Here is a 44638-nt window from a genome sequence, read left to right as displayed (position 1 = left end):
TCAACCTGCCCAAAGCCAGCGCACAGGGCCAGGCCCTGGAGAGCAAGGCGTCGGTCCGCCGCTACCTGGAAGAAGTGCCGCTGACTGCAGACGAGCGCGCCATTGTCGAGGGTGATCAGGAAAAGATAGAAGGCTTTATCCGCAAGCTGGAAGGCGTGACGGCGCTGGATGGGCATACCACGCGGGAATGATGGATCCGGCAATCCGGCCGATTGGAACTGCTCGGCCTTTCACACCACTCAACCCTTCAATTTTAAAATCATATTCTGAGGAATACCATGGACCCCATTAGAGGCAGTAGTGCCTATAACATGCAGAGCAGTTCAGTAAACCCTGCGCAAGCCGTAGAGGTAGCGGCAGGAGCGCAGCCGTCTGGGCACACCGACTCGCTGACATCGGCCATGTTGAGCGATCACGCAGTGGCTGCGTTGAATGCTAAAGAAACGCAGGGTAATGAACAGGAAAAGATGCTGGCCGGGTTTGCAAAACAGGCCCTCAGTAGCAGTGGCCAGTTGAAGATTTCGCCCAATCAGCCATTGAACGGCATTGCTCAATTTGAGATGCGACGCAATCAGGACGTATTGGCGATCAAGGCGAAATTGAATGAACGATCGGAATACGACGTTTTAAGCGTAGGGTTTAGACGAGGTTCTGACGAACCTATGTCTATGACATTGTCTGAACCAAGCCACGAAATGGCCAATATTGTGATGCGCAGCGGAAGTGGTCTCAGAGAATTTAATAATAAAAGCATTACGGAGATTGGCTTATTCTGGCATGGAGAACATAATTACGACGAAGCGCCTAATGGGTATAAGATCCCTCCATCCCGTCGAGATTTGACAGAGTTTGTACTTCCATTAAGAGCAGCATTAGGAACCATCGCAACAGATCGGCCCGGTAAATTTTTAGCTCGCCAGCAGGGAGTAGTTGCAACGAAAGCAGGTTTGCTCAATCCAGCTTTAGAGCCTTTTATAAATATTGAAAAGCATGATGATATTTTTTCAAAACATAAGTCAGAAAAAATATTTGTAACTGCTTCGCTAGCTTTTCGTATTGCCAAAGATCACCTTAGAAACAAGGGCATGATGTCGGATATATGGCGTTATACATTCCCTGTAGCGCGTCTAAGGGAAAACATTTCAGCCCAGGTATTCTACGCTGATTTTGACACGGCCGACTACGCACGCCGAGCTGATCTTAATTTTGAAGTTGATGTGCAACGAGAAAAATTAGGTAGAATTAAGCGAGGTCTTTTTGAGCTAGGGGTAGAGGGAGGGGTGCATAGTGACGGTATGGACTGCTTCGGTGCTACTGGACCAAAAGGACTAAATATATTAGAGTCAATACTTCAAAAAGCAACGCTTAACGTCTATCGAGCTGTTCTACCTAGCACTCTCGACCCCCTAAAAATTGATGCGCATGTAAATAAAATAATTGCCGACACAAGCGTACAGGAACTGGATAAGAAACTGTCCATGTTTTTAGTTAGTCAACGATCGTCGCCCGTTCCAAGCTTGCTGAAAGCTAATGCATCCCCGTCATTGGAAGATGACAAACCAATTGAAACACCTTTTGTGAAAAGCAAGATGGCGCAAAAGATTTTTCGCAACCAATCCGCGCAAGAAATTCAAGAAGCCGAAGCGACAAAAGCTATTAACGAGTTAGCTGATGGGGCGGCCGTGAATGCAAGCGCAGTCATTTCACATGTGGTGGAATTACATAGGAAATCGCTGGCGGATCTTGACGGGGCTATGAAAGAGATAACTGAAAAAAGTGATAGTGAAGATTTTCCCAATTGGGCAAAATCGCGCCATGCGCAAGCTCGTAAGGATATGCTCATGAGCGAAGTTAACGATTTTTTCTTGTTTTTGCAGGCTAAACAACCTGAATTTTACAAAAAGCACCCCGTACATGAATCTGATAAAATCACCGACAACGAAGAGTCGAATCTGGAGAATCTTTTCAATGATGAATTAAGGGAAAAGCTAGCTTCGGTAGCTAGTTCTTTTGATAAAAATAAAATTTTAAAGGCGCTTGCTAACAAATATGATTTTTATCAAGAAGATGTGAAAAAAGTAGATAAATTAGACGATACAGACGCATTATGTAAGGTTTTGAGAAAAACAATATGTGATTCCTCTCTCGCGGACCAGCGACTTGCCGTAAAGTCATATGTTTCTGATTTGGCGAAAGATAATGGAAAAAATAGCGCGCGACTTAACATAGGTGAACGCGCAACAGTGGCAGAGCTTAGAAAGCTTCCACAGCAAGCTATCGCTATTATTGGACAGGATCGCATGCAGGCTTTATGGGAATCGAACGTACTTACCGCCATGACTACAGGGCCTCAAGTATGGGAAAGATCTCGCCAGGATTCACACAACTAGAAAGCCGGCATGGATTAAAAAGCAGATTATTTGGTGCACAAGAGGAATCGATTCAGCCGACTACCGACATGTCTTGGATGTGAGCTTTGCACCTGAATCGATCGCCGCTGCTTAGCAGAAAAATTAGGTTGATTTTCCATTCCACATAAACGGTCAAATTTCCGAACGTGTAATGACCTTAATAGAATCAATGACTTACGCTTCAGAAGTTTACAGCATAGACGAAATTTTCTGTGACCTCACTGGCCAGCCTGGCGACCTCACGGTGCTGGGCCGGTCGATCCGCGAGCGTGTGTTGAGGTCTACGGGCATTCCAGTCGGTGTAGGCATCGCACACACGAAGACCCTGGCCAAGCTGGCCAACCACACGGCAAAACGTCTGCAGCAGCACACAGGCGGTGTGGTGGACATCTGCGACCCTTTCAAGCGTGATTGGGTACTGCGCAATACAGCGGTATCCGAAGTGTGGGGAGTGGGTCGCCGTCTAACCGCTCACCTGCAGGCAATGGGTATCCAGTCAGCCATGGACCTGGCCAAGGCTGATCCTGTCATGCTTCGAGCAAAATTCAGCGTTGTCCTGGAGCGCACAGCACGCGAGCTCGCCGGTGTGTCTTGCCTGGCCCTGGACGATCCCGACCCACCTAAGCAGGAAATCTGCTGCAGCCGTATGTTCGGCAAGCGGCTCACTGACCTGGCCCCGATCAAGGAAGCGGTGGCCACCTACACGGCGCGGGCCGCTGAGAAGCTGCGCGCTCAAGGTTCGATGTGCAAGAAGATGCGCATCAGTGTGCGCACCGGTATGTTCAGCCCCGACGAAGCCAAGTATGCGAACGGCATCTTGGTGGAGCTGCCCTACCCTACTCACGATACGCTACTGCTCACCAACGCGGCTACACAGGCCGTGGAGCGCATTTATCGTGAAGGCTATCGCTACAGTAAGGCCGAGGTGCTTTTGTTGGACCTGCGGCAACCTGGTGAATACACCGACGATTTGTTTGCCGTGACTCAGCCAAAGAGGTGCGAGCAGCTGATGGGCATCATGGACAGTATCAATGCCCGCTGGGGTCGGGGTACATTACGCTCAGCTACCGTGCCTATGGAGCCAGACTGGGGCATGCGTCGTGAGTTGATGAGCCAGAGCTACACGACACGAGTTGATCAATTATGGACGGTAGGCTCGCACTAGAAGGTAAAGATTACAAGTTAGTTTATAGCTGAATAGCTAAATTCTAAATTCTAAGCAGTGCATTATTTTTTATCTAGTACAATGGAGTGGCAAGGTGAAAAATCCTAAGGTTTTTATTTCATATAGCTGGTCATCTGATGATCATGAAGTGTGGGTAGAAGATCTAGCTGAACAACTTATGCAGTCTGGTATAGAAACCATCCTAGACAAATGGGATCTAAGTCCTGGACACAATGCTTATCATTTCATGGAACAGATGGTAAATGATAAAAGCATTGATAAAGTTCTTGTTATATGCGACGAAATTTATGTAAAGAAGGCAAACGCATTAGGGGATAGTGGAGTATCAACGGAAACGCAGATAATTTCACCAGCAGTTTACTCGAACGCAAAACAAGATAAATTTGTAGCTTTAGTTAAACAAAGAGATGAAAACGGAAAAGCTTATTTGCCTCATTACTTCAAAGGAAGTACATACATAGATTTTAGCAATCCGGCTCAAACTAGTGAAAGCTTAGAGCGGCTGACTAGATTCATCTTTGGACAACCAGTGCATAGGCGTCCAGAGCTAGGAAAACCGCCGGCCTATATTAGCGATAAAACCATCCCGACATTGGGAACAACAGTGGCTTTCAACCGTACGATGGGAGCACTTAGAGATGGTAAAAGCTATGTAGGAGGGGCTGTTAATGACTATTTGAATATTTTTATTGAGAATTTATAAAAATTTAACATTAGTTTTGTCGAGGCTAATGATGAAAAAAAATCTGATTTAACGTCAGACAGTTTAATTCATTTGCTACCATATCGAAACGAAATAGTAAACTTATTCAGTGCTGTAGCACAGTATTCGCCTTCTTCCGCAATTTTAAAAAGTATACATAGGTTTTTTGAATCGTTGGCTCAGCATATGTTATCCATGCCTCAAGGGCAGTACACTGACTGGGATCGAGATAATTTCAAATTTTTGGCAAGAGAGCTGTTCTTGTATTTAACAGCTGCATTTATAAAACAAGATAGATTTGATGAGTTGGGTAGTTTCTTATCACAGGACTACTATATACATTCAAATATTAATTTTCGTCAAAACTGTCTTTCAGACCATAGTATTTTCTCATGGCATTTAGCTTCCTTAGAATTTAGAAACAGGATCAAAGGTTTTTCAAAGACAAGTTTGCCAGCTACTCTTCTAAAAGAGCGATCTGGCATAGCGGGAACAGTATTTTCCGACATAATGCAAGCGGACTTTTTATTGTATCTGAGATCCCATATAAATATTATAAATGGCTTGGATAGCCCTTCTGGTACATGGTGGCCAGATACGATGGTTTATGTTGGGCACTATGCAGAACCTTTTGAGATATTTTTGAAGTCCTCGTCAGCATCTTATTATGAGCGCATAAGGCCTTTACTGTCTGATCTTACAAGAAAGCAATTTATCGAAATAGTGGAAAATTTAGTTTCTGAAAACCAACTTCCAAAATTCGGTTGGGATAGACTTAGAGTTAATGAACTAATAGGGGTTAATAGTATAGGGAAGAGGCCTTAACTTTAGAGTTATAGAATAATTAATGTGAGATTTCTGACTGTAGAGAAACTATGAAGATCACAATTGAAGGCTATAAGTCTATATGGGGTGGATAGAGAAAACGGAAGAAGTCGTACGCTAAGCGCCGGGCATCTCAGATTAAGGCCATAGGGAGGGTCGAAAAGGCGTCAGAAAGTGCCGAAATCGGTCCCAACCTGACATGATACGAGTGATCAGCCAGACGCCCGGTTGAGGTGTACTCCAATTGGACACGGCTCAGGCAGCGCAAGGATTGCCTCATTATTGCACCGCTTAACGTACGATTTTTTCCGTCTTCTGCGGTCTCCCCTTCAAGGAAAACGCTGATGAACACCGCGATCAAAATTAAACTGCTGTGGCTTGCAATTCTTCTTTTGCTTCAGGGCACAGCTGCTGAGGCTATGGAGTCGGGGCAATATGTTGTGAACGGTATCGGTGGTGACTCCTGTGCGTCATTCGTGCTGTCGCTCTCGGACTACCAGCCTACCAATGCCATCGTTAGTGGCGGCAAGACCTACTATACGATGGCCAATGCTTATACGCAGTGGCTCGCTGGTTACATTACTGCAGGTAGTCAAGGGGCTAACCGGGTTGATGTAAATGGCATGGTTTTGTGGATTAAAAAATACTGCGAAGACAATCCTTCAGAAAGTATTGTATTTGGTGCCGGGGCATTCATTCGCGCTCATCACCTACTGCCTTCGAGTGATACCAAAAGATGATCGCATAAAGCTGATTAGGAAAACACCATGTGTGCTTGAAGTAAGTCCCGTTTGATTGAAGCCGATGGCTACATCGGCTTGGCTTACTTGCGAAGGAGCAGTTTATTATTAATCAATTATATAGGATAAAATCCATGACCAGCCTGCAGGACTAGATCCTCCAAAAGCATTTTTGTAGAAAAATGACCATTAACTAAATTGGTATATAATAATGTCTGCAGATTTTAATAAAATAATTGGTTGTTTTAAATATGGTAATTTGGATGTTAATGGGGATTTGATTATACATGGAGATAAAACATTACTAAAACTGAGAAGTCGATCACAGCCAGTTTTTAATCCTAATCCTCATTCCGTCTATGGTGAAACCCTTGATAGGAAAAAAATAAGCCTTTTCGAATGCGTCGGAAACCGGCCCAACCCGGTGGGGTTGTATCCCGAGTTATTTTATGAGATTGATATATTTCCGCATTACGTGATGGTAGGTGGTCAGCATTTAGATTGGGATGAATCTATATTTGAAAGTGTTTCATTTAAAACCGATGATCTTGGCCTTTTCTTTTCTAAACGTGGGACATTTGGAAGTAAAATTGCAAGTTCTGGAGATATAAAAAAAATATTAGGAGAAGCATGCCAAAAAGCTGAAGTAGATGGCGAAAGAAATGGTGTTATATTCTTCTATTCAGGAGAAGGCCAGATCAAACCAATCAATCTAAGCTTTGGAAAAATCAGTACCAGTATCAGGTTTGAGTCTCAAATTACCGATAGTGGAGGGGTGATATGCCCAGCCGAAACCATAGCTACGATAAAATTCGATACGACTAAGAAATTCTCTCAAGTAATTGATGCAATATTGTCGGTGCTTGAATTTTTAAGTTTCGTTTCTGGACGTTACCAAGGCGTGCAGAAAATTTCAGCTGAAACTAGATTTAAAGGAACGAATGAGATAGATCAAGTATTTTTGTACTGGAGCTTGGCACCTGAAGGCAATAGAAGTTTAATTGAAAGCAAACGAGACTGGCCAATAAGTTTGGACAGAGATGAAGAAGAACTCAGTGAAGTTTTCAAAAACTGGATTGAAAAGCATGTCGGTTGTGTAGATGCAAGAAGAAGAATAATTCAGTGTCAAAAGAAAAATGAGTTTTACGATGGCGATAGAATAGTTGGGGCAGCGAATGCTTTCGATATATTGCCGACTATCGTTTATCCAGTTTTGAATCCTCTTTCAGATGAAGCCTTGCAAAATAAAAAACTATGCAAGGATATTATCATGAAGATGCCACATAGTGAGGAACGTAGTCAGATTTTGTCCACCTTAAACTTTTGGGGTAGCAAGCTTCTCAGTAAAATACTGCACAAGGCCAGTGTTATTGAAAATAGTTCAGAGAATTATTTCAATGGAATTGCTGATGTTCTGAAAATTTCACTAAAGGCGCGAAATTACTATGTCCATGGCACTGATGCTGGTTATCTAGATTACGAAGAAGAGTTGGCCTTTTTAACTGATACGCTTGAGTTTGTGTTTGTTGCATCTGATCTTATAGAGTGCGGATGGAATATTAGATCCTGGTTAAATACGGAGCCAAGCCTTGGTCATCCAATGGCTAGTTACGTTTATTCGTACAAAGCGAAATTAAAAAGATTTAATAAAATTAAATCTAAAGTTTCTGATAACTCTAAAACTTAATGAAATTTCAATATTTCACCTTGTAGGTAGGTGAATCCTCCGGCCTGTTCTGCCGTCGATCATAGATCCTGGTCGTGCTGATGTTGGCATGCCCCAGCCAGGCCTGGACCTTGGCAATGTCCGCCTCATGCTCCAGGGCATTAGTGGCCGCCGTTGCACGAAGGCCATGTACGCCCAGGCCAGCGACCTCGATGCCGGCCTTTTTCGCATAGGCTTCCACTACTTTATAGATGCCATCTGCAGTGATGCCACCTCGATCTATGGGGCCGCGTAACGGCAGAAACAGCGGCCCTTTCGGCGTGACCAGGTGATGCCCCGAGCGCTCCAGGTAATCGTGGATGCGGTCAGCTGCCACCGGGTGCAGGGGCAGGTAACGCACCTTGCCGCCCTTGCCGTGAATCAATAGATGCTTGATACCACGCCGCTCCAGCATGTCGCTGACGCCTAGCTGCGCGGCTTCTTCCCGCCGAAGGCCGTGGTAGAGCAGCACGGCCAGAATGGCACGGTCCCGCAGCCCTTTCAGGGTGGCCACGTCCGGTGCGTCCAGGAGCGCCTTGGCCTGGTGATCGCCCAGGGCCGGGGTCTTGCCTTCGTTGCTCTCGATCTTGGGCCGTTTGACCCCGTGTACCGGGTTGCCACCGGCGACCGCGTTGCATTCCAGCAAATGGTCGAACAGGCTGGCCAACGCAGCAAGTTTGCGTCGGATAGTAGCTCCGGCCAGGCCTCGGTGCTCCAGCTGGGCACGCTAGGCCAGCACGTGGGAGCGCGTTACCACCCGAAACTCGTCTGCAGTAGCCAACCCTATAAAGGAGCAGAAGTCTTCCAGGTCGTTTTGGTAGGCACGACGCGTGCGCGGGTTATCGATGTTGGCAAACCATTCGACGGCAGCCGGTACCGCGGCCAGGTGTTGAAACTCGGCCGCGGTCAATCGACGCTCGCTGTCCTCTTTGTGCACCGTTAGCGTGCGCATGACCCCTCTCCTCCCCCAAAACGCTTTTTTGACGCAGCCGAGCGAAAACTCTTGATAACCTATTTTATGGTATTTAAGGCCAGATTGGCCAAAACACAGTCTTCAACCGGTTCAGCTGCCCTCAATATCAGAAATTTCAGTAAAAATTCTCTGAACCGTCATGATTTCACAATAAAACCTTGTTAATCATAGACCTATTATTTCTATTCAAAAAAAATGAATGCGTGTCAACTTTTTGAATCTGCATTTACGAATTAATAGGCACGGCTAGAGCCAAATAAAATAGGTTTTCTAGGAACTACGTTGAGGAAGCGCCCACTTAGCCTAAAAAAGGAGGGGCTTTATGCGTATAGGGATAGATAACTCACTCCGACCCGCAATCAGAGAGGTCGGCTCGCCTCCATTAACGGATTCTATTTTATCGCACCTTTCACAGCGTCGACAGAGCGCAAGCATCATGGGGACCGGAAGTATTGAGAGTGACGCTGCGATTCGTCCACTGCGGATACGGCAAATGGCCGGGCAACCCTTACTTCATCAACCGGTTGGTTATCTGGATCGCCCTAGCAATACAAATTTAACAGCTATTATGGCCCGTTTTGACCAGGCTTATAGAGCTGAAGGAGCGGTTCAAAACGCCGAGGAAGAAACGCAGTTTCGCTCAGAGCAGGAAATATTAGCTTTGACTGCCACAACTGCTCTCCCTAATGCAGGACTGATACCTTTCGAATCACCACGGCCAGCCCCGTCCCCTCCTATGCGAGATCATCACGACAGGCTGGCCAACAGGCTCATGAATAAATTTGCGCCTCCAGTGACTAAAAAATTGCATAAAGATCGACCGCCACCCAAGCCAACTGGAAAAGAGAGTACGGCCACTAGGCTGATGAACAACCTTGCGCCGCCAGTGATCAACAGGCTGCAAAAAGATCGACCTTTACCCAAGCCAATTGGGGAAGAGAGTACAGCCTCTAGGTTGATGGATAAGCTTGCGTCCCCTGTGACTCACAAGCTTCAAAAAGATCGACCGGCCTCCCAGCCAACCGGGCAAAAGGGCATGGTCACTAGACTAGTGAACAAGCTTGCCCCTCCGGTAAGCAATAAGCTGAAAAAAAAACCGCCTCTAAGTTCATCGTTGAATGCGCATATTGTCTCTGACCCCCTGCTTATGCCCGGCCATACTATGAATTCTGGTTGGTCAGTATCTACAGACGACGGCATAGGTCGCGTTAGAAGAGTGTTCGATCGCTTTACACCTGATTTTAAGGCCCATTTGAAACACTTCTGGAAAGGAGATCCTGTGCATGAATCCTGATTTGAAAATTAAAGAATTACTTGATCAACTTTCGAAAGCTTGCGGTAGCTCGTTTAGTTTAAATGATGGTGTATGTGCTATTTATATGGGAGACCAGGAAAAGGCTGCTACACTGGAATTTCCCACAGGCTCTTCTTACGTGTTTATCCATCGGGCGATTTGTGATCCAAAAAACGTGGACAGAGCTACTTATGAATTGCTGCTGCGTATGAACTTCGAGGCTAACGCGATGCGCGGGTGCTGGGTTGCTATGGATAATTATAACATCCTCCGGCTTTGTACTCAGCTGGACCCTTTGTCACTTAGCGGCCGGCAATTTATAGCAATCTTGACTGGCTTCATTAGTCTAGGCCAAGACCTTGAAGAAGTATTGAAGCAGCGGGCACAGCCTGACAGGAGGCCGGTTATGCGCTAATTGGCGTCATGTGTTACGAGAAACTTTTCTACTACTGCGATTTGTCTTAGTGCGCAAGGCGGCGCATAGGCTGTAGATATTGGAAAACCGCTCGCCCGTAACAGTAACACCGCTAACTATAATAACTTTTATTTTTACTAATTTTGCAGCTTCAGCCGAGGAAGCTATCCTAATGTCTTTCCAATACCAACGTACAATTTTTAGCATCAATGGCTAAACCACATTTTTCCTGTTCCAGTCTAGCAAACTTTTTTTCAGTTGCCGGTGCCCCATCAAGAGTTACCTGCCAAAACACTCGATCAAACCAGTCCAAGCTAGATAGCTTGCCTTCTATGTCATGACTGCGTAGCACTTGTTGATTGGTATGTTTGTCGAAGATCGCCAGGCTTATTTTCTTTTCGAGCGCAACAATCAGTTCAAGCCGCACCGCTATGCTTTCACCCCACGGAAGGCGATTTATTGAATGAAGGAAAGTAATTGCTAGATTAGGGATCATTTTTACTAGCTCAATAATATGGATCCAATAATTCTAGCACAAAATTCAGGGCCTTTCGGTTTTCTTGCCCTATGTATGATAATGTCCTTTATCATACATACTGATAGGTTCGCTCCAAATAGTAAATTTTGATAAAATGTCATGAATAAGTGATGTTTTATAGGAACTTCTAGGGGGATACAATGATGGCTGATGAACCAAAAAAATTTACTATCAGTGACGAAGAACGTCAGCGTCGCAAAAAGGCTTGCGATTATGCGAGGGGTTCAGTTGGTCTGGAGGGTTTTGTTCATGTGTAGGAATTTCAAAGATTTCTACACATCAAGAGAGGCGTCAGGCAAGAACATTACGGTGCGATTGGCCTTGGAGAGTCAGAGGCCGGATAGCAAATTCAAACAGCTTTTGCTGTAAACTGCTGATCGGGAAGTGGTTTTTAGCACTAAACCCGCACTGCGGACGTACCTTCCCCGCATCACGGTTTCACGTACCTCATCCGCGCAATAGTATGGGCATGGGTCACTAGCCCCTTTACCGTCAGCCCGCTGATCGCTGCCATGTACACCATCTTCGTTCCGCACAGCACGCAGCTGAACGGATCAACGTTTAAAAACGCTTTGGCCATCTGCGCAAAATACAGCTTTGGCGTTAAACCTGGTTTCGTCATCTCCAGTGCTTCATACACCTTCGGCAGGTATTGCCCGCACACCCGATTGGCTAGAAACCCAAAATACCGGATCATCCGAAAATGCTTCTCCGGGAGGTGCTGCACCATCCGGCGCAGCATGTCGGCCTGGCTCACCGACTCCTGCTGATAGGTCTGCGTGCGGTGATCCAGATAGGTAAAACTTAAGGTGGCACCCGACGTGTAATGCGCCAAACGGCTGCCCGAGATCGGCGGTTTCTTCAGGTAGCGGCCCAGGTAATTCACGGTCTTGCGACCGTTTTCCGTCTTCTTAATAGATGTGCTAGTGCTGACCACCCGCATTAAGCACCAGGTTTCGCCAGTCACTTTCACAGGTGATATGCGCCAGCTCCGGTGGCATTGTGATCTGACCCCAATGCTCCAACAGATGGTTGCGCACATTCCACATCCAGCGCCGACGCATCGTCTTTTCGTGAAACGCGATATTTTTCCAGACGCCCTGCTCATCCAGGCCGCCAGCAGTAGCCGACAGGTGCACGTGAGGATGCCAGTTGAGCCGTCGTCCGTAGGTGTGGAGTGCGCCAAACAGCCCGATGCGCAAACCCCGCCGCTGCCCCGCATACAGCAGGTTGTCAGCGGCCAAACGACACAACGCATCAAGCAAGCCACGGTTGTAAAAGAACAACGGCCACAGCGTATCGGGCAGCGTGAACACCAGGTGGTACCACGCGCAGTCAGGCAAGCGGTTATGCTGGACGGCGATCCACTGATCAGTGGCTTTTTTGCCGCACGACGGGCAGGCCCGACAATGACAGGTGTTGCACAGGTATTTGACGTGGGGACAGCGGTCACTGGCGCAGGTGTAGTGCTTCACACCCAGGATCGAGGTGCCGCAGGCCAGCATCTTGCTGACCGACTCCACTTCGATATCCCGCAAACCACCGGCCTCCAGCAAACCTGCCCAGCAGCCATTGGCCGTGAACAGGTTTTTCAAAGGCCTTGGTTTGAAGCTGGTAGGCATGCCGGGTCATGTCACCGAACGCATTGAGAGGAGCAAACCCTATCATATCGGCCTCAACGACCGGCCGCGGTCAGTTCGCCGAGCTTGCTTTGAAGCGCGCCGGAAGCCCCCCGCTGTTTAGTCGCCAAGGCCAGTATCTCATCGTGGGAAACGCCACCCTGGGTCAGTTGCGGATAGACCTGCAATAGCGTGTCCAGCGTTTTCTTAGCACCGCCGTTGCCACCAATCCTCACCAGGTTGTCGTTGCCAAAGCCTGCCTGACGCAGGGCCGGGCCCTTGTCCAGCAGCGCCTGCAAGGCCTGCTGACCCCCGTTGTTGGCGGCAATCCTCACCAGGTTATCGGCACTGAAGCCTGCCTGACGCAGGGCCGGGCCCTTGTCCAGCAGCGCCTGCAAGGCCTGCGCGCCGCCTATGTTGGCCGCGACCTTGACCAGGTTGTCGTTGCTGAAGCCGGCCTGACGCAGGGCCGGGCCCTTGTCCAGCAGCGCCTGCAAGGCCTGCTGACCCCCGTGATGGGCCGCGATCTTGATGACCTGCTCACGGCCCCCCAATGCATGTTGAAGCTCGTCGAGATGCTGTATCACATAGTTCAGGGTGGCGTTGCCGGCGGCTTTCTGGATTTTTTTATGGTCAGCGGTACTCAGTGCTTGAGACGAAGTGTTTGCCGATCGAGCGGACGTGGCTGAGCGCGCGGAAGCAGCTGGATAGGGGCTGTGTCTGACGGTATGAGTGTCGGTGTGAGTGGCGCGGGTTCGACTGGGCCCGGGAACGCCTGCCGAGACGTTGGCCGAGCCGGCCTGGGAAAAGACCATGGACTGGGTACTGACCGAGGCGCCTGAACTCTGCTGTTTATCTTGCGGGTTATGTCGTTGTATCCATTCATTCATTAAGTCGCTGTTTGAGAAAACAGACAAATTGGTCCGTGAAGGTGGTAGAGAGGCCATAGACGAAGCCGCCTGTTCCGAAGCAGGTGCCTGTGTTGCCCTATGAGGGGGTTCGAAATGAGCCTGACAATAGATCTGCCCCATCTGAAGGTCACGTTTAAGCTCACTAATGACTACGTGTTTCAAACCTTGGGATGGATCAAGCTCACAGCTGAGCATCATCCGCTCGGGGTAATTCTTAGGTAAGTGCGCGGATGCAAAGTAATCTTTTGCTCCGATAATGTAGGTGTACACCCCATCCTTATCAGGCGAGCGTGCCAGCGGCTCTTTAGGCGTTTCGGAGCGCAGTGCGCTATGGAGAAGCTCAGCTTCGCTGTCAGAAAGGGCTGTCATGGTACGCCCGACGTGGAAGGTGAAGTTACCGATCTGTACGGAAGCGGGTAAGGCAGCGATTGAGGGGTGAGCTGACGTACCTACGTGTAGGGTATCTGGCCTTAAGGGTTCACCAGCGGAGGGCAACACGGTGTTCGGTGATACCAGACGGCCTGTTTGGGTGGGATTCATTGCTGATTAACCTATGCCTACAGATGATAGGCCGAGAGAGACAGCCCGAATGCCAGTGGGTGGCCAAAAGCGTCTGGAGAGTTCCGGTGCCAAGCGCGCGGGCACAACGATGTTTAATCCAGGCAACTCAGATCTGAAGCAGGCACGGACCGATTTGCAGCCGCAGGCTGCCAAGTTCAACGGACTATGGCGTTGCGTCGAGCGGCCAGGACAGTGTTCTCACTTCAGCAGGCCATCCAGACTATTGCTGTCCACGCGCAGCCCGTAGCTGGGCCTGGATGCGGGCATTCCTTGCCCCTAATCCATCTTCATTTAGAGCATTGGCGATTTCATCACAAGTTCTCAATGAACGACCGTCGTTATCATCATTGTCCTTATACAGGCGCGCCTGGATCTGCTCATCCGTGGCGCTTGTCAGATGCCGTGGCACCCCGGCAGCTTGCATTTGGGCAACGATGCGGTGGGTTTTTGCCCCCCATCTGTCTTCGCGCATGGCGCTGATGACTTCCTGCTGAGTTCTCAACGAGCCGTCTTCTGGATCGTGTAAATACTCCCTGATCTTCTCGTCTGTGGCGCCGGGAAGTTGCCGTAGCCCCGCGAGAGCCTGCAGCCGGCCTTGGATGCGGTTGTCACCTGCGCTGAATCCGGCGGTTCGTAGAAGGCGGCCAATTTCCTTATTAGTTCTGAACGTCTCGCCGTCATCGTTGTACAGAAGCGCGTCGATCTGAGCATCCGTGACTTTTTGCCGTTTTGGCCGCTGGCTTTCGGACGTCGCCCCCGACCTAGAGGGTAGAGAAGGTACTTGGTTGGGTGTGCTGCGTGGCGCAAGAATGCGCAGGTTCCGGCTAGACCTGGAAACCTCTGCCGAGGCGCCGGCTGAGCCGTTATGGGAAAAGACCCTGGACTGGGTACTGACCGAGGCGCCTGAACCCTGACGTAGCTCCTCATCCTGAGGATTATGTCCTTGTATCAATTCTTTCATTAAGTCGCTGTTTGAGAAAACAGATAAATGGGTACGTGAAGGTGGTTGACCGGCCATAGACGAAGGCGCCTGTTCCGAAGCGGGTGTCTGTGTTGCCATATGAGGGGGTTCGAAATGGGCCTGACAATAGGCGTGCCCACTCTTAAGATCACTGATGACTACGCTTTGCAAACCTAGAGATGGATCAAGCGCGCAGCTGACCATCATCCGCTCGGGGCCCTGTCGGGGTAGATGTGCGGATGCAAAGTAATCTGTTGCTCCGATAACGTAGGAGTACACGCCGTCCTTATCAGGCGAGCTTGCCAGCGGCTCTTTAGGCATTTCGGAGCGCAGTGCGCTATGGAGAAGCTCAGCTTCGCTGTCAGAAAGAACTGTCATGGTACGGCCGACGTGGAAGGTGAAGTTACCGATCTGTACGGAAGCGGGTAAGGCAGCGATTGAGGGGTGAGCTGACGTACCTACGTGTAGGGTATCTGGCCTTAAGGGTTCACCAGCGGAGGGCAAGACGGTGTTCGGTGATACCAGACGGCCTGTTTGGGTGGGATTCATTGCTGATTAACCTATGCCTACAGATGATAGGCCGAGAGAGACAGCCCGAATGCCAGTGGGTGGCCAAAAGCGTCTGGAGAGTTCCGGTGCCAAGCGCGCGGGCACAACGATGTTTAATCCAGGCAACTCAGATCTGAAGCAGGCACGGACCGATTTGCAGCCGCAGGCTGCCAAGTTCGCCGCTACCTGGAAGAAGTACCGCTGACGGCGGACGAGCGCGCCATCGTCGAGGGTGATCAGGAAAAGATCGAGGGGTTTATCCAAAAGCTGGAAGGCGTGACGGCGCTAGACGGGCATACCACGCGGGAATGATGGATCCGGTAATCCGGCCCAACTGGAACTGCTCGGCCTTTCACGCCATTCACTCCCTTTAGTGTGAATACCCTATTCTGAGGAATATCATGGACCCCATTAGAGGCAGTAGTGCCTATAACATGCAGAGCAGTTCAGCAAGCCCTGCACAAGCCGCACAGGCAGCGGCAGGAGCGCACCCGTCTGGGCATGCTGACTCGCTGATGGCTCATATGTTAAGCGATCACACAGTCGCTGCGTTGAATGCTAAAGAAACACAGGGTAATGAACGGGAAAAGATGCTGGCCGGGTTTGCAAAACAGGCCCTCAGTAGCAGTAGCCAGTTGAAGCTTTCGCCCAATCAACCAGCGGACGGTGATGCTCAGTTTGGGATACGACGCAATCAAGATGTGTTGGTGATCAAAGCGAGATTGAATGAGAATGATCGGTCTAAATATGACGTTTTAAGCGTAGGGTTTAGAAGAGGCTCTGAAGGGTCCATTTCCATGGGGCTGTCTGTGCCGGCCCCCATTCAAAGTTCTTTTTTAGAGCGTATGCCTAAAGAATTAATTCATATGACTCTAGACAATGTCCCAAACGGCGGATCCAAAAGTCGGGTGACCTCATTGGCACTTAGCTCCAAGAGTTTGTATGCATTGGGGTTGGAAAAAACTCTGGCGAAAGCGAAATGTTCGGCTCTTCTTGATCGCTTGACTGCTATTAAGAGTATTCCGGCAGATCAAGGCCCCGATGGATGGGGTGGCGCCAGGCTTGTTGAATTTAAAGCAGTTTTAGGGAGCCTTTATGAATTCCGAGGTAAGGAAAAAATGGATTTGATTAGCGGGCTGGCAGAAGAAATTGACAACCTTAATTTTAAAAGCGGCGATGGCTTCAAGCTAATGCTGGATCTGGTAGAAAGCCTCAGCCGTTCTAAAATTCTGAAGTCAGTCGATCCAGAACACCAAGCCGCACAGATTCGTGATCTAAACAAAACTGTCGCGAATTTGGTAAGTGCGCTTGCAAGAGTTGGAACAGGTAGTAATGTGAGTGCCCAAGATAGACCTGAGGTGTTTGAGAAGCTATGCTCAGCCCTTGAAGGGCTAGAGGGAGAAAATGGAGCAAATCACGCTGCAGCTGCTTTGCCTAACTTGGCCGGTTGGTATGCCTGGCATTCTGAAACGCTTGGTCCGGAACGATTCGGAAAGCTTATAGAACTCGCAGATCGTAATAAGCTTTATACGAATAATGAATTTAAATCCGAAATGGTCATAAGTCTCACATCAAAGCGAGCACAACACGATAAGGCTGAGGATATAGCCAATCATTTCAATGTACTTTGCGGAATCAGTAAGACAATTGAAAAGGACGAAACCAAGTCAGATGTCATGACTTACTTGACCGAACGGTTGAATTGGATCGATGACGAAGCTCTTCGAAAGATCAGCAAGAATCACATTGCTGATGCGGTAGGTACCATCAATAACCCCGTGCTGAAAGCACTGGTCGCTGCTGTGACGCCGGTCCCGCAGGACGACTAAAACAACCTCGCCGGAGCGGTAGCTGATGCAGCCAATGCTTGCTATGGACACCGGCCTTCGGCGTCATATTCAGTCGCTTTTCCATTCCACATAAACGGGCAAATGTCCGAACGTGTCATGACCCTGATCGAGAGCATGGTGGCCGGCTCCGAGGTGTACAGCATCGACGAAATTTTCTGTGACCTCACTGGCCAGCCTGGCGACCTCACGGTGTTTGGCCGCTCCATCCGCGAGCGGGTAATGATGGCTACGGGTATTCCTGTGGGTGTAGGCATCGCACACACCAAGACCCTGGCCAAGCTGGCCAACCACACAGCCAAACGCCTGCTGCAGCATACAGGCGGTGTGGTGGACATTTGCGACCCATTCAAGCGTGATTGGGTACTGCGCAACACGGCCGTGTGCGAGGTGTGGGGCGTTGGCCGCCGCCTGGCGGCTCACCTGCAAGCGATGGGTATCCAATCGGCCATGGACCTGGCCAAGGCTGATCCTGTCATGCTTCGGGCGAAATTCAGCGTCGTTCTGGAGCGCACCGCTCGCGAGCTGGCCGGTGTCTCCTGCCTGGCCCTGGACGACCCCGACCCACCCAAGCAGGAAATCTGCTGCAGCCGCATGTTCGGCACACGGCTCACCGAGCTGCCCCCCCTCAAGGAAGCGGTGGCCACCTACACCGCGCGGGCCGCTGAGAAGCTGCGTGCTCAAGGGTCCCTGTGCAAGAAGATGCGCATCAGCATCAAAACCGGCATGTTCAACCCGGATGAGGCCAAGTATGCGAATGGCGTGCTGGTGGAGCTGCCCTACCCTACGAACGACACGCTGTTGATGACCAACGCGGCTACCTATGCCGTGGAACGCATTTTTCGGGACGGCTACAGGTATAGCAAGGCCGAGGTGCTGTTGCTGGACTTGCGGCAGCCTGGTGAGTATACGCACGACCTGTTTGCACTTACCCAGCCGAAAAAGTTCGAGCAGTTGATGAATACGCTGGACAGCATCAATGCGCGCTGGGGCCGGGGTACGTTGCGGGCGGCTGCGGTGCCCATAGCGCCGGATTGGGGGATGCGTCGGGAGTTCATGAGCCAGAGCTATACGACACGGGTGGACCAGTTGTGGACGGTGAGCGCGCACTAACGTGACGATAGACTAATGAAGGGGCAAACGAACCATGTAGGGACGGTATTCCATGCATGAATCGACGGACCACTACCTGCGTGAGCTAGGCCCTGGCCAACTGGCCATTGGCTAAATGCCCTCTGAGCCGATCAACCGCTACGGCCTAGCGCCCAAGACAAAATGCCCGGGGCCCTTGCGATTACAGCTCATCGCGGCCCTCGTCATGTTCTGGCCCATGGTCAGGCCGAAACTGCTTTGGACGTGATCTTTCTTGTCAACGGCTTCTCGGGCGCAGGTCGCGCGGTGCGGATGGGTCAGCAGCTTAGCGTTAAAGGGCGCCTTGAAGGGCTTCATCGAAATGTCTCATCCGTTGAGCAAACCATGCCGGTAATGAGGCTCGGAGTGCATCAAGTAGGGCAGCAGCTTATTGTCACCCGCGCCGGTGATAGGGGAAAGGCTGCTGCTGGAGCGCGTGCTTAGCCTGGACGAAATCGCCCTTCGCGTCGGCTACAGTTCATCGAGCAGCTTCAGTGCAGCCTTTATACGCCGTGAAGGGCAGGCACCGGGGCGTTACGCGCGGCAGAAGGCGCACGCTTAAGCTCCAGGTTTCGCCCACTCAGGGCGGGCGGGCCAAACCAGGCTGATGACCCTGGCGCGAGCCGCCACAATGGAACATACCGCCCGGCTGCATTCTTTCCGAGCCAACCGCGACGGTAGCTGTGCCTAGTAAGTGTGGAACCCAGGTATTTGATGTGCGCCTAAGACTATCAAACAATGGAGCGACCTCATGGCAGCAGTATTCAACGTAAAAAATTACGGTGCAGTGGGCGATGGCCGTACGGATGATACCCAGGCAATACAAGCTGCAATCGATGCCGCTGCGGCTGCAGGCGGCGGGACCGTGTATGTGCCTGGCAGCAACTACAGCGTAAGCGCCCAAGCTTCGGGCAGTGTGTTGGTGTTGAAAGATAATGTGCAGCTCAAGGGTAACTTTGCTGATAAACCAACCTTTACACTTGTGAAAGGTTCCACAAGCGACATTGATGGCATCGTTCATATCAGCGGTGATAACACCAGCATTACCAACCTCAATGTTGATGGTAACAGCGCAAAGGTCAGCGGGCTGGTAAGCGGCTTGTCCATCGGTGATGGAATTGGAGTGACCCTGTACAACGTTGCCGCTGTGAACGCGACAGGCGTTGGTATAGACCTGCGCTCGGAAGGCAGCCAGGTCACAGCAAGCAGCGTCTATGCGGAAGGGAACCTTCAGAGCGGCATCGTTGCCAGCGGGTTGGTAAACAGTTCCCTGAGCGACGTGATCACAAGGGAAAACAAAGGCGATGGTTTGCGGGTGACCGGGCCATTGACTGTTCAGGATGTGGAAACTAGCCAGAACAGTGGCAATGGCCTTGCACTAAAAGGTGATACCGAAGGCCGAACGGCCACTGTGACAGCGGGCAGCAGCCATTACAACCAGCTGGATGGTGTACATATTGAGGGCGCAAATGGTGCCGTCGTTGATCACTTATCACTAGTGAGTAACGCAGGCTCAGCGATCAGCGTGTACGCTTCCACTGGCACCGAACTGGCGGCCAATACCCTTCGAGATAACGCTACGGCTGGGGCGGCTGCCAATATCCTGTTGCAAGACAGCACAGGCAGCCATGTGCACGGCAATACCATTGGCGAAGGCTACGCCTACATAGACCTGAGCGGAACCTATGGGGTTGAGGAGCGAGGCGAGAGCAATGGCAACCGTGTCGATGACAACTTTATTGCGCAGACCACCGCTGGCGACGTGAAGCTTGTGGGCTCTACCAGTGTTGCCTTCAACAACGCCCAAACCCTGGTTACCTTTGGCTCTAAAGGGGATGATTCACTCGGTGACAGCCTGGCGCTGAATAACGCACTTGTGTACGGAGGCGCCGGTAACGATTCGCTGCTAGGCGGGGCTGGCGATGACACGTTGGTGGGTGGCGCAGGGGTCGACTATCTGGCAGGCGGTGTGGGCAGAGACACCTTCAGCTTCACCTCCCTGACCGATAGCTATCGCACGGCTACCACGCACTATGCAGATACCATTGCCGATTTCAATGCCAGCAAGGACAGCCTGGACGTCACCCGCCTGGGCTTCACCGGGTTGGGCAACGGTCACGATGGCACTTTGGCACTGACCTATGACGCCGCCAAGAATATTACGTATCTGAAAAACTACGACGCCGACAGTCAAGGCCAGCGCTTCGAGCTGAGATTAGTCGGGGATTACCGTACCAGCCTGAGCGATGCCAACTTCCTTCCACTGATCACGGGGACCTCGGGCAACGACACCTTGCAAGGTACTACCCACGGTCGCGATACGCTGGTCGGAGGTGATGGTCGAGATAAGCTTTCAGGGCTGGGCAGTGATGATCGCTTGGTGGGAGGCCAAGGGGCGGACCATTTGATTGGTGGCGCAGGCGCAGACACCTTCGTTTACACCAGGCTCAGCGACAGCCAGGTGAATGCCGCTGGCAAAGATCAAGGCCGCGATCTGATACTGGATTTCAGCGGCGCTCAGCATGACCAGGTGGACTTGACCGCCTTAGGCTTCACTGGGCTGGGTGACGGTTATGGGACCACCCTGAGCCTTAGCTATGACAGCGGTTCGGATATCACCCGGCTAAGTTCGCGTGAGCTCGACAGCGCCGGCAACCGCTTCCAGATCGCCTTCAGCGGTAATCACCTGCTGGACCTGGCGCCCAATACCCTGCTGTTCATGCCCGCGGATGATTCAGTGGTCACTACTGCCTACGACACGCAGCAATACCTTTTTAACGGGACGTCCGGGAATGACACGATCACAGGTTCAGGGGCCCAGGACAGGATAAATGGCTTGGCGGGCAATGACGTTGTAGAGGGTGGGGCAAACACTGATTTCATTACAGGCGGCAGTGGCGCGGACCGCCTGACCGGTGGAACCGGAACGGATTACTTTATCTTCCGAAATGTAGAAGACAGCTATCGTACCGCTAACACAAGCTATACCGACCTGATCACCGATTTTAGCCCAGCCGAGGATCAGATCGGCGTCAGCAGTCTGGGCTACACCAACCTGGGTGACGGCTACAACCACACCCTGAAAGTGGAATACAACGCGACGCTGGACCGCACCTACCTTCGGGACCTACAAGGCGATGACCAAGGCAGGTTCTTCCAGATTGCGTTTAGCGGGGACAAAACAGATGCGCTTGCCAACAGAAACATCATTTTCGTGGACCCTGAGGACGTCGCAACCCAAGCGCCCATAGCGCTCTTGGGAACGGCAGCGAACAGCGCCCACGACCTCGCGGTAGGGTGAGAGCTGCTGCTAACTGTTATTGCCTGCACCGTGAATACCCTGCTTAAACAAGCTGACCGACCGCTCTATTGGAGCGGTCGTTTTTTGAGCGGCAGGGCTTGGGCTAGGTGGTACGGATATTACTCGCTTTGCTGAGATGTACAGGTTCAGCCTTTCTGAGTTCCCTGCTCAACCATCAGCTTCGCCCGCCATTGCCGCCAGTTCAAAGGCAGGCCACCTGGGTTGTTCGCGGCGTAGTCGTGGAAGGCATGCAGGAACTCCAACCGGTCCTTGAGTAGCGGCCGCTTGGGGCCTGCACCCCGGTCCACATCCGTCATGTTGTAGCCGTAGCTCAACTTGGCCATACGGTCGATGATGGTCTGAGCAGAATAGTGCTGTGCGTTCTTGAGCATATCCATCATGGTCATGGCGGTAGTGGTACGGCCCCGCCCTCCCAGACAATGCACCACAATCGCTTCGTTCGCCTGCAGGCAATGGCGCATGACATCCACCAAGTGGTCCGTTGCTTCGGGGCTGGGCCGGTTGTGGTCGGTAACGGGCACGCGACGATAGGTGGCGCCGGCCGAATTCACTATTTGTTCTTCGGTCTGAATATGCAACCCCTTCAACTCTGTCCTTTGCGGGTCAGCCTTGGTCCCTTTTACGTAAGCAGCATCAACCAGTGTTACTGAGTCTTTTTGCACAAGCGTTTCAAAGAGGTCGCGCTCACGTACAGCTTGTTCCACCTTGCTCAACCTTGGATGAGCCCAATCCATAGGCCCACGGAAAGTGACAGGCAAATCATTGATCACGGCATGCGGCTCTTCGCGCAAGTCCAACACCGTAAGCGGCCCATTGCCAAGCGCCTCGCGAATAATGTTGACCTGCTGTACGGAGGAAATCCGCTCACACCCCGCCAATTTCAGGTCGCTCAGCCCACCTTTTTCCATCCCATGAGGCAGCGAACTCAGGTCAGTCGTTGTGCGGAAGTACGCCATTTTGCCGTTCTTGGGCGGGGGCATTTTATCGATGACCATTACGCACTGGTCGTCGGTTTCCCGGGGTGGCACTGCATAGTTCAAAAAGGCGCGGTTAGGCCCCAGGTGTACCCGCGCGCCTGCCACAGCGGGGTTTTGAGCTGAAGCGGAGGCAGGTTCAGAGCGAGCCAGGTCTACGAAGGTCTCACCATCAGGGCCCAGCAGTTGAGCGCTCAGCAGGCCATAGCTGGACTTACCCGTTGGTCGAGCCTGGAGGGTCAATGTACTGGTTGGCAACTGGTTGCCTTTGGTGACATTTACGCCGGCGGAGGGCTTGATTGACGCTTTGTAGACCACTCGCTCGGGGCTGGTGGAGTGAAGTTGGAAGGTTTCATGGCGCAACGTGTCCCGCACAGTGAAACCACCCTCTGGCCGTTTTTATCGGTTCGGGTTTCAGCATCCCTCAATCCAAGAATAGCGTCGTCACTGAGTTGGGACGGTGAGAGTTTGGCGGGGTGATCAGCTTGGGCCGGGGCGGTTGCCCCTTGTACAGGCATGGCGTCGTTTAGCGTCAGGACGGCGTGGGCAGGCGTACCTTTTAGAGAAATCATCATTGACCTTTTTTTCTTATGAGTACACGGGCCGCGTGTAGCGGCCAGGGTCCATTAAGTGGTCATCAGGGTTCATGGGTTCCAATGGTGGGAACCTGGGCAATAGCCTGGCCAGTGAGGGGAAGTTGATTTGCAGCTCAAACAGTTGGCGCAGTGCACAGCGAGCTATGGCCGAAAAAGCGACTCATGGAATGCTGTGGCACGGTCATCTCGGTGACCGGCCGAATCTTTGGCAGGCGCTTGACGGCTACCTGGCGAGACTCGGTCGCGGTACTTACAGGCGTGATCTGCGCGCTGCTGCCACTGTGGTCGGACTACCAACGGCCAACCTGGCCGTCCTGATTTGTATTGAGGACCTGCTGGGTTTGTGCGGCGAGGGCCAGGCGGTCGCTTTCATCCATTTTCGCGCCGATGGTTTTGCCGACTAATGCACCCGCCAGGCCACCGATCAACATCGCGGCGGTGCGCCCACCGCCTGAGCCCACACGGCTGCCGATGAGTACGCCAGCGGCGCCGCCGAGTACGGTGCCCATGTTTTCCTTGTTTGCCTAGTCATTACCTGACGTGGCGCAACCGGATGAAAAACCCATGCTCAATATGAGCAAGGCGGCCGCGGTTTTTTTTGCAAAACCCATCGCACAGTCCTCTGGCGTAAGAAAGAGATCTGCAGGAATGAGCCAGCACTGTGTACTAGTCGATCGGCCTTCATCCCTGAAGAAGTGCGCGAATTACACACACATTTGGAAAGAGTCACAACCGTTTTATGCCGGTAGGTACTTGAGAAAGAAGCACATGGGCTGTTCTTATCGCCTTGGGCGGGTGAACGCTTCATGCGCCCCGCCTAGCACTTCTGGCGCCTTGCGAAAAAGCAGCTAGGGTAAGCATACCGTTGGATAACAGCCCTCCACTTCTAAAGACTCTAATCATGACGCCCGACAAAAATCTGCAAAACGCTAGCATCCTCAACCGCTATAACCCCAGTAGCATTATTGTGGACGTAGCAGGTTTTGAGGATATCAATCAAAGCATCGCCGTGCAGGCTGACGGGAAAATTCTGGTCGCTGGGTTCAGCTACTACGAGGGTGCTTCCGAGACGGATTATAACTACTCAGTGGTACGCTTTAACCCCAACGGCCTGCTGGATACAGACTATGGCTTTGACGGGCGCCAGTTGATCAGCGCTGAGGTTCCCATTGCCAAAGGATACAGCCTAACCGTGCAAAACGACGGTTCGTTGCTGGTGCAGACCCCTGCCCACCATAACGGCACCGATAGTTTTGGGCTGACTCGGCTACTGGCAGACGGTACGGCTGATACGGCATTCAATGCAAACGCAAAGGCCAACATCCCGGCGGGCTTGGGCAGTGAAGGCACCCAAGTAACCGTGAACGCTGCTGGCAAGCTGTTGATTAGCCAAAGCGGCGATCAGGGGGCGGTACTCGTTCAGCTCAATGCCGATGGCACCCTGGATAAGACCTTCGGCAATCAAGGCGTGGCGAACCTGGCCGCAGGGCTGAGTTTTAGTGGCGAGGTCGATTCGGTAGCTCTGGGCAACGGTCAGTTTCTCCTGGCTGGCACCTTCGACAGCGGCAGTGGCAACCATTATGGAATTGCCCGAGTAAACGCCGACGGCACACTGGACAGCAGCTTTGGCGAAGCAGGCAAGGTGATGTTCAGCAATAACGTTTTGTCTGACGTTCACGGCGCCCTGGCCGTACAGGGGGATGGCAAGATCGTACTGGTCGGTAGCAACGACAGTCACGCTGATTTCCAAGTGGTGCGCCTTAGTGCCGACGGTCAATACGACAGCAGCTTCGGCGCCAATGGCGTAGCCAGTATCGATACGCAGGGTGCCTATGATTCTGCCCGCTCAGTTACCGTTCTAAACAATGGCAAGTTGTTGATCGCTGGCGTGAGCGACATGGGCAACGGCCACACTATCGACTTCAACAGTGATGTTGGCTTGGTTCGTGTTACCCCGGAAGGTCAGGCCGACACCAGTTTCAGTAGCGAGGAGGAGCTGTCCATCGATGGTTCGAACAACAACGACCTGCTTCAAGGCGGGGACCTTGACGAGATATTGAGTGGGTATGACGGAGATGATGTGTACCAGGGCAATGGCGGCCGCGATAGGCATTATGACGGCAACGGCGCGGATGTGTTCCGCTTCGTGTCGGTAGAAGACAGCTACCGTACCGCTACTACCGCCGCCAGCGATACGCTGATCTGGTTTCATGCCAATGAAGACCGCATCGACCTGATCGGGCTGGGCTTCAGTGGGATTGGAAATGGCCACAACGGTACATTGGCGATTGGTTTCAAGGATAACCAGACGTTCCTCAAAAGCTACGACTACAATGCCGCCGGTAACCGCTTTGAACTGATACTCAACGGCAACTACCTTGGTCAGCTCGACGAAAGCAACGTGTTGTTCAAACCCGTGAATATCCAGGGCAGCAGTGGACGCGACACCCTAGAGGGCTCTGCGGTCAAGGAAGTCCTTTCGGGCTTAGCGGGGGACGATCGCTTGAACGGGGGCGCCGATGACGATGTACTCATTGGCGGCGAAGGCCGTGACCTGCTTAGTGGGGGCAGCGGTCATGATGTGTTCCGCTTCGTCTCGGCCAGCGACAGCTACCGGGACGCCAGCACCAGCCATGCGGACCTCATCACCGACTTCAGTACCGCGGAAGATCGTCTGGATGTCTCCGCGCTCGGGTTCACGGGTTTGGGTGATGGTAAGGACGGCACACTTCTGGTCAGCTATAACGCGAGCCTGCAGCGCACCTTTATCAAGGATTTGACTGCGGATGCTCAAGGGCACCGGTTCGAGGTATCGCTGGTCGGCGACCTGAAAGACAGCTTGCACGCGTCCAACTTCCAGTTCAGCGATAGCGTAACGGAGCTGGTGGCCATTGGTGTGCCGGCGGAGCACGTTTAGGTATCAGCCAGGGTGACAGGCCAGCAGTACCTTTTTCAACGAAGTGCTTCGCTTCGAAGCCTATTGATGCAGCAAGGATTACGGTCATGTCACTCGTAAACACGTACCTTACCGGCTTGCGTAAACTATTGCCGGCCGAAGACCTCGATCAACTCAACCTGGCCCATGGCGCTTCGGTTTCAGACCTGCAACAACTTACTGAGCGTTACCCTCTGTGCCCGGCAAGCCTGCTGGAATTGCTTAGCGAAATAGATGGAACACATTACAGAGATTACCCCGGCGGCGAAATCACTGTATTGATACTCGGCTCGGATGTATTCCAATACCCCTACTACCTCAGCTCCGCACAGCAAATGCTTGAAGAAACCCGTTTGGAGACTGAAAGCATCGCGCAGATCTATGAGGGCTACCTGGATGAATACCCCGACCTGATTGACCCATGTATTGTTAGCACACTCCCCATGAGCAAGCGGCTATGTTTTTCCAACTGCATGAACAATGGAGGCACTTCAAGGCTTTACATAGACTTCGACCCGGCGCCTGGTGGAACGGTTGGTCAGGTTATCCGGTTCCTTCATGACCCTGACAGTTATAAAGTTATTGCGCAGAGCTTTGACGACTACCTTCAACACCTGATCGATGATGGCTATGCGTTCGTTTACGAAGAAGAAACGTGATCATTAATTTAATGTAAGTTCTTGAGACCCAAATGCCACGCAAATTAAGGCCGTGGCAATAGGCAAATTCATGCTGTAGACCATAACTAAGAGCATTTTGAGCCCAGTACGTTTGATGCGGTGATGACTGTGAAGTCACCACCACCTGCCTCACTAGATGATGCTTACGAGAAGGGTGTGAGACGATGATCTGCAACAATGTTGGTGGGTTGCCGCTATTACCTGCACAGTAGTTACCTCTTTGAACAATTTACCGCCCGCTTGGCAGTGGCGGTCGCGTATCGACTTGCTCAAGGCTTACATAGTAGTTAGTGAAAGTATCACCATTTTTCAAGTGAAGATTACTGCTGTAAATAGACACGGCGCCTTTGAGCCGGATGTGCAGGCCATTTGAGACATGCTGGATTTCCAGATCTTTTAGATCAGTATCCGTTACCAGGAAAGGCGGAGTTCTGCCCAGGATCATATTCATTGACTCATTATTCTTAACACCACTGTCATTGACATATAGGCGCAAGCTTATGGGCTCACCCCGATCTCTAGCATCTTGAACAACGTAGATGAACTGCCCTGGAATAAATCCTTGCTTCAAGACTATTTTAGATGGAAACTCCGGCTTATACAGGTACGCGTAAACAAGGGCACCTACAAAGCATAGCAAAAAGAGAATAGAAAGATACTTTTTGACATTGCCTATAATAGTTTTAAAATCAGTCTTTTTCATGCGCTTCAGCTGTAATCGAAGGTAAACAGTACCAGGCCTTCAATCGGCTCGTAGAACATGATGATAAGATCTGCACCTGCCGACCGGTAATGCCAGCCCGGAACGCTTGCCACATGGAAAAACCGATTACCTGCAGGGCTCAAAGGGTAGACATTTGAATCTCCGGTATCAGGATCAAGCTCCACTATGTGCATTGGAAACTCCACTGCTTCTACCCAATTGGCGCCACCATTGACCTCACCCCCTAGCTGAGTTACAAACTCTGTTGGATATGAAAGCTCATCATCTTGACTCGCAAGCACACCGCTGGCCTTAAACCTCTCGGCAGTACAAGCGAACACATGGTGTTGATCGGCATAGTGCCGCTGTAGGTCTGCTCTGGCCTCCGGGTGGGGATCAGGGAGCTGTGCATTATCTTGGTGTAGAAAAAAATAGCGTGGATCGCCGCACAAGCGGTAGCGCCCTTGCTCGACTTTAAAACCGATCCAGTTGTTCTTGAGCAATTCGCCGTGGTAGCCCTCCCATTCGGTCATTTCTCCCACGAAGCCATCATAGGGCTCTAATGGACTGAGCATATGCAGCACGCCCGACCATTCAGGGTTCACCGTGCTGATATCAAGGCTGAACAAGGGGTGCAGATGGTCGGCCAGCTCTAGCTGATCGGTAACAAACACATCTTCAACAGGCGGGAACGGCAGCATGCCAGCTGGAACTTTGGTGAAGTCAGGCGAGTGCTCATTGCTCATTAGGTAGTCTTCCTTGTGGCTAGCGCTGAGTGAGGGTGCTTAGGGTACGCATGAATGCCCTGATATGCACCCCCCTAAGGGCGCAACAGTGCCCTATCGAAAGGCACGTTCCGCTCATACACTAAGCGCACTAACACTTTTTTAATCCGCCATTAAAAAGAGCATTTATCAGCAAAGTTCTGCAATTTTTGCAGCGATCTGGGCTTTTTACTGCAACCACGACCTATGGGTGCATTCTCGCTAAGTAGCCCGTATCTGTGTATTGATACGCACTGGCCTAAAACTGTCGCAGATTGTTTCGACACAGGGCATTGATGACAAACCCGCCTGCTTTCGCTGCTCCCACTTCAATGTGCGGAGAAGGCTACTCTGGCATGCGGTGCGCAGCACAACACCTCACGTCCGCCCCGCATAATGATCAATCAACCTGTTCAGCAGAATCGCCAGCACAATGATCACGCCGGTGATTGCCATCTGGTAGAACGACCCCAGCCCCAGCAGGTTGAAAATATTGCGTAGCACCTGCAACAGCATCACCGCCACCGCCGTGCCCAGCACGCTGCCCCGGCCGCCGAACAGGCTGGTACCACCCAGCACCACGGCGGCGATGGCGTCCAGCTCAAGGCCCTGGGCGGCGGTGGGTTGGCCTACGTGCAAGCGTGAGGTCATCAGTACACCGCCGAACGCCGCCAGCACCCCGCAGATGGCAAACACCGCGATGGTCACCGCCCGTACAGGTACGCCGGACAGCCGTGCGGCCTCCAGGTTGCCGCCGGTGGCCAGCACATATTCCCCGAACACGGTGTAGCGCAGCACTAGCCACGCCACCAGGGCGATGGCCAGGAACACCAGCGCCAGCACCGGGAAGGCGATGCCTGCGCTGGGGATAATGTCCACCATGGCCGAGCCGATGCGGGTAAAGCCTTGGGGCAGCCCGCCGATGGGGGCGCCATCGGACGCCAGGAAGGTCAGGCCTCGCAGGGACACTAGGCCGGCCAGGGTCACGATAAAGCTGGGCACCTTGCCAAACACGGTGATGCTGCCCATCAGGGTGCCGATCAGCAGGCCTGCTAGCAGTGTGGCCGGCACGGCGAGCCAACCGCTCACCTGTTGCTGGAGCAACACCGACACCAGTATGCCGCCCAAAGCACACAGGCTGCCCACGGAGAGGTCGATGTTGGCGGTGAGGATCACGAAGGTCATGCCAATGGCCACGATCCCCACAATGGCCCCTTGCTGGAACAGGTTGGCGATGTTGCTGAACGTGAGAAAGTCCTTGGATAGAAAAGTCGCCACGGCCACGGCAAACAGGAAGATAAACACGAAGTTGTAGCGCATGACCCACTCCAGCACAGTGTTGCGCTGGAGCGCGGGCAGCATGGCAGGTGAGGACGGCAGGTGTTTGCTGGTGGTGGTCATGATTCAGGCCCTTGTTCCCATGAGAATGGCATGCTCGATCTGATCGCGGCTGGCTTCGGCGGGGTCGAAGCAGGCTACGTTGCGGCCTTCGTGCATCACCCAGATGCGGTCGCAGTTCACGTACAGCTCTTCCAGTTCGCTGCTGGCCACCAATACGGCGGCGCCCTCCTCGGCCACGGACCGGGCCAGCGCATACAGGTCGGCTTTGGCGCCTACATCCAGCCCTCGGCTGGGTTCGTCGAGCAACAGCAAGCGGGCGCCATCGATCACCCACTTGGCCATCACCACCTTCTGCTGGTTGCCCCCTGACAACTGCCGTACCGGTTGTTCCAGCTGGCCGAACCGCGTGTTCAGCCGCTTGAGCACCGGTTCGCTGCGCTGCCGGGCCTGTGTATGGGAAAACCAGGTGAGGTGGCGGGTGTGTACCAGGGTGGCGTTCTGGTAGATGGAAGCATCCAGCAACAGCCCTTGGGTCTTGCGGCTTTCCGGCACCAGGCCTACCCCCCGGCTGATGGCCTGCCGTGGGCTGTGAACGCTGTAAGGCTGGCCGAACAGGTGTACCTGCGCCTCCACCTTGCTGGCGCCAAACAGCCCCATCAACAGGCTGCTGCGACCGGCACCGTTCAGGCCGGCCAGGCCGACGATCTCGCCCTCGCGCACCTCCAGCCCTTGCACGTCCAGGCCTTGTGCCCCCTGCAACCGCGTGACCTGCAGGGCCAGCGCCGGGCGAGGTGGCGTACGTGCGGCCCGTTCCAGTAACTCACGGTGTTCTCCCACCACGGCCGCTACCAAGGCGGTGTCGTCCACCTGGCTCAGCGCCAAGGTATCCAACGTACGCCCGCCCCTGAGCACCGTGACCCGGTCACCGATCTCCCGAATTTCGTTCAGCCGGTGGCTCACATACAGCACGGCCACGCCGCTGGCGGTGACCTCACGAATCACCTGGAATACCTGTTTCAGCTCGGTCTCGTTCAAGGCTGCCGACGGCTCGTCCATTACCAGCACCCGCGCTTCGCAGGTCAGCGCCCGGGCAATGGCCGCCAATTGCTGGTTGGCGATGGACAGGGTTTCCACCCGGGCCGACGGGCTGAACGTGGCGCCCACCCGGGCCAGGGCCTGCTTGACCTTGGCCGTGCGGCGGGCACGGGACACCAGGCCGAACCGGTGCGGCGTATACCCCAGCATCAGGTTTTCCTCGACGGTCATCTGCCCCACCAAATCAAGCTCCTGGTAGATCATGGCAATGCCCGCCTCCCGCGCCTGTTGCGGGCGCTTGAACGAGCGCACGTGCCCGCCCACGCACAGCTCGCCGCCATCCGGGCGGTGGGCCCCGGCCACGATCTTGAGCAAGGTGCTCTTGCCCGCACCGTTGGCGCCCAGCAGGCAATGCACTTCACCGGGGGCCAGGCACAGGCTGGCATTGGTGAGCGCCACCACGTTCGGCGGGAAGCGCTTGGACAGGTGCCGCAGTTCCAGGGCCAGTTCAGTCATGAGGCTGCTCCAGCAGAAAGCGGGCGGTGGCGGCATCCGTGGCCAGCACATTTACATAACCGGCCCGCAGGCAGGCCAGCGCCACCCGGTGCTTGGCTTCGCCCACACAGACCGCCATGGACCACGCTTTGTCACGCAAGGCCTCGGGCCGCAGCCCCAGCGTGCGCGCATCCAGCTCCGGCATCACCACCTGGCCGTTGGCGTCTACGAAACGGCCCATGATGTCGCCCACGGCCCCGCGTTGGGCGAGCGCCTTGAGCATGGCTTCGTCCACGTACCCAGACTCCAGCAGCACCGAACGGTTGGACAACGCCCCTGGACTGAAACACGCTAGCGGCGCCTGCTCGCCCAGGCGCAGTACTCCGGCAATGATGGGGTCCTGCTCCAAGGCTTCGCGGGTATGGGCGTTGCCCAGAATGGCGGGCACCGGCAACAGGGTGGCACGGCCCCGGGCCGCCTGGGCGAAGCGTTCGGCCACGTTATGGCTGGGCTCGCCCACCGAATGGGTACTGATAGCACCGTTGAGCAGCACCACGTTAAGGGCCTCGTTCCAGCAGGGGGTGAGCCACTGGGCCATCTTGGTGAGGGTACGCCCCCAGGACACACCGATCAGTTCGGGCGCGGGCTGCAGGTTGCACAGGTAACGGGCCGCAGCTTGGGTCACGGTGTTCAAGGCGCTCGCGTCGTTGTCATCCGCGACCACCAAGGCTTCGCGCAAGCCATAGCGGCGTTGTAATTCCGCTTCCAGGCTCGGCAGGCGAGTGGTGCGGGCCACGATTTCAATGCGCACCACGCCGGTGTCACGGGCCTCCCGCAGCAGCCGGCTTACCTGCCAGCGGGTCAGGCCGGTTTCCCGGGCAATGTCGCTCTGGTTTTTCTCCAGGTCATAGAACAGCTTGGCCACCTGCACCATCAGGTCCTCGCGCTGGGTCTCGTTGGGCATGCGCGGGGCCGCAGTATCGGCCTCGGGGGCTTTGGTCCAATCGTTCATGCGGCGGGCCTCACAGTGCTCACGGCGGCCGGCAAGGACCGGCACGTAATAGGTGCCACGCTTTCCGTGGCCTGGCGGTAACGTGCCAGCAGCTCTACATAACAGTCATGGGCTGCGGGGTCTGGCTCGATCAAGGTGCCCTGGGTGGTGCAGGCCGTGGCCGCGTCTTGCAAAGTGCCGAACAGGCCGAGGGCACAGGCAGCCGCGGCGGCGGTGCCAATCAACGTCAGGTTGTCATGGCTCACCATCTCAAAGGGCACGCCGGTGGCGTCCACGGTGGCTTGCAGCCAAAGGGGGTTGTTCTGGAAGCCGCCCGCCGCTACCACGCGGGTGATGTCGATGCCTTGGCCGCGCCAGGTCTCGAACACATTGGCCGAGCCCAAGGCAATGGCTTCCACCGAGGCACGGTACAGGTCCTGACGGCCATGGTTCAGGGACAGGCCCAGGATCGCCCCGCGCATATCAGGGGCGCGATAGGGGGTACGGTTACCCATCCAGTAGTCCAGCACCAGCAGGCCGGTGGAGCCAGGCCGCAACGCCTGCGCCTCTCGGATCAACGCCTGGTGCCCCGCCGCGTCCAGGCCAAACATGCTATGAGCCAGCCAGTGCAGGATTGAACCGGCAGACACCTGCCCGCCCTCCATCAGCCACTGGCCGTCCAACAAGGCATTGGGGTAAGGCCCCCAGATGCCCGGCACGTCAATACGCTGGGGGGTGTGCATCAGCTGCACCACCGACGTCCCCCCAATAAAAAGCAGTTCGCCCGCGCCAGTCGTGCCCGCGCTGAGCATCGCCACATGGGCGTCGATGCCGCCCTGCGCTACTAGGGTATCGCGGCTCAGGCCCAGGTGGCGGGCGGCGTCGGCACACAGAGGGCCAATCGGGCCGCCTACCGGGATCACCTCCTGAGGCAGCTTGGCCCCCAATTCCGGCACGCCCAGTTGTTCGTACAGCTCCAAGGGAAAACGCTCACGCTGGGTGTCGTAGTTCCATTTGCAGCTGGCATTGAGCCGTGAGGCGACCCAGCGCCCCGTCAGGCGGAAATTGAGCCAGTCCACCGCTTCGCAGAGACGCTGTGCTGAGGCATACACCGCCGGTTCGTGGCGGGCCAGCCACATGGCCTTGGGCACCAGCCATTCCACGGCGTCGCCGCCATGGTTGATCATGGGATGGCGCACCTGCGCGGTGTACGCGGACTCCTCCCCTGCACGGCAGTCCATCCACAGCAGCGCTGGCCGCAGTGGCTCACCGCTGGCGTTGGCCGCCACCACCGTGGACGCCGTGGTGGCCACACACACGGCGCTCACCTTAGGGTGCCCGGCCTGGGCCATCAGCTGCCGGCAGGCCTGCCCCAGGGCGGCCCACCAGTCCTCGGGGGCCTGCTCCGCCCAACCCAGCTGCGGGTAGTGCGTAGCGTACGGCGCTTGCGCCACCTGTACCAGTTTGTGGCTGTGCAGGTCATACAGCCCGGCCCGTACACCGCCGGTGCCGAAGTCCAGGCCCAGTAATAGGCTCATCAATAACGCTCCCGCAGTGGCTGCTTGTTATTGTTCAAGGGCGGAAAATCACCTTCGCCGCCACCTCGCTGCGGTCTGCATACCGCTTGAACATGCCAGGCAGTTCGGCCAGGGGCAGGTCGTGGGTGACCATGAACTGCCATTTCAGCTCACCCGACGCCAGCTTGGCGATGGAAGCTGTCCATTCATCCCCTGGGAACGGCGCCGAGAACGAATTCCAGGCCCCATGCAGGGAGATTTCCTGGCGCAGGAACCAGGAAAAAGTGGCGGTGCTGATAGGCACATCAGCCACCGGAATACCAATAAACACCACATGCCCGCCCGCCTTGGCCAGCTGCACCGCCTGGTTGATGGAGCTGGGATGGCCCGCGGCCTCCACCACCAACTGGCAGCGCGGCAAGGCAGCGTCGGCCGTACCGCTAAGCAGGGTATGCGTGGCGCCGGCTTTCCGGGCCATGGCCAGTTTTTCTTCCGCAATATCAATGGCCACAATTTCATTGGCGCCCATCAGCCGCAGCCACTGGATCACGAAGAGCCCGATGGGCCCGCACCCCACTACCGCGCCGTTCTGGCCGGCCTTGAAATCACTTTTCCAGATGGCGTGCAGGGCGATGGCGGCCGGGTCCACCAGGGAGGCGGCCACCGGGTCCATGCCCTGAGGCACCTTGATCAGGTTGGTGAGGGGCACGTTCACGAACTCGGCATAGGCCCCATCCCGGCGGCTGCCAAAGTAGTCGTACTGCTCGGAGCGTGAGGGGAAGCCTCGCTGGTACTGGTCGCTGGACACGTCCGGAATCATGGGTGGCACGGTCACCAGTTCACCCACGGCATAGCCTTCAACGCCCTCCCCGACCTGCTCGATAAAACCGGCGAACTCATGGCCGCAAATCAACGGCATGCGGTGCGCACCTTTGCTCAGCATCCGCGGAATGTCCGAGCCGCACACCCCGCAGGCCGCCACGCGCACCAACGCATGGCCCGCTTTCACTTCTGGCTTGGCCACCTCTTCCACACGGATATCACCTGGCTTGTACATGACAGCAGCTTTCACATTGAAACCCTCTTGGTTGAACGGCGTGTCACCGGTGCACGGTCATTGGGCCGGGCGGTATTCGCCGAAGGTGGACGTGTGGTTGACCTGGCCAGCGTTGGCCTTGGTAAGCACCTCGGTGCCGGCGTCCACAAAGGGAGGAACAGCCTGGCCAGCGGCGAGCTTGCGGGCGGTGTCGATGGCGACCTGGCCCAGGTAGGTGGGGTCATTCAAGGCAGTGGCCACGTACTGGTCGCCATTGCCGATGGCCTCGATGGCTTCAGAGAGCCCATCCACCCCCGCCACGAGCACATCCTGGCGCCCCCGCTCCTTCAGCACCTGCAAAGCGCCCATGGCCATGTCATCGTTATGGGCCACCACCGCGTTGACATCCGGGTTGGCCTGGAGCAGGTCCTGCATGGCCGTTACCGCGTTGGCGCGCATGTATTCGCTATAGGGGCCTTCGATAAGGGTGAAGCCGCTGCCGTCGAACGCCTGGTGAAAGCCCTTGCGCCGCTGCTGCATCACCGTCCCCCCCGCATCGCCCTGAATCTCGATGACTTTGCCGCTGGTAACGCCCTTGGCCTTAAGGGCAGCCAGCAAGGCACTGCCAGACAGGTTCCCCATCTTCACGTTGTCTCGGCCAATGGTGGTCGCCACCTCGCCGTTGATGGCCCGGTCTACTGCGATCACCGGCACATGCCGGGCCTTGGCAGCCTCCAGTGATGCACCGACGGCGTCCGGGTTCACGGGGTTGATGATGAGCACGTCGACTTTCTGGGTGAGCAGGTCCTGAACGTCGTTGTTCTGCTTGCTGATGTCCCCATTGGCGTCGAGGAACACCAGGGTGTCGCCGCCCTGTGTGGCCGCTTGCCGCGCGCCATCGCGCAGTTGAACGTAAAAGGGAGACTGCAGGGTGACCTGGCTGAACCCGATTTTCAGGTCCTTGGCCTGGGCAGGCAGCGACCCGGCCAGGGCAGCAGATAACACAAGGGCCAAGGCCGTAGCGCGACGAATGTGAGCGGTACCGCGAGGGGGCAGCAGCATGGTGAAAGCCTCTTTTTTATTGTTGTAAGTCGGCAATGGTGCGGCTAAGGACCTGCACATGTGATGTATATTCACATTTGTGAAACGAGCCTAGTCGCGGGGCTGGGAGTGGTCAAGGCGAAGAGCGAGGGTTTTTGTGGTCTAGCTAAAACGGGGGGATAACCGAGCAGGCTAATCAGATCACTTCGGCGGGCGTCCGCTGTCCATACCGCAGAAGCGTGAAAGGGCTTTCAAGGTGTCAGCAAAGCTGTGCTGACACTCATCGCGCCTATCGTAAATAACCGTGTAGACGCCGTCTGCGGGCGAGAGAATCTCCAGGATGTCACTGTTGAAATTTTCTATTTCGACAAACCCGTCTGTTACGCCATCGAGGTTTCGCAGCGCGGCTACCAGAGTGGCGTAGCGCATGAGGGCGCCGCTTTCGGGTGCGCCTTCGCCTGTTTTCGGATTATCAAAGTAGACACTCAGTTTCGGGTGAGCGGCCCTCCCCCATTCGAAGGCAGGCACCGTGTGAACGATCATGTGTTTGAATTCGCCAACGGTTTCTGTGCCTGAAAACTCGCAACGAAAGATGGGAATGCACAGAAACAGGCTTTGCCGTTTTACAGCAGGGATGGCGCCCAAGAGTGGATGATAGGTGCTAGGCTATGTATGAAAAGTCCTGACACTCGGTGATGCTGCGTTGAAAACAGGTGGGGCCGCCCAGGCTCGGAATGCTCATTTACAACCAGTAAACTCCGCTTCCTCGCCTGCGCGGCCCGGCCTGTTTTCGCCTTGCCTGACCTTCGCGTCAGAACATTTCATACACAGCCTAGGCAGCGCCATAGCGTGCGTGAACCCGTAGTGGTTTTGGTCAAGCTCGTAGACAGTTGGCCTGCTTGGCTCTAAACATTTTGGCGCCTGATCCATCACGGCAATAGCAAAATCGCGATCTACTCGATTTTCGGCTGCGACTATAAGGTCTTGTGCAGAACCGCTTTTAAGTGAGTAGTGATAGGTTTTCTGGGGTAACGTATGCTGGAAAAAATAATAACCTCCCTCATGCGTTTCGATAGCGTGAAAGCACAGGGCGATGCCTTGTTTGCTGAGCATGGAATTCCCTTTGGCGTTTATTATAAAAAAACTGCTGAAGCGGATTATTGCTCAAACTCTGAGCCTAATCTGGAACTATTATTCTTCACTCTCCCGGTCCAATAAATAGGCGAAGAAATCTGAATAGCGATCCCATAAATCCGGTGCGTTGTGAAAGCGCATGGAATTCAGGTTCTCGACTTCAACAGCGTCGCACCATATCACAGCTGGGGTATTGAAAACGTCTAGTACAATAATGCTCACCGGCGGTTCAGCCAGCACGACAAGCCCCTTCCTAAGGCCAACGGCATTTCGTATTCTTAATGTTTCATCGACAACGTTCGTAGCAGCACCAGCCGCTGCAATTTCATGATGGCTTATGCCTCCAAGCGAACCGCCGCTGTAAAATTCCGCTATCGACTTGAAATCATGGGGGAGTTCCAAGCCGAGGGCAGATTCGATGGAGAGCAGAGTGTTTTGAGTACAGCCTTCGTTGCCGTACAAACTCAGGTATCGGCTTTTTAATTCTTCCATGTTGTTCATTCAAAGAAAAACCTCATAAAACCTTTAGTGCTTAAATCAGGCTCCATGGCTGACACCCTGCTTTGAACTCGATCAATAAAGCTTTTCTTGAACTCCATATCCTCCTCTCTTGTATCCATGCAAAACTCATCCTCCTCTATTTCAATTCCTGCCAACAAGGCTTGCAGAAAAACAGTCATGGACTGGGCAATATAAAAACTTCGCTGCTGAATGCTGCCATACACGAAGGGGTTCTCTTGAGCAGACTCAAATACCAATGCATCACCATTTCTATCTGCAAACACAACAAAGCGTTCCCGCCACAGTAGGCCTTCATCGTTTGAACCGGACCAGCCCGACTGCGCACCTTCCAATTCCTCCAAAGAAAACAGCTGAAGGGAAAAATCACCGCCAATCATGGTGTGGCGATCAATTTCCAGTTGCGAATAAAATTGTTCGATATCCCCGCTGAATTTTCCGAACGGTGAAAGTTCGAGGCCTTTTAAAGGGTTTGTGCGCAGGGCCAATCGACCAAGGCTTTGCTCACTTGTTGAAAAGCGTTGAACGAGGCTTTCTAACACAATACGGTTCATTTGCGTGTGCTTTGATGGTGGAATAATTAGCTTAACGCCCTGTTTAAAGCTAGCTCAATACGCTCGGGTTGCAATGGATAGAAAATCAGTGCCTTGACCAATTTTCATAAAAAGCAAATTCAACCCGAGTGAACGAAAAAAAATCCATCGCCAGATCCATCCTTTTTCAGCAACAGACAACCGACTGAGTCAGTCAAATAAAATATACCTTCATAGGGCTCAGGGAAATCCGAAGAATAAAACTGCAAAACAAATTGGTAATTTTCTTGCAATTCAGGGTGTAGATAAATTCCTTTTGGAACAATGGAGCTGACCATGGAAAATACGGGGTACTCCTCTTGGGTCACAGATCTATCCTGTAGCTTTAAAAACCTCATCGGAATAGACCTGGCCGGGCTTTCTATAGGCGTGGTAGCGTCCTGCCGCACCACGCACGTATAGCCATTTATAATTGCACTGAATTCAGACTCACTGCCACTATAGCTGACATTTTCAAGAAAATAGTCTGTTTCACTATACGTAGAAAATAAGTATAGAGTGCCTTCCTTTGGTATCAAATCACAGCCTGACAATTGTCTAAACGGCTCACACTGTATAGTGGCTATGAGCAGCAAGGGTTCACCGTCTGGATTAACGGGCCAAGCCCTTAACATTGCAGTGTCGCCGCCTATCATTAAGCCCAAATGGCAAGAATCATCAGATGGCAGAATTTCTTTAACCTGAATCATATTGATACCTCCTTGTGCAAGCCTTTTAGCGACCTAACTAACTATTTTTGAGGTTTTTTTCCACCTACTGTGGAGCTTACCCCTCGCATATTCCAGTGATTTTTACTTACCGAAAGTACATGAAGGAACCGCTGCTCGCATACGTACACTACAACGATCCAGGCTAACTGCAGAATGCATTTCGATATCGCCTCAAAGCCAAATCAACTATCAAATGTGATAAAAGCGTCATGCTCGTAGAAAAACTTAAACGCTTCAAAATAGTCGTTAACGTTCGGCGTAATCAATTGCCTATCTACATCATCTATCACGTCTTCAATCATTGCCGTTTCCAAAACCTCTACCCAACCTTCTCTTAAAGCTTGATCCGGCAAATGGTCTGTAGAGCCAGGCGGAAAATCTTTGCTATCCAACGAGAAAGCGCCTACCGTTTCCAAGGTCCACTCTGTATTGGGCAAATAAAGCCAGCCGTTTGGCATAGTGCCAACGTTGAGCAGTATTTCTTTGATTTTATAGCTCATTGAAATCTTCCCTAGCCTAGGCCTAACGTCTACCTGATACACAAATCGTAGCACAAGCAGGATAGGTTTTTACGTAACCTCCCCGACTACTGCTGTTAGCAAATTATTACCAAATCTCATAAAGCTGGACATCGGTATTTTAGCATACTTCGATCATGGGCAAACCGTTTGGGCCATAGAACCTTAAGCGTCATAGAAGTCGTCATTCTCAAGGTAATAGTTTATGGCAAAAATCACTTCATCCAAAGTCGATTTCTCTTTGATATCGATTTGGACACTTATCACACTCTGAAGTATTTCTACATCTAGAAAAAAATTTAGTCCATTTTCGGCCGCCAGTACTGGAAGACCATTTTCATCTAGATCTTCAAGCTCGTCATCGCCGCTCAATAAGAACAATTTTGTAGCCTTGGGAGCTCTCGACCAGGATTCTCTATTAATGTATAAGGTTCCAAACTTATCAAGGCTTTCGAATTCATTGAACACCTTATGAAAATCATCATAAACAATCATATTTCACCGTGGAAGACACAAGATAAATAGGTTTCGCATCAATCGTTTGACGCCGCCTTTCTCGACAACTGGTTTGGTCCATACTACTGAAGCTAGCCATAGCCTATGCGGCCACTCCTTCATTTAAAACCCTTGTTATACTGATAATATATGCTTCGAATCAGCTATAAAAACCATCAAAGCTCCTTTATGGCATCGTTAATAGCGCTTGAAAAAAACACTTCAAAACTCGGCGATACTATTATTTTGTCTTTATCGCGCTTGAATGAAAGCCCTGTCTCTATAACGGGTGATTCTCCGTTACTGTCTACCGATGAAGTGTCTATGGAATAAATCGGCCCGTAGCCGGAAGATTTTATTACGACCATCCCATCATCAGCATCGTTCTGGAACCTCGCTTTCACCGTGGCGAATGCGACACAGGGAACAGAGTTAGACGTTAGTCCATCTTTGGTAATACCGTAATAGGTATCACCCGCAAAAGCTAGGGCTCCGATTTTTTGTAGAAACGCTCTGTAGGAAGGCGGAAATTTCACATTCAGCTTTTTTTTCAAAGGCTTGTATCAGCATCTCTTCCGCCCCACCAGCAAGGGCTGGCTCCTCTCCACTCTTCTCGATCTCAATGTTTATCAGATCTAGATAACTCATAAACCATCCTCAAGAAACCGTTACCTGCCCGATACGTGGGTGACACCAGCGGCGACATCGTGTAGTTCGAGTATATATGGAGCATTAACAATCCATCAAGTTGACCATATGCTCCAGCAGCTCAGAAAAAGAAGAGAACTCATCATAAACTTTATCGAATACTTGCCGATCCCTTACCTGGAAAACGCCGGAGCGCTTCTCGAAGACATAGATATCCATATCGCTGTCCCCAAGAATCAGGTAGTCTTTCATCCACTCCAAATCCCTCCAATTTAGATTGACTTCCACAAATCCCAGGTTTTGGCCGGAACCGTCCAATAGTGGAGTACGGTAGGTTGAATATAAAAACACACCGTTTTCTGCAAGCCCATTGTGAATTTTCAGAAAATCCAAATAATCGGAGGGTGGTAAGCTTCCCAGTTCTTTCTGGCACTCTTCAGAAAAGCGCAATATCTCACTGAGGCCTGCACCTTCAGGATGGGGTAGGAAATTTTGCAAAATATTCAATACAGAATCAAACTGTGCCATTATAAAACCCCATCTGGAGGCGCACTATCAACATCATTTATCGGACGCTTAAACACCTCAAAATCAGCGTGAGCAATACGGCATACATCGAGAACGTGCCTAGCGCTTATTGAGATGACCAAGCGGTGATTTTTGGCTAGGCCAAAGTCATGAACCCCGGGTTCTCCGGTGACTTTCAGCCATAGAAAAGCCGGAAGCACATCCTGGTTATTAAGTTCGTCAAACAGGTCGGATCTGGAGACCTGAACCTTATCCAGTTTGAAGCCGGACAGGTCGGCGCTAATGAGCTTGTCACCTAGGCTTTTTGAGACAATAAAACAAGGAAAGGCTTCAAGAAGCTCATCACCGAGCCAGCCTTGAAATTCGTATTCCAGCTTATGTACAACGGGTAGGTGCTGGGAAGTGTCCATGACGGTATTCTCGCCAAGCACACCCGCAACTTCAGGATCAATATAGTAAAACATACGTCCTCCAAGGCTATGATTAGTCGCGTAAGCCTGCAAACATTAAGGCACCCTGATAATCTATTAGTATTAAGCTTGAGCAGTTGATAAAACCTTCAAAAACTATTTGGCTGCTTAAGCACTTCAGCTTTTTCAAACTAATAAGCTCCACCTGTATGTAAAACGGCCGAGTAGCAAGGTTATTGAGAGTTGCCAGGGCCTCGAAGCTTGGTATCCTCCAGAAATATGGACATCCATGTATCCATTGTTTCGAATATATCCATGTCACGTTCCGGGGTGAACGGCTCTTCGTGCCACCAAATAAGGCCGTTGTTTTTTGCAGTGCTGTCGATATCAAGCGCGATATAATCGCCACCGCCATTGGAAAACAAGGCAAGCCAACCTTCCGCAAACTCAGTATCCTCTTCGTCCATGCCATCTGAAATAAAAAACATGTCCTCTAACGCGGCTGGCCCCATCGATCTGGCCGCATAGAAGGTGAACCCGTCATGTACACTATTGTAAAAATCCGCCAACCTTCCCTGTATTCCAAACTCGCTTAGCATTTTCTCCTTCGGCGTAGCGCTAATCGGAGCACCGCCCACGTAGTAATAGAGGCCATTTGAGTCATGGAAAACATAAATCAAATTGACTGTATTATCCTTTAGAATTGCAGTGCCCAACAGCCCTACATCTAAAAGAGAAGTCACCCAAGGAAATTCGTTTTTAAAAAGATGCCAAGCATCCGGAAATCTAGGGGGTTCTGTACCGCGAATGCCAAACCCCTCCCAACCCTCAGGGATCACCAACCCTTGTGGTAATTCGCTAAGGGAGAGATAAACGTCCTTGCCAGCGAAATCGGCTTTAAATTGCTGGACTATCTCTTCTGTGTTCATAACTGCGCTCCAGCCTATTTATCGACTTTCGAAACCAATACTAGTACAAAATGCAATATTCATACCCCCTGAACTAACCATTCGTTGGAATTAGAGTTTTCTAAAAAAATCCCCATCCCCCCCCCACAGGGGAGCCACATCTGAATTTTTATTATACCCAAGGGTAAGGCTGCGGTAATAGCGCTCGTCCATGCCTTTACCCTGAGCATTGCCAAAGCTTCATCAAACGCGGAAGAGCATCAGGTCGACCATATGCTCAAAAAGCCCCGAAAAGCTATCAAACTCTTCGTAGACATTGTCGAATGCTTGCTTATCTCTGACCTGATAAATATTACTAGCCACGTCCAGAACATATTCATCCTGGTCACTATCCCCAAAGACAACGAACTCATTCATCCACTCCAAGTCTCGGGATAAAACATTCATCTCAACAAATTCCAAAGAATGCCCACTACATCCAATGATCTTGATTGGCCTAGTGGAATAAAGGAATACGCCTTCGACAACCAAACCATCAAACTTATTTAAAAAGTACAGATACTGATCTGGAGGAATTAAACCAAGCTCGTTTTTGCAGCGAGCCACGAACATCTTGAGCTCCTCTTCAGTGGCTCCCCTGTTAAATTCATAGCCATATTTTCTATACTCAGAAGCCAATACATCTATTTTTTTTAAGATTTTTTCCATACCATTATCCTAATGGCTAACTTGTACATTTCCAGGACTATCTCGTAACAGCTACAGCCTCTAGGCTTAAAATAGTTGACACCAGCTCTCAAACAATAACTGAACATCTCACATTCAGGTCTCTTAGTAGAATTTCATTTGCCAGAGCTCTGGATACGATTGGGTCAAGCCATATCACTCCCCCAATAAAAAAAATGTCGTCGCCACCTGCCTTGCTTTTATCGATGCTCAGCTTTTTTACACCTCTAATTTGGTAGCCCTCTTGGAGCTCCTTTTTCCGAATTTTTTCCAATATCAAGCCTTTCCCTGAATATTCAGATTCAATGTAATCAAAACAATAAACCTGGTTAACAGCATGTATTAAGTAGTATTCGCGAATGGTAGGGTAGCCATTATGGTAACTCACCTCAGCCTTCACCAAACGCAAATTAGACTGAAAGTTTTCGATAACTTCCTTCAGGTTTTTAGATACGAAAAACGCTCCAACGGACGTCATAAAAAAATCAGCACCTATATCTTCTAGGCTTTTATCAAGCACTACAGAGACTTTAACCTCCTCTGGCAATAGGGTTGTCCCATTTTGATAATAACCTGATATTTCTGGCTGGAACGATACATCTCCATCAATAAAAGTACCATTCTGGCATTTATGGCAAAGCTTGAAGTACTCCATGCCCCTACTCCTAACACCGCAGATATGTAACACAGATTCCAGCCTATAAAATATTCAGCATCCGCAATGGAGGCTTTCTCTCTGCATTCTATAGGTAGGGCCTAAGCTATCTGCTCTCTGAACAATTTAAAGCTATTTTGAAAAAAATACACTTTCGTAAAAAAAGCGTTAACCCATATTCATAAAGTTATCGTTTTCAAGATAAAAATTCAATGCCGCAGTCAATTCTTCAACTGTAGCATTTTTCTTTTGGCTAAGGGCCAAACTCACCACATCCCAGAATTGCTCTCCGTGATAAAGCAAATCAAGTTTATTGTCGCTGACAAAATCGCTGTATTTTTCTAGATCATTAACGATTTCCGGATACTCATCCAGATAACAAATAACTTCTGGAGAGATAACATCTATTTCTGCTTCGGCATAGAGACAGTAATCATCATTAAAAGCCTCACCCGACCTCAGGGCTTGTAATATGGCTGCCAAGACCACAGGCTGTCTTGCTTCAATATCTTTCATGATCGCCCCTTTCAGATAGCAACGCTTTGCATGGTAAAATTCCTTTCTTTTTGCAGCCGCTCTATACCTCCATCTTACTTCGAATTATGATAAAAGCTATTTTTTAGATTATACACTTGAGTAAGAATTGCCTTTTTCTATGGCCTTAGCTTCATGCTATGGGACACTGAATATGGTGCTTGATATGTTGTTCTCAAACTTTACACCTCCTGAACCTGAAGCCTCCAAAACACCGTTTATTATCTTTTCACGACGCATATTTGCCTGGACAACCACTTTAACAGCAAGCGACTCGATATGCACTACTACAGCCTTTAGGCTTCGATCAAACATGAAGCCTTAGCGGCCAACTTTAATAGCCAATATCATCTTCATCCTTTAGATTCTCAATAAACTCTTGAAAGCTTTTTTCCAGCCATCTGCAGGCCCTAGCTTGATTGACTGCAATGCTAGCATCCGAGTCAAAGCTATCGATAGTG

The 44638-nt window shown here is 52.1% G+C and carries 41 protein-coding genes and 4 pseudogenes (1 of these 45 running past the window's edge); 15 read left to right on the top strand and 30 right to left on the bottom strand.

Translation table 11 applies throughout. From position 1 onward, the window contains the following. The 7 genes and pseudogenes from HBH25_RS10515 to HBH25_RS10485 form a co-directional block, all read left to right on the top strand. On the top strand, positions 1-191 hold a 191-nt coding region (locus HBH25_RS10515; protein WP_168083850.1), incomplete at its 5' end, for a hypothetical protein. An 87-nt stretch (positions 192-278) separates the two neighbouring features. Next, positions 279-2390 carry a hypothetical protein gene (locus tag HBH25_RS10510; RefSeq protein WP_168083849.1) on the top strand — a complete coding sequence of 704 codons (2112 nt, stop codon included), beginning with the start codon at positions 279-281 and terminating at the stop codon, positions 2388-2390. A 151-nt stretch (positions 2391-2541) separates the two neighbouring features. Beyond that, positions 2542-3576: pseudogene (locus HBH25_RS10505) on the top strand (DinB/UmuC family translesion DNA polymerase); the annotation flags it as partial. 94 nt (positions 3577-3670) lie between these two features. Beyond that, positions 3671-4300 carry a toll/interleukin-1 receptor domain-containing protein gene (locus HBH25_RS10500; protein ID WP_168083847.1) on the top strand — a complete coding sequence of 210 codons (630 nt, stop codon included), beginning with the start codon at positions 3671-3673 and terminating at the stop codon, positions 4298-4300. Positions 4301-4495: 195 nt separating this feature from the next. Beyond that, a complete protein-coding gene (locus HBH25_RS10495) occupies positions 4496-5125 on the top strand; it encodes a hypothetical protein (protein ID WP_168083846.1) in 630 nt (209 codons plus the stop codon). A gap of 344 nt (positions 5126-5469) precedes the next feature. Next, positions 5470-5865 (top strand): hypothetical protein, encoded by a 396-nt coding sequence (locus tag HBH25_RS10490; RefSeq protein WP_168083845.1) that lies wholly within the window; start codon positions 5470-5472, stop codon positions 5863-5865. Between the two features lie 211 nt (positions 5866-6076). After that, positions 6077-7552 (top strand): ApeA N-terminal domain 1-containing protein, encoded by a 1476-nt coding sequence (locus HBH25_RS10485; RefSeq protein ID WP_168083844.1) that lies wholly within the window; start codon positions 6077-6079, stop codon positions 7550-7552. A 7-nt stretch (positions 7553-7559) separates the two neighbouring features. On the opposite strand, the pseudogene HBH25_RS10480 reads toward HBH25_RS10485, so the two are convergent. Further along, positions 7560-8522 (bottom strand): annotated as a pseudogene (locus tag HBH25_RS10480) (tyrosine-type recombinase/integrase). Positions 8523-9036: 514 nt separating this feature from the next. On the opposite strand from HBH25_RS10480, the gene HBH25_RS10475 reads away from it, so the two are divergent. Together HBH25_RS10475 and HBH25_RS10470 are read left to right on the top strand one after the other, a co-directional pair. Then, a complete protein-coding gene (locus HBH25_RS10475; protein WP_168083843.1) occupies positions 9037-9837 on the top strand; it encodes a hypothetical protein in 801 nt (266 codons plus the stop codon). Continuing rightward, a complete protein-coding gene (locus HBH25_RS10470; protein ID WP_168083842.1) occupies positions 9827-10252 on the top strand; it encodes a type III secretion system chaperone in 426 nt (141 codons plus the stop codon). The genes HBH25_RS10475 and HBH25_RS10470 overlap by 11 nt, the downstream gene beginning before the upstream one ends. 169 nt (positions 10253-10421) lie before the next feature. On the opposite strand, the gene HBH25_RS10465 is transcribed toward HBH25_RS10470, so the two are convergent. From HBH25_RS10465 to HBH25_RS10450, 4 genes and pseudogenes are all read right to left on the bottom strand, one after another. Next, positions 10422-10748 (bottom strand): hypothetical protein, encoded by a 327-nt coding sequence (locus tag HBH25_RS10465; RefSeq protein WP_168083841.1) that lies wholly within the window; start codon positions 10746-10748, stop codon positions 10422-10424. A gap of 472 nt (positions 10749-11220) precedes the next feature. After that, a pseudogene (locus HBH25_RS10460) lies at positions 11221-12412 on the bottom strand (IS91 family transposase). A gap of 53 nt (positions 12413-12465) precedes the next feature. Next, the gene (locus HBH25_RS10455; RefSeq protein WP_168083840.1) at positions 12466-13299 is read right to left on the bottom strand and encodes a TAL effector repeat-containing protein; all 834 of its coding nucleotides are present in this window, start codon (positions 13297-13299) and stop codon (positions 12466-12468) included. A gap of 802 nt (positions 13300-14101) precedes the next feature. Beyond that, positions 14102-15220: a hypothetical protein gene (locus HBH25_RS10450; RefSeq protein WP_168083839.1), complete on the bottom strand. Its 1119-nt coding sequence runs from the start codon at positions 15218-15220 to the stop codon at positions 14102-14104. A gap of 572 nt (positions 15221-15792) precedes the next feature. Between HBH25_RS10450 and HBH25_RS10445 the strand changes: the two genes are divergently transcribed. The 4 genes and pseudogenes from HBH25_RS10445 (at position 15793) to HBH25_RS10430 (ending at position 21670) form a co-directional block, all read left to right on the top strand. Beyond that, positions 15793-17220, top strand: coding sequence for a hypothetical protein (locus tag HBH25_RS10445; RefSeq protein WP_168083838.1), 1428 nt, complete (start codon positions 15793-15795; stop codon positions 17218-17220). Positions 17221-17316: 96 nt separating this feature from the next. Further along, positions 17317-18351: pseudogene (locus tag HBH25_RS10440) on the top strand (DUF4113 domain-containing protein); the annotation flags it as partial. Between the two features lie 424 nt (positions 18352-18775). After that, positions 18776-18931 carry a helix-turn-helix domain-containing protein gene (locus tag HBH25_RS10435; RefSeq protein ID WP_324616883.1) on the top strand — a complete coding sequence of 52 codons (156 nt, stop codon included), beginning with the start codon at positions 18776-18778 and terminating at the stop codon, positions 18929-18931. Positions 18932-19120: 189 nt separating this feature from the next. Continuing rightward, on the top strand, positions 19121-21670 hold the full coding sequence (locus tag HBH25_RS10430; RefSeq protein WP_168083835.1) for a M10 family metallopeptidase C-terminal domain-containing protein: 2550 nt from the start codon (positions 19121-19123) through the stop codon (positions 21668-21670). Positions 21671-21816: 146 nt separating this feature from the next. Here HBH25_RS10430 and HBH25_RS23580 read toward each other — a convergent pair whose 3' ends face one another. Continuing rightward, entirely contained in the window at positions 21817-23040 is a 1224-nt protein-coding gene (locus tag HBH25_RS23580; RefSeq protein ID WP_324616880.1) for a phosphatase domain-containing putative toxin, read from the bottom strand. Between the two features lie 511 nt (positions 23041-23551). Continuing rightward, complete coding sequence (locus HBH25_RS10420; protein WP_168083834.1) at positions 23552-23770, bottom strand: glycine zipper 2TM domain-containing protein; 219 nt, start codon at positions 23768-23770, stop codon at positions 23552-23554. A 392-nt stretch (positions 23771-24162) separates the two neighbouring features. On the opposite strand from HBH25_RS10420, the gene HBH25_RS10415 reads away from it, so the two are divergent. Then, positions 24163-26178 (top strand): M10 family metallopeptidase C-terminal domain-containing protein, encoded by a 2016-nt coding sequence (locus HBH25_RS10415; RefSeq protein WP_168083833.1) that lies wholly within the window; start codon positions 24163-24165, stop codon positions 26176-26178. Between the two features lie 86 nt (positions 26179-26264). Beyond that, positions 26265-26855: an SMI1/KNR4 family protein gene (locus HBH25_RS10410; RefSeq protein WP_168083832.1), complete on the top strand. Its 591-nt coding sequence runs from the start codon at positions 26265-26267 to the stop codon at positions 26853-26855. 250 nt (positions 26856-27105) lie between these two features. Here HBH25_RS10410 and HBH25_RS10405 read toward each other — a convergent pair whose 3' ends face one another. The 23 genes from HBH25_RS10405 to HBH25_RS10295 all read right to left on the bottom strand — a co-directional run. Beyond that, a complete protein-coding gene (locus tag HBH25_RS10405; RefSeq protein WP_168083831.1) occupies positions 27106-27579 on the bottom strand; it encodes a hypothetical protein in 474 nt (157 codons plus the stop codon). Between the two features lie 5 nt (positions 27580-27584). Next, positions 27585-28325: a hypothetical protein gene (locus HBH25_RS10400; protein ID WP_168083830.1), complete on the bottom strand. Its 741-nt coding sequence runs from the start codon at positions 28323-28325 to the stop codon at positions 27585-27587. A 396-nt stretch (positions 28326-28721) separates the two neighbouring features. Continuing rightward, positions 28722-29744, bottom strand: a complete 1023-nt coding sequence (locus tag HBH25_RS10395) for an ABC transporter permease (RefSeq protein WP_229631874.1) — start codon at positions 29742-29744, stop codon at positions 28722-28724. Between the two features lie 3 nt (positions 29745-29747). Next, a complete protein-coding gene (locus tag HBH25_RS10390) occupies positions 29748-31235 on the bottom strand; it encodes a sugar ABC transporter ATP-binding protein (RefSeq protein ID WP_168083829.1) in 1488 nt (495 codons plus the stop codon). After that, the gene (locus tag HBH25_RS10385; protein ID WP_178088919.1) at positions 31228-32226 is read right to left on the bottom strand and encodes a sugar-binding transcriptional regulator; all 999 of its coding nucleotides are present in this window, start codon (positions 32224-32226) and stop codon (positions 31228-31230) included. Before HBH25_RS10385 ends, HBH25_RS10390 begins: the two co-directional genes overlap by 8 nt. Beyond that, positions 32223-33743 (bottom strand): FGGY-family carbohydrate kinase, encoded by a 1521-nt coding sequence (locus tag HBH25_RS10380; protein ID WP_168083828.1) that lies wholly within the window; start codon positions 33741-33743, stop codon positions 32223-32225. The genes HBH25_RS10385 and HBH25_RS10380 overlap by 4 nt, the downstream gene beginning before the upstream one ends. Before the next feature lie 34 nt (positions 33744-33777). Then, entirely contained in the window at positions 33778-34794 is a 1017-nt protein-coding gene (locus HBH25_RS10375) for a galactitol-1-phosphate 5-dehydrogenase (RefSeq protein ID WP_324616879.1), read from the bottom strand. A gap of 42 nt (positions 34795-34836) precedes the next feature. Next, on the bottom strand, positions 34837-35820 hold the full coding sequence (locus tag HBH25_RS10370; RefSeq protein ID WP_168083827.1) for a substrate-binding domain-containing protein: 984 nt from the start codon (positions 35818-35820) through the stop codon (positions 34837-34839). Positions 35821-36000: 180 nt separating this feature from the next. After that, entirely contained in the window at positions 36001-36342 is a 342-nt protein-coding gene (locus HBH25_RS10365) for a hypothetical protein (protein ID WP_168083826.1), read from the bottom strand. A gap of 195 nt (positions 36343-36537) precedes the next feature. Next, positions 36538-36912 (bottom strand): hypothetical protein, encoded by a 375-nt coding sequence (locus HBH25_RS10360; RefSeq protein WP_168083825.1) that lies wholly within the window; start codon positions 36910-36912, stop codon positions 36538-36540. Between the two features lie 78 nt (positions 36913-36990). Beyond that, a complete protein-coding gene (locus HBH25_RS10355; protein WP_168083824.1) occupies positions 36991-37434 on the bottom strand; it encodes an SMI1/KNR4 family protein in 444 nt (147 codons plus the stop codon). Next, positions 37431-38006 (bottom strand): hypothetical protein, encoded by a 576-nt coding sequence (locus HBH25_RS10350; RefSeq protein WP_168083823.1) that lies wholly within the window; start codon positions 38004-38006, stop codon positions 37431-37433. Before HBH25_RS10350 ends, HBH25_RS10355 begins: the two co-directional genes overlap by 4 nt. Positions 38007-38125: 119 nt before the next feature. Continuing rightward, positions 38126-38734, bottom strand: coding sequence for a DUF1963 domain-containing protein (locus HBH25_RS10345; RefSeq protein WP_168083822.1), 609 nt, complete (start codon positions 38732-38734; stop codon positions 38126-38128). A 203-nt stretch (positions 38735-38937) separates the two neighbouring features. Then, positions 38938-39255, bottom strand: coding sequence for a DUF7716 domain-containing protein (locus tag HBH25_RS10340; protein ID WP_168083821.1), 318 nt, complete (start codon positions 39253-39255; stop codon positions 38938-38940). A gap of 183 nt (positions 39256-39438) precedes the next feature. Continuing rightward, a complete protein-coding gene (locus HBH25_RS10335) occupies positions 39439-39768 on the bottom strand; it encodes a DUF7716 domain-containing protein (RefSeq protein WP_168083820.1) in 330 nt (109 codons plus the stop codon). A 176-nt stretch (positions 39769-39944) separates the two neighbouring features. Further along, positions 39945-40304 carry an SMI1/KNR4 family protein gene (locus HBH25_RS10330; RefSeq protein WP_324616878.1) on the bottom strand — a complete coding sequence of 120 codons (360 nt, stop codon included), beginning with the start codon at positions 40302-40304 and terminating at the stop codon, positions 39945-39947. 196 nt (positions 40305-40500) lie between these two features. Beyond that, positions 40501-40944 (bottom strand): YrhA family protein, encoded by a 444-nt coding sequence (locus HBH25_RS10325; protein WP_168083819.1) that lies wholly within the window; start codon positions 40942-40944, stop codon positions 40501-40503. Beyond that, on the bottom strand, positions 40944-41408 hold the full coding sequence (locus HBH25_RS10320) for a hypothetical protein (protein ID WP_168083818.1): 465 nt from the start codon (positions 41406-41408) through the stop codon (positions 40944-40946). Before HBH25_RS10320 ends, HBH25_RS10325 begins: the two co-directional genes overlap by 1 nt. Before the next feature lie 179 nt (positions 41409-41587). Then, positions 41588-42283: an SMI1/KNR4 family protein gene (locus tag HBH25_RS10315; RefSeq protein ID WP_168083817.1), complete on the bottom strand. Its 696-nt coding sequence runs from the start codon at positions 42281-42283 to the stop codon at positions 41588-41590. 222 nt (positions 42284-42505) lie between these two features. Beyond that, complete coding sequence (locus tag HBH25_RS10310; RefSeq protein ID WP_168083816.1) at positions 42506-42970, bottom strand: YrhA family protein; 465 nt, start codon at positions 42968-42970, stop codon at positions 42506-42508. Between the two features lie 88 nt (positions 42971-43058). Then, positions 43059-43643 (bottom strand): imm11 family protein, encoded by a 585-nt coding sequence (locus HBH25_RS10305; protein WP_168083815.1) that lies wholly within the window; start codon positions 43641-43643, stop codon positions 43059-43061. 168 nt (positions 43644-43811) lie between these two features. Beyond that, positions 43812-44159: a DUF7716 domain-containing protein gene (locus tag HBH25_RS10300; protein ID WP_168083814.1), complete on the bottom strand. Its 348-nt coding sequence runs from the start codon at positions 44157-44159 to the stop codon at positions 43812-43814. Between the two features lie 352 nt (positions 44160-44511). After that, on the bottom strand, positions 44512-44638 hold the 3' end of the coding sequence (locus tag HBH25_RS10295; protein WP_168083813.1) for an SMI1/KNR4 family protein. It continues 356 nt past the right edge of the window; only the last 127 of its 483 coding nucleotides appear in the window; its start codon lies off the right edge, out of view — the gene reads right to left on this strand; its stop codon occupies positions 44512-44514.

This window comes from Pseudomonas quercus (assembly GCF_012033695.1).
Lineage (GTDB): Bacteria > Pseudomonadota > Gammaproteobacteria > Pseudomonadales > Pseudomonadaceae > Aquipseudomonas > Aquipseudomonas quercus.
The sequence above is the reverse complement of the archived record's forward strand: the minus strand, read 5'-3'. Positions and strand labels throughout refer to the sequence as shown.

What these genes read in the sequence shown, in the direction of transcription:
- HBH25_RS10510 (WP_168083849.1), top strand. Translation starts at nt 279, where the DNA reads ATGGACCCCATTAGAGGCAGTAGTGCCTATAACATGCAGAGCAGTTCA.
- HBH25_RS10495 (WP_168083846.1), top strand. Translation starts at nt 4,496, where the DNA reads ATGCCTCAAGGGCAGTACACTGACTGGGATCGAGATAATTTCAAATTT.
- HBH25_RS10490 (WP_168083845.1), top strand. Translation starts at nt 5,470, where the DNA reads ATGAACACCGCGATCAAAATTAAACTGCTGTGGCTTGCAATTCTTCTT.
- HBH25_RS10485 (WP_168083844.1), top strand. Translation starts at nt 6,077, where the DNA reads ATGTCTGCAGATTTTAATAAAATAATTGGTTGTTTTAAATATGGTAAT.
- HBH25_RS10475 (WP_168083843.1), top strand. Translation starts at nt 9,037, where the DNA reads ATGGCCGGGCAACCCTTACTTCATCAACCGGTTGGTTATCTGGATCGC.
- HBH25_RS10470 (WP_168083842.1), top strand. Translation starts at nt 9,827, where the DNA reads ATGAATCCTGATTTGAAAATTAAAGAATTACTTGATCAACTTTCGAAA.
- HBH25_RS10465 (WP_168083841.1), bottom strand. Translation starts at nt 10,748, where the DNA reads ATGATCCCTAATCTAGCAATTACTTTCCTTCATTCAATAAATCGCCTT.
- HBH25_RS10455 (WP_168083840.1), bottom strand. Translation starts at nt 13,299, where the DNA reads ATGAATGAATGGATACAACGACATAACCCGCAAGATAAACAGCAGAGT.
- HBH25_RS10450 (WP_168083839.1), bottom strand. Translation starts at nt 15,220, where the DNA reads ATGACAGTTCTTTCTGACAGCGAAGCTGAGCTTCTCCATAGCGCACTG.
- HBH25_RS10445 (WP_168083838.1), top strand. Translation starts at nt 15,793, where the DNA reads ATGGACCCCATTAGAGGCAGTAGTGCCTATAACATGCAGAGCAGTTCA.
- HBH25_RS10430 (WP_168083835.1), top strand. Translation starts at nt 19,121, where the DNA reads ATGGCAGCAGTATTCAACGTAAAAAATTACGGTGCAGTGGGCGATGGC.
- HBH25_RS10420 (WP_168083834.1), bottom strand. Translation starts at nt 23,770, where the DNA reads ATGGGCACCGTACTCGGCGGCGCCGCTGGCGTACTCATCGGCAGCCGT.
- HBH25_RS10415 (WP_168083833.1), top strand. Translation starts at nt 24,163, where the DNA reads ATGACGCCCGACAAAAATCTGCAAAACGCTAGCATCCTCAACCGCTAT.
- HBH25_RS10410 (WP_168083832.1), top strand. Translation starts at nt 26,265, where the DNA reads ATGTCACTCGTAAACACGTACCTTACCGGCTTGCGTAAACTATTGCCG.
- HBH25_RS10405 (WP_168083831.1), bottom strand. Translation starts at nt 27,579, where the DNA reads ATGAAAAAGACTGATTTTAAAACTATTATAGGCAATGTCAAAAAGTAT.
- HBH25_RS10400 (WP_168083830.1), bottom strand. Translation starts at nt 28,325, where the DNA reads ATGAGCAATGAGCACTCGCCTGACTTCACCAAAGTTCCAGCTGGCATG.
- HBH25_RS10395 (WP_229631874.1), bottom strand. Translation starts at nt 29,744, where the DNA reads ATGACCACCACCAGCAAACACCTGCCGTCCTCACCTGCCATGCTGCCC.
- HBH25_RS10390 (WP_168083829.1), bottom strand. Translation starts at nt 31,235, where the DNA reads ATGACTGAACTGGCCCTGGAACTGCGGCACCTGTCCAAGCGCTTCCCG.
- HBH25_RS10385 (WP_178088919.1), bottom strand. Translation starts at nt 32,226, where the DNA reads ATGAACGATTGGACCAAAGCCCCCGAGGCCGATACTGCGGCCCCGCGC.
- HBH25_RS10380 (WP_168083828.1), bottom strand. Translation starts at nt 33,743, where the DNA reads ATGAGCCTATTACTGGGCCTGGACTTCGGCACCGGCGGTGTACGGGCC.
- HBH25_RS10370 (WP_168083827.1), bottom strand. Translation starts at nt 35,820, where the DNA reads ATGCTGCTGCCCCCTCGCGGTACCGCTCACATTCGTCGCGCTACGGCC.
- HBH25_RS10365 (WP_168083826.1), bottom strand. Translation starts at nt 36,342, where the DNA reads ATGATCGTTCACACGGTGCCTGCCTTCGAATGGGGGAGGGCCGCTCAC.
- HBH25_RS10360 (WP_168083825.1), bottom strand. Translation starts at nt 36,912, where the DNA reads ATGCTCAGCAAACAAGGCATCGCCCTGTGCTTTCACGCTATCGAAACG.
- HBH25_RS10355 (WP_168083824.1), bottom strand. Translation starts at nt 37,434, where the DNA reads ATGAACAACATGGAAGAATTAAAAAGCCGATACCTGAGTTTGTACGGC.
- HBH25_RS10350 (WP_168083823.1), bottom strand. Translation starts at nt 38,006, where the DNA reads ATGAACCGTATTGTGTTAGAAAGCCTCGTTCAACGCTTTTCAACAAGT.
- HBH25_RS10345 (WP_168083822.1), bottom strand. Translation starts at nt 38,734, where the DNA reads ATGATTCAGGTTAAAGAAATTCTGCCATCTGATGATTCTTGCCATTTG.
- HBH25_RS10340 (WP_168083821.1), bottom strand. Translation starts at nt 39,255, where the DNA reads ATGAGCTATAAAATCAAAGAAATACTGCTCAACGTTGGCACTATGCCA.
- HBH25_RS10335 (WP_168083820.1), bottom strand. Translation starts at nt 39,768, where the DNA reads ATGATTGTTTATGATGATTTTCATAAGGTGTTCAATGAATTCGAAAGC.
- HBH25_RS10325 (WP_168083819.1), bottom strand. Translation starts at nt 40,944, where the DNA reads ATGGCACAGTTTGATTCTGTATTGAATATTTTGCAAAATTTCCTACCC.
- HBH25_RS10320 (WP_168083818.1), bottom strand. Translation starts at nt 41,408, where the DNA reads ATGTTTTACTATATTGATCCTGAAGTTGCGGGTGTGCTTGGCGAGAAT.
- HBH25_RS10315 (WP_168083817.1), bottom strand. Translation starts at nt 42,283, where the DNA reads ATGAACACAGAAGAGATAGTCCAGCAATTTAAAGCCGATTTCGCTGGC.
- HBH25_RS10310 (WP_168083816.1), bottom strand. Translation starts at nt 42,970, where the DNA reads ATGGAAAAAATCTTAAAAAAAATAGATGTATTGGCTTCTGAGTATAGA.
- HBH25_RS10305 (WP_168083815.1), bottom strand. Translation starts at nt 43,643, where the DNA reads ATGGAGTACTTCAAGCTTTGCCATAAATGCCAGAATGGTACTTTTATT.
- HBH25_RS10300 (WP_168083814.1), bottom strand. Translation starts at nt 44,159, where the DNA reads ATGAAAGATATTGAAGCAAGACAGCCTGTGGTCTTGGCAGCCATATTA.